Source organism: Cellulosimicrobium sp. EB106-03-01-XG111, assembly GCF_058792115.1.
The window spans coordinates 1-56909 of record NZ_JBYTEQ010000028.1; the positions used below are offsets into that span (position 1 = coordinate 1).

General features: G+C 75.7%; 48 protein-coding genes (1 of these 48 running past the window's edge). 16 read left to right on the forward strand and 32 right to left on the reverse strand.

The window, feature by feature from the left end; all coding sequences use genetic code 11:
- Positions 1-367: 367 nt before the first annotated feature.
- On the reverse strand, positions 368-1381 hold the full coding sequence (locus AC3WT4_RS18420; RefSeq protein ID WP_492316160.1) for a helix-turn-helix transcriptional regulator: 1014 nt from the start codon (positions 1379-1381) through the stop codon (positions 368-370).
- A 92-nt stretch (positions 1382-1473) separates the two neighbouring features.
- Between AC3WT4_RS18420 and AC3WT4_RS18425 the strand changes: the two genes are divergently transcribed.
- Complete coding sequence (locus AC3WT4_RS18425; RefSeq protein ID WP_492316161.1) at positions 1474-2574, forward strand: ATP-binding cassette domain-containing protein; 1101 nt, start codon at positions 1474-1476, stop codon at positions 2572-2574.
- Positions 2571-3422, forward strand: a complete 852-nt coding sequence (locus AC3WT4_RS18430) for an ABC transporter permease (protein ID WP_492316162.1) — start codon at positions 2571-2573, stop codon at positions 3420-3422. The genes AC3WT4_RS18425 and AC3WT4_RS18430 overlap by 4 nt, the downstream gene beginning before the upstream one ends.
- 13 nt (positions 3423-3435) lie before the next feature.
- Here the strand turns inward: AC3WT4_RS18430 and AC3WT4_RS18435 are convergent, their stop codons facing one another.
- The 3 genes from AC3WT4_RS18435 to AC3WT4_RS18445 all read right to left on the reverse strand — a co-directional run bounded on the left by AC3WT4_RS18435 (position 3436) and on the right by AC3WT4_RS18445 (position 6158).
- Positions 3436-4080: an aspartate/glutamate racemase family protein gene (locus AC3WT4_RS18435; RefSeq protein ID WP_492316163.1), complete on the reverse strand. Its 645-nt coding sequence runs from the start codon at positions 4078-4080 to the stop codon at positions 3436-3438.
- Between the two features lie 153 nt (positions 4081-4233).
- Positions 4234-5688 carry a restriction system modified-DNA reader domain-containing protein gene (locus AC3WT4_RS18440; RefSeq protein WP_074802864.1) on the reverse strand — a complete coding sequence of 485 codons (1455 nt, stop codon included), beginning with the start codon at positions 5686-5688 and terminating at the stop codon, positions 4234-4236.
- Between the two features lie 149 nt (positions 5689-5837).
- Entirely contained in the window at positions 5838-6158 is a 321-nt protein-coding gene (locus tag AC3WT4_RS18445) for an MTH1187 family thiamine-binding protein (RefSeq protein ID WP_074802867.1), read from the reverse strand.
- Between the two features lie 95 nt (positions 6159-6253).
- Here AC3WT4_RS18445 and cofD point away from each other — a divergent pair, with 95 nt between their 5' ends.
- Both cofD and cofC read left to right on the forward strand, forming a co-directional pair.
- On the forward strand, positions 6254-7201 hold the full coding sequence (gene cofD, locus AC3WT4_RS18450; RefSeq protein ID WP_257419330.1) for a 2-phospho-L-lactate transferase: 948 nt from the start codon (positions 6254-6256) through the stop codon (positions 7199-7201).
- Positions 7194-8027, forward strand: coding sequence for a 2-phospho-L-lactate guanylyltransferase (gene cofC / locus AC3WT4_RS18455; RefSeq protein WP_492316164.1), 834 nt, complete (start codon positions 7194-7196; stop codon positions 8025-8027). The genes cofD and cofC overlap by 8 nt, the downstream gene beginning before the upstream one ends.
- Positions 8028-8036: 9 nt before the next feature.
- On the opposite strand, the gene AC3WT4_RS18460 is transcribed toward cofC, so the two are convergent.
- From AC3WT4_RS18460 to AC3WT4_RS18470, 3 genes are read right to left on the reverse strand one after another with little or no spacing between them, the layout of a single operon-like run.
- Positions 8037-8663: a nitroreductase family protein gene (locus AC3WT4_RS18460; RefSeq protein WP_074802875.1), complete on the reverse strand. Its 627-nt coding sequence runs from the start codon at positions 8661-8663 to the stop codon at positions 8037-8039.
- A gap of 40 nt (positions 8664-8703) precedes the next feature.
- Complete coding sequence (locus tag AC3WT4_RS18465; RefSeq protein ID WP_492316165.1) at positions 8704-9267, reverse strand: GNAT family N-acetyltransferase; 564 nt, start codon at positions 9265-9267, stop codon at positions 8704-8706.
- A 59-nt stretch (positions 9268-9326) separates the two neighbouring features.
- Positions 9327-10310 (reverse strand): aldo/keto reductase, encoded by a 984-nt coding sequence (locus AC3WT4_RS18470; RefSeq protein ID WP_108049031.1) that lies wholly within the window; start codon positions 10308-10310, stop codon positions 9327-9329.
- Positions 10311-10419: 109 nt separating this feature from the next.
- Here AC3WT4_RS18470 and pdxR point away from each other — a divergent pair, with 109 nt between their 5' ends.
- The gene (pdxR, locus tag AC3WT4_RS18475) at positions 10420-12069 is read left to right on the forward strand and encodes a MocR-like pyridoxine biosynthesis transcription factor PdxR (protein ID WP_492316166.1); all 1650 of its coding nucleotides are present in this window, start codon (positions 10420-10422) and stop codon (positions 12067-12069) included.
- Here the strand turns inward: pdxR and AC3WT4_RS18480 are convergent.
- Positions 12044-13843, reverse strand: coding sequence for an oleate hydratase (locus AC3WT4_RS18480; protein ID WP_492316167.1), 1800 nt, complete (start codon positions 13841-13843; stop codon positions 12044-12046). The two genes, pdxR and AC3WT4_RS18480, sit on opposite strands and share 26 nt — an antisense overlap.
- A gap of 150 nt (positions 13844-13993) precedes the next feature.
- Here AC3WT4_RS18480 and AC3WT4_RS18485 point away from each other — a divergent pair, with 150 nt between their 5' ends.
- On the forward strand, positions 13994-14488 hold the full coding sequence (locus tag AC3WT4_RS18485; RefSeq protein WP_492316168.1) for a DUF6174 domain-containing protein: 495 nt from the start codon (positions 13994-13996) through the stop codon (positions 14486-14488).
- A gap of 52 nt (positions 14489-14540) precedes the next feature.
- Here AC3WT4_RS18485 and AC3WT4_RS18490 read toward each other — a convergent pair whose 3' ends face one another.
- The 3 genes from AC3WT4_RS18490 to AC3WT4_RS18500 form a co-directional block, all read right to left on the reverse strand.
- Complete coding sequence (locus AC3WT4_RS18490) at positions 14541-17459, reverse strand: FAD-binding and (Fe-S)-binding domain-containing protein (protein WP_492316195.1); 2919 nt, start codon at positions 17457-17459, stop codon at positions 14541-14543.
- Between the two features lie 325 nt (positions 17460-17784).
- Positions 17785-19887, reverse strand: a complete 2103-nt coding sequence (locus AC3WT4_RS18495) for a YhgE/Pip family protein (RefSeq protein WP_492316169.1) — start codon at positions 19885-19887, stop codon at positions 17785-17787.
- Entirely contained in the window at positions 19884-20699 is an 816-nt protein-coding gene (locus AC3WT4_RS18500; RefSeq protein WP_492316170.1) for a hypothetical protein, read from the reverse strand. Before AC3WT4_RS18500 ends, AC3WT4_RS18495 begins: the two co-directional genes overlap by 4 nt.
- Before the next feature lie 111 nt (positions 20700-20810).
- On the opposite strand from AC3WT4_RS18500, the gene AC3WT4_RS18505 reads away from it, so the two are divergent.
- The gene (locus tag AC3WT4_RS18505) at positions 20811-21518 is read left to right on the forward strand and encodes a TetR/AcrR family transcriptional regulator (RefSeq protein ID WP_492316171.1); all 708 of its coding nucleotides are present in this window, start codon (positions 20811-20813) and stop codon (positions 21516-21518) included.
- Positions 21519-21559: 41 nt separating this feature from the next.
- Positions 21560-22603 carry an NAD-dependent epimerase/dehydratase family protein gene (locus tag AC3WT4_RS18510; protein ID WP_492316172.1) on the forward strand — a complete coding sequence of 348 codons (1044 nt, stop codon included), beginning with the start codon at positions 21560-21562 and terminating at the stop codon, positions 22601-22603.
- A gap of 98 nt (positions 22604-22701) precedes the next feature.
- On the opposite strand, the gene AC3WT4_RS18515 is transcribed toward AC3WT4_RS18510, so the two are convergent.
- Complete coding sequence (locus tag AC3WT4_RS18515) at positions 22702-23145, reverse strand: OsmC family peroxiredoxin (RefSeq protein WP_074802899.1); 444 nt, start codon at positions 23143-23145, stop codon at positions 22702-22704.
- A gap of 114 nt (positions 23146-23259) precedes the next feature.
- Complete coding sequence (locus AC3WT4_RS18520; protein WP_400113116.1) at positions 23260-23979, reverse strand: hypothetical protein; 720 nt, start codon at positions 23977-23979, stop codon at positions 23260-23262.
- A 297-nt stretch (positions 23980-24276) separates the two neighbouring features.
- Between AC3WT4_RS18520 and AC3WT4_RS18525 the strand changes: the two genes are divergently transcribed.
- The 4 genes from AC3WT4_RS18525 (at position 24277) to AC3WT4_RS18540 (ending at position 30749) form a co-directional block, all read left to right on the forward strand.
- On the forward strand, positions 24277-27879 hold the full coding sequence (locus tag AC3WT4_RS18525) for a S8 family peptidase (protein ID WP_492316173.1): 3603 nt from the start codon (positions 24277-24279) through the stop codon (positions 27877-27879).
- A 185-nt stretch (positions 27880-28064) separates the two neighbouring features.
- Positions 28065-28757, forward strand: a complete 693-nt coding sequence (locus tag AC3WT4_RS18530; RefSeq protein ID WP_492316174.1) for a DUF4241 domain-containing protein — start codon at positions 28065-28067, stop codon at positions 28755-28757.
- Positions 28758-28845: 88 nt separating this feature from the next.
- A complete protein-coding gene (locus AC3WT4_RS18535) occupies positions 28846-29394 on the forward strand; it encodes a hypothetical protein (RefSeq protein ID WP_492316175.1) in 549 nt (182 codons plus the stop codon).
- Between the two features lie 125 nt (positions 29395-29519).
- The gene (locus AC3WT4_RS18540; RefSeq protein ID WP_492316176.1) at positions 29520-30749 is read left to right on the forward strand and encodes an alpha/beta hydrolase family protein; all 1230 of its coding nucleotides are present in this window, start codon (positions 29520-29522) and stop codon (positions 30747-30749) included.
- A gap of 10 nt (positions 30750-30759) precedes the next feature.
- Here AC3WT4_RS18540 and AC3WT4_RS18545 read toward each other — a convergent pair whose 3' ends face one another.
- The 9 genes from AC3WT4_RS18545 to AC3WT4_RS18585 all read right to left on the reverse strand — a co-directional run bounded on the left by AC3WT4_RS18545 (position 30760) and on the right by AC3WT4_RS18585 (position 40531).
- Positions 30760-32178 (reverse strand): alkaline phosphatase family protein, encoded by a 1419-nt coding sequence (locus AC3WT4_RS18545; RefSeq protein WP_492316177.1) that lies wholly within the window; start codon positions 32176-32178, stop codon positions 30760-30762.
- The gene (eboE, locus tag AC3WT4_RS18550) at positions 32175-33443 is read right to left on the reverse strand and encodes a metabolite traffic protein EboE (protein WP_492316178.1); all 1269 of its coding nucleotides are present in this window, start codon (positions 33441-33443) and stop codon (positions 32175-32177) included. Before eboE ends, AC3WT4_RS18545 begins: the two co-directional genes overlap by 4 nt.
- Positions 33444-33460: 17 nt before the next feature.
- Positions 33461-34339 carry a TatD family hydrolase gene (locus AC3WT4_RS18555; RefSeq protein WP_074802927.1) on the reverse strand — a complete coding sequence of 293 codons (879 nt, stop codon included), beginning with the start codon at positions 34337-34339 and terminating at the stop codon, positions 33461-33463.
- The gene (locus tag AC3WT4_RS18560) at positions 34339-35040 is read right to left on the reverse strand and encodes an EboA domain-containing protein (protein WP_492316179.1); all 702 of its coding nucleotides are present in this window, start codon (positions 35038-35040) and stop codon (positions 34339-34341) included. Before AC3WT4_RS18560 ends, AC3WT4_RS18555 begins: the two co-directional genes overlap by 1 nt.
- The gene (locus AC3WT4_RS18565; protein ID WP_492316180.1) at positions 35037-35951 is read right to left on the reverse strand and encodes a sugar phosphate isomerase/epimerase family protein; all 915 of its coding nucleotides are present in this window, start codon (positions 35949-35951) and stop codon (positions 35037-35039) included. Before AC3WT4_RS18565 ends, AC3WT4_RS18560 begins: the two co-directional genes overlap by 4 nt.
- Positions 35948-36880, reverse strand: coding sequence for an SCO3242 family prenyltransferase (locus AC3WT4_RS18570; RefSeq protein WP_492316181.1), 933 nt, complete (start codon positions 36878-36880; stop codon positions 35948-35950). The genes AC3WT4_RS18565 and AC3WT4_RS18570 overlap by 4 nt, the downstream gene beginning before the upstream one ends.
- Positions 36877-38124 carry an inositol-3-phosphate synthase gene (locus AC3WT4_RS18575; RefSeq protein WP_492316182.1) on the reverse strand — a complete coding sequence of 416 codons (1248 nt, stop codon included), beginning with the start codon at positions 38122-38124 and terminating at the stop codon, positions 36877-36879. Before AC3WT4_RS18575 ends, AC3WT4_RS18570 begins: the two co-directional genes overlap by 4 nt.
- Before the next feature lie 279 nt (positions 38125-38403).
- Positions 38404-39897, reverse strand: coding sequence for a hypothetical protein (locus AC3WT4_RS18580; protein ID WP_146177699.1), 1494 nt, complete (start codon positions 39895-39897; stop codon positions 38404-38406).
- A 70-nt stretch (positions 39898-39967) separates the two neighbouring features.
- Positions 39968-40531, reverse strand: a complete 564-nt coding sequence (locus AC3WT4_RS18585; protein ID WP_492316183.1) for an RNA polymerase sigma factor — start codon at positions 40529-40531, stop codon at positions 39968-39970.
- Positions 40532-40668: 137 nt separating this feature from the next.
- Here AC3WT4_RS18585 and AC3WT4_RS18590 point away from each other — a divergent pair, with 137 nt between their 5' ends.
- Positions 40669-42495, forward strand: a complete 1827-nt coding sequence (locus AC3WT4_RS18590) for a DUF4012 domain-containing protein (RefSeq protein WP_108051278.1) — start codon at positions 40669-40671, stop codon at positions 42493-42495.
- Positions 42496-42702: 207 nt separating this feature from the next.
- Complete coding sequence (locus AC3WT4_RS18595) at positions 42703-43383, forward strand: peptidase (RefSeq protein WP_492316184.1); 681 nt, start codon at positions 42703-42705, stop codon at positions 43381-43383.
- A gap of 88 nt (positions 43384-43471) precedes the next feature.
- Here the strand turns inward: AC3WT4_RS18595 and AC3WT4_RS18600 are convergent, their stop codons facing one another.
- The 3 genes from AC3WT4_RS18600 to AC3WT4_RS18610 form a co-directional block, all read right to left on the reverse strand.
- Positions 43472-44140, reverse strand: a complete 669-nt coding sequence (locus AC3WT4_RS18600) for a hypothetical protein (RefSeq protein WP_492316185.1) — start codon at positions 44138-44140, stop codon at positions 43472-43474.
- Positions 44141-44339: 199 nt separating this feature from the next.
- Positions 44340-46247 carry a glycosyl hydrolase family 18 protein gene (locus tag AC3WT4_RS18605; RefSeq protein ID WP_492316186.1) on the reverse strand — a complete coding sequence of 636 codons (1908 nt, stop codon included), beginning with the start codon at positions 46245-46247 and terminating at the stop codon, positions 44340-44342.
- A 212-nt stretch (positions 46248-46459) separates the two neighbouring features.
- Complete coding sequence (locus AC3WT4_RS18610) at positions 46460-49522, reverse strand: LuxR C-terminal-related transcriptional regulator (RefSeq protein ID WP_492316187.1); 3063 nt, start codon at positions 49520-49522, stop codon at positions 46460-46462.
- A gap of 505 nt (positions 49523-50027) precedes the next feature.
- Here AC3WT4_RS18610 and AC3WT4_RS18615 point away from each other — a divergent pair.
- Both AC3WT4_RS18615 and AC3WT4_RS18620 read left to right on the forward strand, forming a co-directional pair.
- Positions 50028-50258: a hypothetical protein gene (locus AC3WT4_RS18615; RefSeq protein WP_492316188.1), complete on the forward strand. Its 231-nt coding sequence runs from the start codon at positions 50028-50030 to the stop codon at positions 50256-50258.
- On the forward strand, positions 50258-51283 hold the full coding sequence (locus tag AC3WT4_RS18620; RefSeq protein WP_108047806.1) for a CorA family divalent cation transporter: 1026 nt from the start codon (positions 50258-50260) through the stop codon (positions 51281-51283). The genes AC3WT4_RS18615 and AC3WT4_RS18620 overlap by 1 nt, the downstream gene beginning before the upstream one ends.
- A 49-nt stretch (positions 51284-51332) precedes the next feature.
- Here AC3WT4_RS18620 and AC3WT4_RS18625 read toward each other — a convergent pair whose 3' ends face one another.
- From AC3WT4_RS18625 to AC3WT4_RS18655, 7 genes are all read right to left on the reverse strand, one after another.
- The gene (locus AC3WT4_RS18625; RefSeq protein WP_492316189.1) at positions 51333-52970 is read right to left on the reverse strand and encodes a glycosyl hydrolase family 18 protein; all 1638 of its coding nucleotides are present in this window, start codon (positions 52968-52970) and stop codon (positions 51333-51335) included.
- 223 nt (positions 52971-53193) lie between these two features.
- Positions 53194-53634 (reverse strand): D-aminoacyl-tRNA deacylase, encoded by a 441-nt coding sequence (dtd, locus tag AC3WT4_RS18630; RefSeq protein WP_492316190.1) that lies wholly within the window; start codon positions 53632-53634, stop codon positions 53194-53196.
- Positions 53631-54725, reverse strand: coding sequence for an asparaginase (locus tag AC3WT4_RS18635; protein ID WP_492316191.1), 1095 nt, complete (start codon positions 54723-54725; stop codon positions 53631-53633). The genes dtd and AC3WT4_RS18635 overlap by 4 nt, the downstream gene beginning before the upstream one ends.
- Entirely contained in the window at positions 54722-55060 is a 339-nt protein-coding gene (locus AC3WT4_RS18640) for a DUF2516 family protein (protein ID WP_286185721.1), read from the reverse strand. Before AC3WT4_RS18640 ends, AC3WT4_RS18635 begins: the two co-directional genes overlap by 4 nt.
- Positions 55061-55070: 10 nt before the next feature.
- The gene (locus tag AC3WT4_RS18645; protein ID WP_074802956.1) at positions 55071-55508 is read right to left on the reverse strand and encodes a type II toxin-antitoxin system VapC family toxin; all 438 of its coding nucleotides are present in this window, start codon (positions 55506-55508) and stop codon (positions 55071-55073) included.
- A gap of 10 nt (positions 55509-55518) precedes the next feature.
- Complete coding sequence (locus tag AC3WT4_RS18650) at positions 55519-55851, reverse strand: type II toxin-antitoxin system prevent-host-death family antitoxin (protein ID WP_074802959.1); 333 nt, start codon at positions 55849-55851, stop codon at positions 55519-55521.
- Between the two features lie 126 nt (positions 55852-55977).
- A protein-coding gene (locus AC3WT4_RS18655) for an FUSC family protein (RefSeq protein ID WP_083384555.1) crosses the window boundary here: on the reverse strand, positions 55978-56909 show its 3' portion. Its footprint extends 217 nt past the window's final position; only the last 932 of its 1149 coding nucleotides appear in the window; the start codon falls outside the window, past its right edge; its stop codon occupies positions 55978-55980.

Sequence of the window (56909 nt, forward strand, 5' to 3'; positions counted from 1 at the left end):
AGCCATGCCACAGGGACAAAAAATTTGGCATTGACTAACAAGCACACTGTTGAGTTCTCAAACAACCGACACACACCGCCTCCGACCTCGTTCCCGAGGCCCTTGCGCGGGGCGCTTCCTTCGTTCTGAATCCTACCAGACCCGGCCGTTCGTCCCGGACCGGTGAAAACCGGATTTCCGTTCAGAAATGTACCTGATCCAGACACCCCCACCGCACTCACGGCGCAGCACTGTGCTCCGAGAAATCTGGTGGGAGTTTCGCCCGGGGGACCAGCCACTTCGCATCTGCTCCGAGGAGCTGTGCCGTGGTGTCTGTTCCTCCCTGCCGGGCGACCTCGAGAACATTACGGGGTCGCGGGCCAGGAGGTCAACTCGCTCCCTCGTGACCCGGCTCACCCAGCGCCGCGGCACGCGCGCGCTCTCCCAGGACCCGGACGGCGTCGCGCAGCTCGGGAGGCCCGACGACGTCGAACGGCACGTCGAACATCGCGCATCGAGCCGCGAGACCGCCCCACGACCAGGATCCCGTCGTCAGGTGGCAGCGCTCCTCCCCCGCCGGTTCGACGACCGCGTCCGCGCCCGCCCAGCGCGCCACGGTCGCGGCGTCCGCGTGGAGCTCGACGGTGCCGCGCACCGGGTAGCTGGTGGTGGCGAACCGCTCCACGACGAACGTCGCGACGTCGGGCGCCGGCAGCGCGCGCGGTGAGAAGCGTGCCCCCGTGCCCTCGCGCGGGACCATGCGGTCGACGCGGAACGTGCGCCAGTCGTCCCGGTCGAGGTCCCACGCGACGACGTACCACCGGCCGCCCCACGTGGCGAGGTGGTGGGGCTCCGCGCGCCGCGGGGCGCGGAAGGCCGCGTCCTCCGGTGCGCCCGGCGCGCGCAGCACCTCTCCGGTGCCGCCGTCGTAGTCGAACCGGAGCACGCGTCGTTCGGTCGCCGCGGTCCCGACGGCGACGAGCACGTCCGGGCGCACGGTGGGCAGCTGCTGCTCCCGTCGCCCCGGCACGGCGGTCACCTCCAGGGCGTCGATGCGCGTCCGCAGCCTCGCGGGCATCACCTGGCGGATGGTCGCGAGGGCCCGGGCGGCCGCGTCCTCGACCCCGGGCAGCGCGCCCGTGCGCAGGGCGACCGCGACGGCGACGGCCTGCTCGTCGTCGAACAGGAGTGGTGGCACGTCCGCCCCGGCGTCGAGGCGGTACCCGCCGTCGGGCCCCTTGGTCGCGCGCACCGGGTAGCCCAGCCCGCGCAGCCGGTCGACGTCGCGCCGCACGGTGCGCGGGCTGACCTCCAGCCGCTCCGCGAGCGTGGCCCCCGGCCAGTCGCGGCGCGCCTGGAGCAACGAGAGGAGCCGCAGCAGTCGTCCCGAGGTCTCGAGCATGACCCCAGCGTCGCACGAGGTAGAGGACCGAACCTGTCCGCTACCCCGAGGAGAGTCGTCCCGACGCACGCACCGCACCCAGGAGGAGCACCGTGATCCGGACCAGAGCACTGACCAAGGACTTCGCCGTCGGGCGGGACGAGAGCCGCACCGTGCACGCCGTGCGGGGCATCGACCTCGACGTCGCGCCGGGCGAGCTCGTCGCCGTCCTCGGCCCCAACGGCGCCGGCAAGACGACCACCCTGCGCATGCTCACCACGCTGACCCGGCCGACGTCGGGCACCGCCACCGTCGCGGGCCACGACGTCGTGGCCGAGCCCGACGCCGTCCGCCACCGCATCGGGTACGTGGGACAGGGCAACGCGGCCGGGCACGCGCAGCGGGCCGTCGACGAGCTCGCGAGCCAGGGCCGCATCCACGGCCTGGACCGCCGGGACGCCAGGCGACGCGCCGACGAGCTGCTCGACTCGCTCGAGCTCACGACGCACGCCGCCCGCAAGGTGTCCGACCTCTCCGGCGGGCAGCGCCGTCGGCTCGACGTCGCGATGGGACTCGTGCACGCGCCGTCGCTCCTCTTCCTCGACGAGCCGTCCACGGGCCTCGACCCGCACAACCGCGCGAACCTGTGGGAGCACGTGCTGCGCATGCGCGACGGCGCGCGGGCGACGACGGGCGAGCCGATGACGATCGTCCTCACGACGCACTACCTCGACGAGGCCGACACCATGGCCGAGCGCGTCGTCGTCGTCGACCACGGGCGCGTCATCGCCGACGACACGGCCGCGAACCTCAAGGCCGAGCTCGCCGGGGACCGCGTCCTCGTCACGCTCGCGCCGTCGGGCGGTCCCGGGCACGACGACGCCGCCCACCTCACCGCGCTGGCCCGCCGGGTCGAGGGCTTCCGCGAGGTGACCCGAGCGCCCGCGGGCGCGGACGCCGTCGGGCCGGATGCCGGGCCCGATGCCGGGCCCGACGATGCGCACGCGCTCGAGGTCCGCGCCGAGCGGGGGGACGCGTACCTGCCCCGGCTGCTGCGCGCCGCGGACGCCGCCGGGATCGCCGTCGACACCGCGCAGGTGCGCCGGCCCACGCTCGACGACGTCTTCCTCGCCCTCACCGGGCGCAGCCTGCGCGAAGCCGGCGCCGCCATCACGGGCGCCGACGCCCACCCCACCGAGAGGACCGCAGCATGAGCACCGTCACCACGACCCCGACCACGCCGCGCACGGCACCGAGCCGGGCGCAGGCCCCGCGCCGCGGCCTCGCCTCCTTCGCGCGCGACACCGGCATCGTGCTCGTGCGCGAGCTGCGGCCCGTGCTGCACGACCCGTTCTCCGTGCTCTTCGGGCTCGTCCAGCCGATCGTCTTCCTCGCCCTGTTCGGCCCGCTCCTCGTCGGGTCCCTCGGCGGCACGACGACCGGCCAGGAAGTCCTCGGCGGGAACGTCTGGCAGTGGTTCGTGCCGTCGATCCTCGTCATGACGACCCTCTTCGGGACGTCCACGACGGGCGCGAACCTCCTCGTCGAGCTGCAGACGGGGGCGCACGAGCGGATGCTCGTCGCGCCGCTGTCGCGCGCGTCGCTCCTCGTCGGGCGCGCGCTCAAGGAGATGGTCCCGATCGTCGCGCAGTCCGTCGTCGTCGTGCTCGTCATGCTGCCGTTCGGCTTCGAGCTGCACCCCGCCGGAGCCGTGCTCGGCCTCGTGCTGCTCGCCGTCTTCGGCGTGGGGATCGGGTCGCTCAGCTACGCGCTCGCGCTCGCCGTCCGCAAGCAGGACTGGATGTTCTGGGTCGTGCAGCAGACGCTCGTCTTCCCGCTCATGATCCTGTCCGGCATGCTCCTGCCGCTCGAGACGGGTCCCCGCTGGATGCAGGTCGCGTCCGACGTCAACCCGCTGCGCTACGTGGTCGACGCCGAGCGCGCGCTCTTCGCGGGCGACCTCACGGCGTCCACCGTCGCGTGGGGGTGGGTCGCCGCCGTCGTGACGGCCGCCGTCGGCCTCGCGGTCGGGATCCGGACCATGGTGCGGACGACCGACTGAGCACGAGCACGCGTCAGGCCCGGGCCAGCTCCACGGCCCGGGCCACCGCGCTCCCCGGGCTCGTCAGCACCCGGACGGGCAGGTCGGCGAGCAGCCGGGCGGCGGGCGCCATGCTCGCCTGCGCGAGCACGACCACCTCGGGTGCGCACCGCGCGACGGCGTCCCGCGCCGCGTCGGCGACGGCCCGGTGGTACGCCGCGAGGTCACCGGTCTCGAACGCCGCCCAGGCGTCGCCGCAGACGACCGGCTCCAGCTCGACCTGCGTCCCCGCGCGACGGGCCGCGTCGGTGAGGAGCTCCGTCGTCGGGGCCAGCGTGGAGGCGAGCGCGACGACGACGGCGACCCGGCCGCCGTCGCGCACCGCCTCTGCCGCGAGCGGCGCGTCCACCCGCACCACGGGGACCACGGCCGCCCCCCGACCGGCGCTCTCCGCGACCGGCCCCAGCGTCGAGCACGTGCACACCACCACCGACGCGCCCGCCGCGGCGAGCGCCTCGACGTGGGACCGCACCCGCGCGGCGACGGGCTCGCCCGCGCGCGCGGCGTCGAGCAGGGGCACGTCGACGCGGTGCGTGTGGCCCTCCCCCGGCGCGAGCTCGTCGACGAGCGCACCGAACGTCGCGACGTGGACCTCCGCCGTGTGCAGGAACCCGATCACGCGTGCCTCCCGTCGTCGTGGTGCGTTCTCGGCTCGACGCGACGAGAGGCGAGAAGTGGCCCCCGTCGTCGGTCTGCCAGGGGCCACTTCTCGCCTCTCACCGCCGGGCGCGCGGCCCGGCGCGGGGTGCGCGACCGGGGCCGCTCGGCGGGCTCAGGCGGTGTGCTCGCGGAAGGCGTCGGTGAGCGTGGGGCCGTCGTCGGTGCCCAGGCGCCAGACGCTCCAGCCGTCGGCGGTGTGGGTGCCGGAGACCGCGACCGCGGCGAGGTCCGGGTGGCGGAACCGGGCGCCGTCGGACAGCTCGATGAAGCCGTCGGGCTGGAGCACCGCCTCGAAGCGCTGCCCGCGCCGGGGCCGCGACCACACGAGCTGGCGCGGGGCGCCGAACGCGCGGGCGAGCGCGACGAGGTCCGGGTCGTCCTCGGGGCCGAGCGGCAGGTCGGCCGCGGGCGGGGGCGGCACCGGCGCGACGTCACGGCTCGTGGACGGGAGGTCCGGCCCGGTGCCGACGTCGACGGGCGGGTGGTACGACAGCGGGTCGTAGGGGCGCTCCTGCGCGGGGCTGCGCTGGTCGCCGTACTCGTGCGTGAGGTACGACTCGCGCGTCCGGATCGACTCCCGGGTGCGGATCGACTCGCGCGTGAGGATCGAGGTGCGCGGGGCCGGAGCCTCGTCGGCGCTCTCGACCGGGCGGCGGTCGGCCCAGCCCGTGGGCGCGGGCTCGGGCGCGGTCGGCGCGGTGAGCGGGTCGTCCAGGGGCACGAAGTCGAGCACGGGCGGCTCGGCGCGGCGCGGCTCGCCCGCCGCGGTGAGCGGGGCGAGCTGGCCCGTCTCGTCGGCCGACGACGGCGCGACGCCGTAGGTGGTGCGGGGCTCCAGCTCGGCGGCCCGGCGGCGCTCCGCCCGGGACTTCGCGGCCTGACGCGTCACCACGGGAAACTTGCCGGTCAGGGCTCGGCCCACGGCGACGCCGTCCGCGAAGTCGGAACCGGGGGCGACGGCACGGCCCCGCGGGGGCTCGGGTGCCGCGGGTGGCGCGGGGTTGTCGCGCGTCATCGCGAGCGGGGACACGTCGACGAAGCGGCGGCCGTCGGCCCCGTGGACCACGCCGAGGCGCAGCACCGCGACCGGAGAGCCGGGCTGGCGCAGGAAGTCGAGCGCGTCCTGGATGCCGGGCGCCGCGCTCGAGCAGATGACGATGAGGCGTGCTCCGGTCGCGCGCGCGGTCGCCTGCGAGCGCGTGAGGGGCACGTTGTCGTAGAACGCGGCGACGTCCTGCTGGAACCGCGACGCGCCGCCCGTGTAGCGCGCGGCGAGCTCGGCGCGCGTGAGGCGACCGGCCCGGCCCGCGTGGTTGAGCGCCGCGGTCAGCGCCTCCTCGGTGAGCTCGGCCGTGACCTCGATGACGACCGGGAGCCCCGCCGCGTCGAGCGCGAGGAGGTGCGGCTCGTCGTCGGACGTGCCCTGCGCGACCGGGAAGATCTGCTCGCCCAGCAGTCCCTCGAGGTTGCCGTCCACCACCCGCTGCGCGTCCGTCCCGAAGGCTCCTGCCGGCTGGGGCGGCTGGACCAGTACGGGACGCTCGGCGTCCACCTCGAAGAGGGGCATCGGGGGTTCTCCTGCAGCAGCGGAAACGCGACCTGGGCGGGGGCGTATGCGCCATAGCCTACGGGGGCGGGTCAAGTCCCTCGAAGCGGGCGAACCGGTGCGCAAGGGCCGTCCGGCCCTGCCCGTCGGCCCGGGCGTCACGCCGCAGGTCAGGCGTGCCCGGTGTCCTCCGACTCGGCCGCGAGCCGCTCCTCGACGCGCTCGACCTTGCCCGTGAGCTCGCCCGTGCGCCCCGGGCGGAGGTCGGCCTTGAGGACGAGCGACACGCGGTGCCCGCCCGCGCCGACGGCCTCGGTCGCGCGCTGGATCACGGGCATGACGACGTCCCAGTCGCCCTCGATCTCGGTGAACATCGACGTGGTGCGGTTCGGCAGGCCCGACTCGCGGACGATGCGGACGGCCTCGGCGACGGAGTCCGCGACGGACTCGCCGGCACCGAGCGGGGCGACGGAGAAGGCGAAGACGGCCATGGGGCCATGGTGGCACGGCTGCGCGCCCCGGGCCGCGGTCGCGGGCTCCGCGACGGCTCTCCGAGGGCCCCGCGCTCCGACGTAGGCTCGTCGTCGTGACAGCAGAACACCGCACCGACCGCGTGACCGTGCTCGCGGGCGGGGTCGGCGGGGCCCGCCTCGCGCACGGTCTGGACCTCGCGGGGACGGACCTCACGGTCGTCGTCAACGTCGCCGACGACGTCGAGCTGCACGGGCTGTGGATCTCGCCCGACCTCGACACCGTGACGTACACGCTCGCCGGGCTCGCGGACGAGGAGCGCGGCTGGGGCGTCGTCGGGGAGACCTACGCGGCCCTGGAGGCGATGGGCCGGCTCGGCGAGGACACGTGGTTCACGCTCGGCGACCGCGACCTCGCGACGCACGTCGTGCGGACGGCCCGGCTGCGGGCGGGCGCGCCGCTGTCCGACGTCACCGCGCAGCTCACGGCCGCGCTCGGCGTCGGGGCGCGCGTGCTGCCCGTGTCCGACGACCGCGTCGCGACGCTCGTCGACACGCCCGCCGGGCGCCTCGGGTTCCAGGAGTACTTCGTGGGCCGTCGGCACGCGGACGACGTGCTCGGCCTCGTCTACGACGGCATCGACGCCGCGCGCCCGGCGCCCGGCGTGCTCGACGCGGTCACCGGAGCCGACGTCGTCGTGGTCGCGCCGTCGAACCCGTTCCTGTCGGTGGAGCCGGTGCTGGGCGTCGCGGGCGTGCGGGAGGCGCTCGCCGGGACGTCGGCACGGCGCGTCGCGGTGAGCCCGATCGTCGGCGGTCGGGCGCTCAAGGGCCCGGCGGCACAGATCCTCACGACGCTCGGGCACGAGGTCTCCGCGCTCGGTGTCGCACGCCTGTACGTGGGCCTGGTGGACGTCATGGTGATCGACGACCACGACGCGCACCTCGCGGACGACGTCCGCGCGCTCGGGATGGACGTCGTCGTGACGGACACGGTCATGGGCGGCGCCGAGGGCCGCGAGCGCCTGGCGCGCACGCTCCTGTCGGGTCCCGCACGTGGCTGAGCCGCACGACGCCGGCGCCCGCCCGGGTGCGGATGCCCGCCCGGGGCGCGTGGTCGCCGTGGTGCCGCTGCGCGACGGCTCGTCGGGGAAGTCGCGCCTCGCGCACGTGCTCGACCCGGCGTCGCGCAGCCGGCTGGTCGCCGTGCTCGCGCGGCACGTCGTGGGCACGCTGCTCGCGAGCGAGGACGTGGAGCGCGTGGTCGTCGTGACGTCGGACCCGCGGTTCACGTGGCGCGCGCTGCGGGACGTCGTGGTCGACGGCGCCGCCGCGGCGACGGACGGCGGCGAGGGTCTGCCCCTGCTCACCGCCGACGCGGACCGCCTGCGCATCGTGCTCCAGCCCGCGGACCGGCCGGGCCTGGACGCCGCGGTGGACGTCGGGCGCGAGATCGCGGCGTCGGAGCCGGAGGAGGGCACGACGTCGGGCACGGCGGCGGAGCACGGTCCGGCGCGGCTCCTCGTGGCGCACGCCGACCTCCCCGCGCTCACGACCGCGGACGTCGCGGCGCTCCTCGCCGAGGACGCCCCCGTCGTCGTCGCGACGGACCGGCTCGGGTCCGGCACGAACCTGCTCGTCCTCGACCCCCCGGCCTCCGCGCCGTCGAGCGGCGGTCCCGGCGGTGCGGGGTTCCGGTTCCGGTTCGGGCCGGGCAGCCGCGCGGCGCACGTCGCGGAGGCCGAGCGGCTGGGGCTGCAGGCCGTCGTCGTGCGGCGGCCCGGGACCGCCGTCGACCTGGACACCGTGGACGACTGGGGCGAGCTGCCCCCGCACGTGCGGGCCGCCGTCGGGCTGCACGTCCCGGCGCTGCGCGACCACGACGCCTGACGGCGGTCGTCACCGCGGTGACGACCGGCCACCCCAGCGGCCGCGGTGCACGACGTCGTCGAGCGGCTTGCGCGCACGACGGCGCGGCGAGCCCGTGGCCGCCCGGTCGGCGGGGTGCCCGACGGCGACCACCCCGGTCGGTGCGTACGCGTCGGGGATCCCGAACGCCGCGCGCAGCCGCCCGACCTCGCCCGGCGCGACGCCGAAGAAGCACGCGCCGAGCCCGTCGTCGACGGCGGTCTGGAGCATGAGCAGCGCCGCCATCCCGGCGTCGACGTGCCAGTACGGCACGGCCCAGCGGTTCTCGTCGCGGTCCGCCCAGCCCTTGTCGTCCTCGGCGTACCGGTCGAGGTAGACGTCCTTCGACGTGAGGACCACGACGAGCACGGGCGCCGTGCGCATCCCGGCGAGCCACGTGCTCATGCTCCGCTCGGGCTGCTCGGGCGAGGTCGCGGCCCAGAAGCGCGCGACGTCGTCGGGCTCCGTGAGCACGAGGAACGACCACCCCTGCGCGAACCCCGCGCTCGGTGCGCGGACGGCGTTGCGCACGAGGCGGTCGACGGCGTCCGGGTCGACCGGCTCGTCGGTGAACCGGCGCACCATGCGCCGGCGTCGGACGACGTCCTGGAACTCCACGTGGCCCCCTCGGCACGGTCCGGGATCAGGTCCCCGCACCCTACCCGGCGACGCGCCGCGCCATCCGCAGCTCGACGAGGCGGGGATCGCTCGGGAGGGGCTGGGTCTCACCGGTCGGCGCGAAGCCCGCGCGCTCGTAGAGACGGAGCGCGGGAGCGTTGGTGGCGGTGACCCAGAGCGAGAGCGTGCGCGCGCCGAGCTCGGCGGCGAGCGCGTGAGCGTGCTCCAGGAGCGTCACCGCGACGCCGCTCCCGCGCGCGCCGGGCTCGACCCACACGGACACGAGCTCGGCCACGGTCGGGTCGTCGGGCGAGGGGACGACGGCCGCGACCCCGACCACGGGACCGGGCGACCGGCCGCTCCCGGGCGGGGCGCCGTCGTCGGACTGGCCGCGGTCGCCAGGTGGGCCGCCGTCGAGCGTCGTCCGCGCCAGGAGCGTGCGGCCCTGCGCCGCGCGCTCTCGCCACACCTCGTCGGGGAAGGCGACCTCGCGCGCGAGGGTCGAGCCGAACGCGGACGGCGCGTCCGCGAGCGCCCGCAGGCGGACGTCCCGCAGGTCGCGCCAGTCGTCCGGCCGGGTGCGCTCGACGAGCGTGGTGGGCATCGGCCCATCGTGGCAGCCCGGCCCGGCGTGGGTGCGCCGGACCGGGCCGCTCGGCCGCCTCAGGCCGCGTCGAGGCGTGCGCGCAGCTCGGGGTCGAGCTCGAGGTCGGCCGCGCCGAGGAGGTCGTCGAGCTGCTCGACGGTGCTGGGCCCGATCACGGGGATCACCGCGTGCTCGCCCCCGAGGAGCCACGCGAGCGCGACCTGGTTCGGCGTCGCGCCGAGCTCGCCCGCGACCTCGTGCAGGAGGCGGACGCGCTCGCGCGTGGTCGGGTGGTCGAACCCGTCCCACAACGGCTTGTCCCGGCGCACGTACGCGCCCTGGAGGATCGGCGAGTAGGCCGTGACGGCGAGCGGCGGGCGACCGTCGACGCCCGTGGACGCCGCGTAGTCGAGCAGCTCGTACGACGCCCAGTTGTGCCGCCCGGGCTCGGGCGTCGGGTAGGCGTAGGTGAAGTTCTGCTGGACGAGCCCGTAGGGCGCGACGCCCTGGCGCAGCGCCTCCTCGCGCGCCTCGACGACGCGCCACAGCGCGACGTTCGAGATGCCCGTGATGCCGACGACGCCCTCCGCCTGGAGCTTGCCGAACGCGCCGACGGTCTCGGCGAGCGGCGTCCCGTGGTCGTCGACGTGCCCGTACAGGACGTCCAGGTGGTCGACCCCGAGGTGGCGCAGGCTCTCGTGCGCCTCGTCCGCGACGACGTCGGCGCCGAGCCCCTGGAAGTTCGTCGGCTCGACGTTCTGCAGCGGCAGGGCCGGGTCCTTCTTGGCCGCGCCGAGCTTCGTCGCGATCCGGACCTCGTCGCGCGCACCGCGGCTCGCGAGCCAGCGGCCGAGCAGGTCCTCGCTGTCGCGGCCGTGGCCGTCGGCCCAGAAGCTGTAGTTGTTCGCGGTGTCGAGGAACGTGCCGCCCGCCTCGCGGTAGCGGTCGAGGATCGCGAACGAGGTGTCCTCGTCGACGAGCGTGCCCATGTTCATCGTGCCGAGGCACAGGGTCGACACCTCGAAGGAGGTGTGCCCGTCGCCGATGGTGCGGTACCGCATGGTGGTCTCCCTGGGTCTGTCGGTGGTCCGAGCGGTCCGTGGCGGACAGTGGTCTCGGTGACGTGCTCCACGCTAGAGAGGCATCGGCACGGGTGTACGGTCCGATGCCATGGCCGCGAACCAGACCAATTCCCCCCGAGCGGCTCCTCCGGGGACGACGGCGGAGCTCGCCTGGGAGGCCCTGCTCGACCTGGGCGCGGGGCCGGGGTCGCGCGTCGAGCGGCTCGAGCGCGCGGTCCGCGACGCCGTGCACGCCGGCCGCGTCCCCGTCGGCGCGGCGCTGCCGCCGAGCCGACAGCTCGCCGAGTCGCTCGGGGTGTCGCGGTGGGTCGTCACGGAGGCGTACGGCCAGCTCGTCGCCGAAGGCTTCCTCGAGGCGCGCACCGGCTCCGCGACCCGCGTCTCCGCCGCAGCCGGCGCCCGATCGACGAGCCCTCGGGGAACGAGTGCGCTGGGCGAGCGGCCCACGAGCCCGGCGGGAACGACGGTGCGCGCGGGTCGTGGCGGGCCTGGCGGGAGCCGCGAGGAACGAGCGGCGGATGGTAGACCCGCGCGCGCCGTCGTGGACGCCGGGCGGACCGACACCGGCAGGACCCACGCCGCGCGCGCCCGGTTCGACCTCGCGCCGGGCGTCCCCGACCTCAGGCACGTCCCGCGCGACGCGTGGCTCCGCGCGGCACGCGAGGCGCTCGGCACGTCCGGCGGGACGGCGTCGAACGACGACCTCGGGCAGCCCTCCCCCGCCGGGCACCCGCACGCGCGCGCCGTCGTCGCCGGCCACCTGCGCCGGGCGCGCGTCGTCACCGGGCCGGACGACGCCGTCGTGCTCACGCGCGGAGCGACCGACGGCATCGCGCGCGTCGCCGCCGCGCTCGTCGAGGCGGGTCACACGCACCTGCTCGTCGAGGACCCGAGCTGGTCGGTGCTGCGCGACGTCGCAGCGCGGGCCGGTCTCGCTCCCGTCCCGGTCCCCGTGGACGCCGGGGGCGCGGACGTCGGCGCGCTCGTCGACGCGTCCCGACGGACGGGCGCGCGGGCCGCGCTCCTCACGCCCGCGCACCAGTTCCCCACCGGCTCCGCGCTCGCGCCCGAGCGGCGCGAGGCCGTCCTCGCCTGGGCGAGGGACGTCGACGGCGTCGTGGTCGAGGACGACTACGACGCCGAGTTCCGCTACGACCGCCGGCCTGTCGCGGCGCTCCAGCAGCTCGACCCCGACCGCGTCGTGCTGCTCGGCTCGGTGAGCAAGACGATGAGCCCCGCGTTCGGCGTCGGGTGGATGGTCGTGCCCGCGCGCTGGCGCGAGTCCGTCGCACGTGCGGCCGCCCCGCACGGGCCGACGGCCGCCCCGTCCACCGTCGACCAGCTCACGTTCGCGCGCCTCGTCGCGTCCGGCGGCTACGACCGGCACCTGCGCGCCGCGCGCGGCCGCTACCGGCGCCGTCGCGACGCCGTGCTCGACGCCCTCGCCCGCGAGCTGCCCGGCGCCGCGGTGAGCGGCATCGCGGCGGGGATGCACGCGCTGCTGTCCCTGCCGGGCTCGCCGGACGACCCCGCGCCCGACGCCGCGCACGTCGTGCGCGAGGCCGCGCGGCGCGAGGTGACCGTCGTCGACCTGCGCCGCTACCAGGTCCGTCCCGCCGACCGGTCGACGACCCTCGTGCTCGGGTACGGCAACCTCGCCGACGCCCGCGTCGGCGAGGCCGTCGCCCGCCTGGCCGACGCGGTGCGCGCCGCTACTCGTCGTGGGACAGGAGGCTGAACTCGGCGAGCAGCTCGCCGATCTCGGTGGCGTCCACCTTCTTCTGGAGCCGGTCGCGCAGGATCCGCGGCCCGGGGATGTCGAGCTCCTCGCCGTCGCGCAGGGCGCTCACGGCGGCGAGCAGCTTGCGGACGTCGTAGGTGCTGTTGAAGACCTCGGGCACGCCGCGCTCCAGGTCGAGCAGCTGGTAGGCCGCCTCCATGCCGGTGCGCACGGAGTACTCGGTGGTGAAGATCGTGTCCCGGGTCGTCTCGGCGAACTGGCCGATGAACGCGAAGTTGCGGGCGCCGTCGGGCACGACCTGGGGCCGGTCGCCCGCGTGCCGGGGCATGAAGAACGCGGTGACGTACGGCATCATCACGGGCACGCAGCTCGCGGCCTCGGCGGCGAGGGTCGGGATGTCGACCTCCGGCACGCCGAGGTGGTACAGCCACTCCTGCGTGATCTCCTCGCCCGTGCACTCCTGGAGCGACTTCTTCACGTAGTCGCCCGGGGTGTCCACGAACAGCCCGTAGACCCACACGACGATCTCGTCGGGCGACTGCGCCTTGAAGTGCGGCTGCCGGTTGACGGTCCAGCTCATCAGCCACGCCGAGTCGCGCGCGGTGACGATGCCGCCCGTGACGACCTTCCCGCTGAACGGGTCACGCTTGCAGATGCGCTCGATGTGCTCGGGGATGCGCCGGTCGAGCGTCGTGACGGTCGCGGACTGCCACTTGGTGAGCGGGATGTCGGTGCTGAAGACGTCGGGCCGACCGAACGACGGGTCCTTGGCGGCGACGCGCCGCCACAGGTCCCACGCGGGCGCGGGCCCCGTGTCGAGGCGCGCGGGCGTGTGCTGGTCGCCGTTGTCGGAGTTCTCCGTGAGCGAGCCGATGGTCGCGATGACGAGGTCGTCCTCGCCGAGGTCGATCGTCCGCTCGACAGCCGCCTCACCGGACTCGTGGGCCGCCGCGTGGTCCAGCAGGTGCAGCCGCGTGGCGACCTTGCGGTCCGGGGCGAGGTCGAAGTCGACGTCGGTGACCTCGACGTGGAACCGGAACGTCACGCCCTGGTCCATGAGCCAGCGCGTGAGCGGCAGCACCATCGACTCGTACTGGTTGTACTTGGTGAACTTCAGCGCCGAGAGGTCGGGCAGGCCGCCGACGTGGTGGATGAACCGGTGCAGGTAGAGCTTGAACTCGAGCGCGCTGTGCCATTCCTGGAACGCGAACATCGTGCGCCAGTAGAGCCAGAACTGGCTGTCGAGGAAGTGCCGCGACATGACGTCCTCGATCGACTTGCCCTCCATGTCCTCGCGGCGCGCGAGGAAGATCTTCGTGATCTCCTTCTGCGCCTTCTCGTCGAGGCGGAACAGGTTGTCGAAGTGCGCGTCCTTCCCGCGGTCCTCGGTGACGCGCTGGAGCGAGAAGTTCGGGTCGTCCTTGTTGAGCCAGTAGAACTCGTCGAGGACCGAGACGCCGTCGGTCTCGATCGACGGGACGGAGCGGAACAGGTCCCACAGGCACTCCATGTGGTCCTCGAGCTCGCGCCCGCCGCGGATCACGAACCCGCGCCGCGGCTCCTTGATGCCGTCGAGCGCGCCGCCGGGGAGCCTGAGCCGCTCGTAGACGGTGATCTTCTCCCCTGGCACCTGGCCGTCGCGGACGAGGAAGCCCGCCGCGGAGAGCGACGCGAGGCCCGCTCCCACCAGGTGCACGGACCCGAGCCGGTCCGTCCGCTCCGGCCTGCGCGGCCGCGCGAACGCCTCGTAGTTGCCGCTGGAGTAGTACATGGCCTGCCCCTCACCGCCGACGACGTGGACGGAGCACCGCCCGCGGTGGTGCTCCCTTGCCATGCTCACGCCGGGGTCGCCGGACCGCACTTCGGTGCGCGAACGCGCGGCGCAGGGCAAGACCCGGCCGCGCCGGGACACGAGCAGGGCATGAAGAAGACCTCGCGCCACCGCGCTCGGCCGTCCTGGACGACGGCGGCGCTCGCCCTGGGCGGGCTCGTCGTCGCGCCGCTCGTGACCGGGTGCGCGCCCGCGAGCGCCGAGGGACCGGTCGGCGGGCTCGCGGACGCCCGGGCCCGGTGGGCCGCGGCGGGGTACGACGACTACGCGTTCACGCTCACGTCGTCGTGCGGCGAGCGGTACCTCGTCGGGGACTTCGACGTCGAGGTCGCGGCCGGCGAGGTGGTCGCGGTCTCCGCGAGCCTCGCGCACCTGGAGACGACCCCCGAGTCCTACGTCGAGAGCGGTGGCCGCACGATCGACGGGTTCCTCGACCTCGTCGACGAGCGCCACGACGACGTCACCGACGTCGCGTTCGACGACGAGCTGGGCTACCCGACGTCGCTCACGCTCGACCCGGTGCCGCGCGCGATCGACGACGAGGAGTGCTACGTGATCACGGACGTGCACCCCGCGCGCGGCTGACGGCCGCCCCGGGCGATCGCGCGCCGTCGGGCACGCCGGCCGCCCGCGACGATCAGAGCCGCTCGGCGAGCAGCTCGACGAGGGCCTTGCCCTGCACGCCGGCGAGGTCGTCGGCCTGCGTGCGGCACGAGAACCCGTCCGCGAGGTACACGTCGCCGGGGGCGGCGTCGCGCAGCGCGGGCAGGAGCGCGTTCTCCGCGACGGCGACCGACGTCTCGTAGTGGCCCTTCTGCATGCCGAAGTTGCCTGCGAGGCCGCAGCAGCCGGCGAGGACCTTGATGGTCGCGCCCGCGTCGCGCAGCAGCCGCTCGTCGGCGGCGAAGCCCATCACCGAGTGCTGGTGGCAGTGCGGCTGCACGACGGCGGTCACGTCCGAGAGGTCGGGCACGCGCCACCCGGACTCGCGCCCGGGCGCGGTGTCGACCGAGGTGAGGAGCTCGGCGAGCGTGCGCGTCGCGGCGGAGACCGCCTGGGCGCGCGGGTCGTCGGGGAACAGGTCCACGAGGTCGGAGCGCAGCACGGCGGTGCACGACGGCTCGAGCCCCATGATCGGGATGCCGTTCACGGCGTAGGGGCCGAGCACGGACAGCAGGTTCTCCAGGCGCTTGCGCGCGCCGTCGAGCTGGCCCGTGCTGATCCACGTGAGGCCGCAGCACGCCTGCTCGTCGGGCACGACGACGTCGTACCCCGCCGCGGTGAGCACCTTGACGGCGGCCTGCGGCACGCCCGGCGACATGTTGTCGCTGAACGAGTCGGTCCACAGGACGACCTTCGGGCGCTCGTCGCGCACGGGGCGGCCGGGCTGCTGCCCGATGCGCAGGCCGGGCACGCCCTGGGTCGCGCCGCCGCGCCTCCACCACGTGCGGAACGGCACCTCGGCGAACTCCGTCATGGAGCGGCGCGTGTCCATGCCGCCCGCCCACAGGACCGCCTTCGCGAGCGGCCGGAACCCGAGCAGCTTGTTGGCCAGGCGCGGCATGCCCGTCGCGAGGCGCGCCCAGACCGGGAGCCAGCCGAGCGAGTAGTGGTCGACGGGGCGCAGCTTGCCGCGGTACGTCCGGTACAGCACCTCGGACTTGTACTGCGCCATGTCGACGCCCGCGGGGCAGTCGCTCGAGCACGCCTTGCAGGACAGGCACAGGTCGAGCGACTCGCGCACCTCGGGCGCCGCGAGACCGCCGACGAGCGTGCCGTTCACCGCCTCCTGGAGCACGCGGGCGCGGGCACGCGTGACGTCCTTCTCGTCCTTCGTCGCCTGGTACGACGGGCACATGAAGCCGCCCGCGGCGCTGGTGTCGGCGCGGCACTTGCCGACGCCGACGCACCGGTGCACGGCCTGGGTCATGTCGCCGTGGTCGTGCGCGAACGAGAAGCCCTGGTAGCCGGCGCGACGCGAGATCTTCGTGACCTTCGCGGGCGCGGCCGTGCTCGTCCCGGGCGTCCCCGGCGCACCGACCTTCGACAGCAGCGGGTGCGCGTGCGGGCGGCGCAGGTCGTCGTCGACGGCGCTCGGGCGCACCACGACGCCCGGGTTCATGACGTCCTGCGGGTCGAACAGCGCCTTGAACCGCTCCATGAGCGCGATCGCCTCGGGGCTGTACATGACCGGGAGCAGCTCCGAGCGTGCGCGGCCGTCGCCGTGCTCGCCCGAGAGCGAGCCGCCGTACTTCGCGACGAGCTCGGCCGCCTCCAGCATGAACGTGCGCAGCACCGAGCCCGACGCCTCGAGCGGGATGTCGATGCGCAGGTGCACGCACCCGTCCCCGAAGTGCCCGTACGGCAGGCCGTCGACGCCGTAGCGCGCCATGAGCGCGTCGAGGTCGCGCAGGTAGTCGCCCAGCTTCTCCGGCGGGACGGCGGAGTCCTCCCAGCCCGGCCACGCCTGCTCGCCCGCGGGCGTGCGCCCGGCGAGCCCTGCGCCGTCGGCCCGGATCTGCCACATCTTGGTCGCCTCGGGGCCCGCGGGCAGGATCATCGTCGCCTCGCTGCCCGACGCCGCGACGATCGCCTCCGCGTTCGCCATCGCCTCCTCGGGGGTCGCGCCGCCGACCTCGACCATGAGCCAGCCGGCGCCCGGCGGCAGCGGCGGCACGGACGCGTCGCCCTTGGCGCGGCGCACGACGTCGACGAGCCGCGCGTCGAGGCCCTCGACCGCGAGGGGGCTGAGGCCGAGGAAGGTCGGGACGTCGTCGGCCGCGGACGGCATGTCCGGGTAGCCCAGCACGATGAGCGTCGGCTTGGACGGCACCGGCACCAGGCGCACCGTGGCCTCGAGGATCGTCACGAGCGTGCCCTCGGTGCCGACGAGCGCCTTCGCGAGGTCCGACCCGTTCTCCGGCAGCAGGTGCTCGAGCGAGTAGCCCGACACCTGGCGCCCGAACCGCCCGAACTCCGTGCGGATGAGCGCGAGGTTCTCGCGGACGAGCTCCGCCAGACCGGGGACCGCCGCGAACGTCGGGTCGCCCTTGCCGGCCGTGAAGCGGCGCCCGCGGCCGTCGACGACGTCGAGCGCGAGCACGTTGTCGACCGTGCGCCCGTACGCGACGGCGTGCGGCCCGCACGCGTTGTTGCCGATCATGCCGCCGAGCGTCGCGCGGTTCTGCGTCGAGGGGTCCGGGCCGAACCGCAGCCCGTCCGGCGCCGCCACCTGCTGGAGCGTCGACATGACGACGCCCGGCTCGATGCGCGCCGTGCGCGCCTCCGGGTCGACGCCGAGCACGCGGTTCACGTGCCGCGTGAAGTCCAGGACCACGCCCGGCCCGATCGAGTTCCCCGCGACCGACGTCCCCGCCCCGCGCGCCGTGACCGGCACCTCGAGCTCGCGCAGCACGTCCAGCGCGGCGACGACGTCGTCCGCGTCCTGCGGGTAGACCACGGCCTCGGGCACGACGCGGTAGTTCGACGCGTCGGTCGAGTACTCCGCGCGGCGTCGCGTCGCGGTGTCGACCGTGCCGCGCACGACCGTCCGCAGCGCGTCCGCGAGCGCCGTGCGCGCGGCGTCGGCCGCCCGTTCCGCCTCGCGGACGGCAGCGGCGCGCTCCGCCTCCGGCGACGTCGTCGCGCGGGAGCCGGACCGCCGCGAGCCGTTCCCGTGCTGCGTGGCGGGGGTCGTGGTGGCGTCGATCTCAGCGGACACGTCGCGATTGTCGCACCCCCGCGCCCGCACCTTCCGGCCCGTCCGCCCCGTGACCCGCCGACCAGGCGTTCCCGGCTGGCCGAACAGGCGGTCATGGCTCGTCAGAAACCCTGGACCAGCCCAGACCGCCTGCTCGGCGCAGGACCTCGCGGCGTCGAGGTCAGAGGACCAGCTCCGGCTGGAGCTTCTTGATGGTCCAGACGCGCTGCTTGCGGGCGGCGACCGTCGTCAGGGCGAGGGCGGCGACCAGCACGACGACGAGCACCGTGACGTCGCGCGTCACCGTCGCCATGTTGCCGCCGTAGAGGAGCTGGCGCAGACCCTCGACGGCGTAGGTCATGGGCAGGAACCGGTGCATGGAGCGCAGCGGCTCGGGGATCGTCTGCCACGGGAACGTGCCGCCCGCGGTGACGAGCTGGACGAGCATGAGCACGAGCCCGAGGAACTGGCCCGCGGCGCCGAGCCAGACGTTGAGCGCCTGGAGGATCGCGACGAACGTCGCCGAGACCAGCACGAGGAACAGCGCGGTCCCGACGCCGTAGACCGGGTCGATGTCGAGCGCGAACTTCGTCACGGTGAACATCGCGGCGACCTGCACGACGCCGATCGCGGCCGGGGTGAGCCACCCGCCCAGGGCGGTGGCCAGGCCCGACTTCCCGGCGGCGAGGGCCCGCGCCGACAGCGGGCGCACGAGCAGGAAGAGCACGTAGGCGCCGATCCACGTGGCGAGCGACAGGAAGAACGGCGCGAGGCCGCCGCCGTACGTGCCCGCGGACGACAGCGCGTCGCTCTGCACGGCCACGGGGTTGCCGATGGTCTCGGCCGTGTCCTGGCGGGTCTGCTCGTCGAGGTCCGGCACCTGGCCGAGACCCTCGGCGAGCCCGTCGCGGAGCTGCGTGACGCCGTCGACGAGCTCGCCCGAGCCGTCGCGCAGCTGCGACGTGCCGTCCGCGAGCGAGGTCGCGCCGTCGGACACCTGGCGCGTGCCGTCGGCGAGCTGCGAGACGCCGTCCACGAGCTGCGGGGTCGCGGCGGCGAGCTGTCCCGTGCCGTCGGCGAGGCGGTCCGCGCCGTCGGCGGCGCTCGCGATGCCGGAGTTCAGCTGCGGCGTCGCACCCGCGAGCCGCGCCGCGCCGTCGGACACCTGGCGCGACCCGTCGGCGAGCTGGTCGAGCTTCCCGGACGCGGCGGTCACCTGGTCGACGGCGCCCTGCACCTGCTCGCGCTGCTGGTCGAGCACGGGGCCGACCTGCGACCGCACCTGGTCCGCGGTCGCCCGGTCGATGACGCCGTCGGCGACGAGCTGGTCGAGCCGGGCGTCGACGTCGCCGCGGATCGTGTCGAGCGTCGGGAGGACCTCGCCCGCGGCCGCGGCGGCCTGCTGCCCGTACTGCGCGACCTGCGCGTTCCCGTCCGCGACCTGCGCGGCGCCGTCGGCGAGCTGCTGGGTCTGGGCGGGCAGCGACGACGTCGCGCCCCGGAGCGTGCCGAGCCCGGACGCGAGCGCCTCCGCGCCGTCGTCGAGCTGCCCGACGGCGTCCGCGAGCGTCCCGGTGCTCGCGTCGAGACGCTCGGCACCGTCGGCGGCCTGGCCCGCGCCGTCGGCGAGGGTGTGCGCGCCGTCGTCCGCGGTGACGAGGCCGTCGCGGAGCTGCGTCGACCCGTCGAGGAGCTGGTCCGCGCCGTCCACGGCGTCGGCGAGGTTGGTGTGGATGGACGCGAAGCCGCGCAGGAACGTGTCCGCCGCCTCGGTGCCCACCTGCTCGGCGATCGAGTCGCGCACCTTGCCGACGATCTGGTCCGCGATCGTGCGTGCGAGGTAGTTGTTCGCGTCGTTGGTGATGAGCGTGAGGCTCGCCTGCTGCGGCTCGAACTCGCCCGCGGACGCGAGGTCCGCGGAGAAGGTCGGGCCGATGACGAGCGCGGCGTCGTACCGGCCGGACCGCACCCCGTACTCGGCGTCGACCTGGCTCGTCTCGACCCAGCCGAAGCCGCCGTCGTCGAGCAGCTGGTCGGCGACGTCGCGCCCGAAGTCGCGCCGCGTCGTCGTGCCCGTCTGGGCGTCGGTGGTCGTCGTGCCCTCGTCGAGCACGACGAGCGCGGCGGGGATCTCGTCGAGCTTGTCGTACGGGTCGTGGTTCGCGAACAGGTAGAGGCCTGCGTAGAGCGTGGGGATGAGTGCCATCGCGAGGATCGCGAGGCGGGGCAGCGTGCCCGCGGCGAGGCGGCGCAGCTCGGACAGCCCGAGGCGGATCGCGGTCATCGGTCCTCCTCGGGGTCGTGCGGGGTGGTGGGCTCGTCGGTCGCGGTGGGCGCGGGCCGCTCCGGATCCGGGACCGGCCCGGCCTCCGGCTCGGGCTCCGGGTCCGGGTCGCGGGGCGGCTCGGGGCGCGTGCGCAGCACGACGGCCGGCGGCTGGTGGATCGACGCGCCGCGCGCGGGCGGGAGGTCCGCACCGAGGTCGCGGGCCGAGGCACGTGTGCACTGCACGAGGACGCCGTACCCGGCGCCCGCGAGGCTCTGCGCGACCTCCCACCAGCCCGACGGCTCTCCCCCGTGCCGGTCGGGGAGGGTGAGCACGAGGAAGCGGACGTCGCGGTCCTCGGCCGCGAGCGCCGCGAGCAGCGCGGTGCGCACGACCCCGGGCACCTGGTCGAGGCGCCGCCCGCGGTCGGTGGCGAGCGAGTGGTCGGCGAGCCAGCGGGTCACGTCGGAGGGCAGCGAGCGGCGGCCGGCGAGCGCGAGGCCCTCGGCGACGACGTCGGCCACGGTGAGCGCGTCGTCGGGCTCGCTGATGCCGGGCACGTCGACGACGGCGGTCACGTCGCGCAGGGTCGCGGCGGCGCCGCGCGCCGACCGTCCGGCGCGGTGCGACGGCGTGCTCTCCGGGGTGAGCCGGACCTCGCCCCCGGACGGGTCGAAGCGGCCCGTCGCCACGAGGGCGAGCGCGGTGTGCCCGTGCCCGGGCTCCCCCGCGACGAGCACGCACTCGCCCGTGGACCAGGCGAGGTCCATCGGCTCGAGCATCGGCTCGCGCCGCCCGTCCACGTGCACGTCCGTCAGCGTGATCTGCATCCGGTTCTTCCCTCCGTGGCCCCCGGGCCTTCCCCGGGGCGCCGTTGACTCACGGTCAACAACGCTACGCCTGTTGTTGACTCGCGGTCAACAACAGCGTAGAACGGTGTCATGCCCCGCACGCCCACCCCCGCCGGTCCTTCCGGCCTCGACGGCTCGGTGCGCACCCGACCGGGCGCCCGCCGACGCCGCGAGCCCGCCGACCGGCGGCGCGAGCTGCTCGACGCGGCCTCGCGCCACGCCGACGAGCACGGCCTCGACGCCCTCACCCCGGCCGCGGTCGCAGCCCGCTCGGGCGCGTCCAAGGCGCTCGTCTTCCACTACTTCGCGTCCACCGCCGGGCTGCGCCGGGCCGTCGCGCTGGAGGCGGTGGCGGAGCTCGAGGCGGCGACGGTCGCACCGGACGATCGTCCCCTCGGCGAGCGCCCCGCGCTCGCCGTCGCCTCCTACCTCGACGCGGTCGAGGCGCGCCGGCTCGTGTGGCAGGACCTGTGGCGCGGGGTGCTCGCCGAGGACGACGCGACCCAGGAGGCGCTCGCGCGCGTCCGTGACGGGCTCGTCGCGCGCCTGACCTCGACCGTGAGCGCCACCACCACGGACGCGCTGCCCACGACGCCCCGGCTCCGGCTCCTCGCCGCGGGCTGGGTCGCGCTCGTCGAGAACGTCACGGCCGCGTGGCTCGGCGGCGGCGACCTCACCCGCGCGGACATCGAGAGCCTCGTGCTCGCGAGCGCCGTCGTGCTCGTGCCCGAGCTCCCCGAGCCCGCGCGCGGCGCCGTCCTGGCCATCGCCCGGGCGAACTCGCCCACGGCGGGCTAGCGTCGGGGCGACGGGCAGCGGACGAGGTCGGGAGGCAGCGCATGCGCGTGGTGGTCGTCGGAGCGAGCGGGAACGTCGGCACGGCGGTCCTGCGCCGGCTCGCGGAGGAACCGGTCGTGACGTCCGTCGTGGCGGTCGCGCGCCGTGTGCCACGCGCGGACGGCTCGAGCACCGTGCGCTTCCCGCACGACGTCGCGACCTGGCGGTACGCGGACGTCGCAGCCCCCGACGCCGACCGGCGGCTCGACGCCGCGTTCACCGGGGCGGACGTCGTCGTGCACCTCGCGTGGGCGATCCAGCCGAGCCACGACCGCAGGCGGCTGCGGCGCGTCAACGTCGAGGGCACGCGCCGCGTCGTCGAGGCGGCGCAGCGGGCCGGCGTCGCGCACGTGGTCGTGGCGTCGTCGGTCGGCGCCTACTCCCCCGCCCCGTACGCGGGCGACGCGCGCGACACCCCGGTGAACGAGGGCTGGCCCGTCGAGGGCGTCCCGGGCTCGTCGTACTCGGAGGACAAGGCTGCCGTCGAGACGCTGCTCGACGACCTCGACCGGGAGACGGGGATCGTCGTCTCGCGCGTCCGCTCGGCGCTCGTGTTCCAGCGCGACGCGGGCTCCGAGATCGCGCGGTACTTCCTGGGCCCGCTCGGCACGCGCGTGCTGCGTCGCGACCCGCTCCCGGCGGTCCCGCTGCCCGACGGCCTGCGGCTCCAGGTGGTCCACGCCGACGACCTCGCGGACGCCTACGCGCGGATCGTCGTGGGCCGGCACCCCGGGCCGTTCAACGTCGCCCACCCCACGGTGCTCACGGCGCAGGACGTGGCCGACGTCGTCGCCGACGGCTCGCTGCGCACCGTCCCCTACGCGACGGCGCGGACCGCCGTCGCCGTCGCGTGGCGCGCGCGCCTCGTCCCCGTCGGCGAGGGCTGGCTCGACATGGCGATGCGCGTGCCCGTGCTCGACACCGAGCTCGCGACGGAGCTGCTGCGCTGGCGCCCCGTGCACGGGGCGAAGGACACGCTCGCCGAGCTCGTCGACGGCATCCGGGCGGGCGCCGGGACGTCCTCGCCCCCGCTCCTCCCCCGCTGACCGGACCACCCACGGGGTGTCCCGCACCCGGCACGACGGACCCCGGGTCGCGCACCGCTGGACGGTGCGCGGCCCGGGGTCCGTCGTCGGTGCCGGGGTCAGCTCTCGAGCGTGGCGTCCAGCGTGATCGTCGGGACGCCCGCGAGCGCCTTCGAGACGGGGCACGTGGCCTTGGCGGCCTCCGCCGCCTGCTGGAAGCCGGCGGCGTCGATGCCCTCGACCTCGCCGCGGACGGTCAGCGCGATCTCCGGGATCTGGAAGCCGCCCGCCGGGTCCGGCGCGAGGGTGACCTCCGCCGTGACCTCGAGCGAGACGGGCGTCGCGCCGGCCTCGCCGAGCAGCGCGGAGAACTGCATCGCGTAGCAGGACGAGTGCGCGGCGGCGATGAGCTCCTCGGGGCTCGTGACCCCGCCCGCGTCGTCGGCGGCGCGACGTGGGAAGGACACGTCGTACGTGCCGACCTTCGAGCTCGAGAGCTCGACCTGGCCCTGGCCGTCCTGGAGGCCGCCGTTCCAGGCGGTGCGTGCGATACGGGTGGGCATGCGAGATCTCCTTCGACGTCATGGGTCCCGGGCAGGACCCGGTGCCCCGACCGTAACCCGCCACGCCGCGCCCCGCCGGGACGGGGTGCGTGAGGTCTGCGTCACCCGACGCGGTCAGCCGAGCGTGCCCGCCGGGCGGTAGACGACCGACGACGCGCGGTCGTCGAACGAGCCGAGGGTCGCGCAGTGCGGCGTGCAGTTCTTCTTCGTGCCCGCGTAGGAGGAGGAGTCGTAGAGCGTCGCCCAGCACCCGGCGTACGTCGACGCCGAGGAGACGACGTTGTTCATGAGGAGGTTCGCGAGGTTCGGGAACCCGTACGTCGAGCCGGTGTGGCACCCGTTCGTGCCCGACCCGTAGAGCACCTTCGACGCACCCTTGTAGCTCGGGTCCCGCCAGAGCACGCCCAGCACGATCGAGCTGGCGGCGGCCGTCGTCGCACGCTCCGTCGCCGCGACGCGCGGGCCCGCCGTCGCGGTCGCGTTGAGCTCGGCGACGAGGCCGTCGACGTCGGCCCGCGTGGCGCGCGCGAGGCGCGACGGCGCGACCTCGCCCCCGGACACGAACTCGAGCGCCTCCTCCAGCGAGTCGAAGCACGCCTCGGGAGCGGCGGGCAGGGTGGCCGGGTCCTGGCCCGGGAGGAGGGGCTGCGCCTGGACGGCGCAGCTCTCGCCGGTCACGACGGGCGGGTCCGTGGCGGGGACCGCCGCGAGGTCGCCTCCCGGGGCGGCCCGGACGCCCGACGGCGAGGCGAGCGCCGGGCCGGCGACGGCGCCCACCAGCACGAGACCGGCGACGAGGCCGGCGGACAGGGCGCGGAGCGGAGTGCTGGTCATGGTTCTCCTTCTGCGTGGGCCACGCCCCCGGGTTCGCACCCCGTGGACCTGACGCGGGAAGGGGACTCCCACAGGACGGCCACGTCCCGTGACCCCGCCCGCATCCTAGGGCGGACGGTCCCCCGGGGCCCGGCGGAGGTCCCCTGCCGCTGGGCAGGTCGGGCGGTCGTTGGTTACCGTGCTCGGGTGGCCTCGGTCCCACCCGGGCGAGACCGCTGGGAAGGACCCATCCACGAACCCTTCGCCGAACCGGCACTGCCGGGGAGATGAGTGTCGATGAAGCACCGTTCTCTACCCGTGTCACTGACCGCCGCCGCCGCGAGCCTCGCGGTCGTCGCGGCCGCCGCCGCACCCGCCGCCGCGGACCCGCCGCCCGACCCCGGCACCGCCTTCGGCGTGCAGTCAGGCGCGTCCCTCGAGCCGACCGAGAAGGTCGCGCCGTCGCTCGCGAAGGCGACCGGCACGGTCACCGCGTTCGTCGAGCTCGACGCGCCGTCGGCGGTCGACCTCACGGCGCAGGGCGCGAGCCCCGACGAGGTCGAGGCCAACGCGCAGGAGGTCGCGCAGCTCGCGGACGACGTCGTCCCGCAGCAGGCGACCGCCCGCAGCGCGGGCGCGCGCAACCCGCAGCAGGTGTCGGTCACGAGCACGCTCGTCGCGGGCGTCGTCGTCACGGGCGACGCGGCCCGCGTGCGCGACCTCGCGCGCGACGCCTCGGTCCGCACGGTCTACCGGATCATCCCCAAGAAGCCCGCGAACAAGGGCACGGACGTGTTCACGCGCGCGCTCGAGACGTGGCAGAGCACCGGCCTCACCGGCGAGGGCGTGCGCATCGGCATCATCGACACCGGCGTCGACTACACCCACAAGGCGTTCGGCGGCCCCGGTACGCAGGAGGCGTTCGACGAGGCCTACGGCGACCGCGGCACCGGCCCGGTCCCCGAGGGCACGTACGACGAGCTGAAGTTCCTCGGCGGCCACGACTTCGCCGGGTACGACTACGACGCGAGCGGCACCGTCCCCGGCACGACGCTCGTGCCGACGCCGGACGAGAACCCCATCGACTCGCTCGACTCGGTCGGCTCGGGCCACGGCTCGCACGTGGCCGGCACGACGGCGGCGTACGGCGTCACCGCGGACGGCGAGACGTTCGACGGCGACTACTCGACGCTCACGGACATCTCCGACTGGCAGGTCGGCCCGGGCTCCGCGCCCGAGGCGGGCATCTACGCGCTCAAGGTGTTCGGCGACCTCGGAGGCTCGACGGGCGTCGTCGTCGACGCGCTCGAGTGGGCGGCCGACCCGAACGGCGACGGCGACCTCTCCGACCGCCTCGACATCGTCAACCTCTCCCTCGGCTCCGACGGCTCGCCCGCGGACGACCCGGAGAACCTCTTCATCGACCAGCTCTCGCGCCTGGGCACGCTGTCCGTCATCGCCTCGGGCAACGCGGGCGACGTGACCGACGTCGGCGGCTCGCCCGGCAACGCGCGCACCGCGCTGACGGTCGCGAACTCCGTCGGCGACACCCAGACGTTCGACGCGGTCCGCGTCGAGGCGCCGGAGTCCCTCGCCGGCACGTACCCGGCGCAGAACTCCCAGGCGTACGCAGGCACCGCGGACGTGACGGCCCCGGTCGCGTTCGTCGCGGACGACTTCTCCGGCTGCACCGCGTTCACGCCCGAGCAGGCCGCGGCCGTCGCGGGCAAGATCGCGTTCCTCTACTGGGACGACGACGACGCGACGCGCGCGTGCGGCAGCGCCGCGCGGTTCAACAACGCGGAGGCCGCGGGCGCCGTCGGCGTGCTGCTGTCCTCCGAGCTGTCGTCGTTCGTCGCGGGCATCGCCGGCAACCCCGGCATCCCCGGCGCGCAGCTCACGGGCCCGAGCCACGCGGCGCTGCGCCCCGCGATCGAGACCGGCGAGGTCACGATGACCGTCGGCCCGTCGCTCGCGCTGTCGTCGTTCGTCTCGATCCCGGAGATCGGCGACACGCTCAACAGCGGCTCGTCGCGCGGCGTGCACGGCTCGCTCGGCGTCGCCAAGCCCGACGTCGCGGCGCCCGGCACCGGCATCGCGTCCGTCGCGTCCGGCCGCCTGGTCGGCGCGAGCATCAAGTCCGGCACCTCGATGGCCACCCCGCACGTCGCGGGCATCGCGGCCCTCGTCAAGCAGGCCCACCCGGGCTGGGCGCCGGCCCAGGTCAAGGCGTCGGTCATGAACACGGCGACGCACGACGTCTTCACCGGCCCCTCGGGCACGGGCACCGCGTACGGTCCCGAGCGCGTGGGCTCCGGCCGGGTCGACGCCGTCGACGCGGCCTCGAACACGACCCTCGCCTACGCGTCGCAGGACTCCGACCAGGTGTCCGTCGCGTTCGGCGTCGTGCCCGTGGGCGCGGACCCGGTGACGGTGCGCAAGACCGTGACCGTGCAGAACACCGGCGACACCCCGAAGACGTACTCGACCGGCTTCACGCAGTCGAGCACCGCCGGCGGCGCCACCGTCTCCGTCGCGCCCGCGTCGATCACCGTCCCCGCCGGCCAGCGCACCGTCGTCACCGTGACCCTCACGGCGGACCCGGCGACCCTCGCCAAGGAGATCGACCCCACGTCGTCGGCCGACTCCGGCGTCGGCGTGCCGCGCGACTTCGTGTCCTCGCTCAGCGGTCGCGTGGTCCTCACCCCGACGGACGGCGGCAGCGAGCTGCGCGTCCCCGTGCAGGCGTCGCCGCGGCTCGTGAGCGACCTGTCCGGCAAGCCCGTCGCCTTCCCGGGCACCGCGACGACCGCCGAGCTCGACCTCGACGGGCGTGGCGTCGACTCCGGCGGCTGGACGTCGATCGTCGCGCCGTTCGAGCTCAAGACGACGAGCCCCCGCCTCGAGGCGGACGCGGCGGTGGGCGCCTCGGCGTCGGCCATCGCGGCGGCCGACGTGCGCGCGGTCGGCTTCGCGTCCACGGCGCCGCAGGAGGCCGCGGCCGGGGGCGACCCCGCGGACGGCGTCATGGGCATCGGCGTCGCGATGGACGGGGAGTGGGCGAGCCTCGGCTCCGTCTCGATCCCCGCGGTCGAGGTCGACGTCGACTCCGACGGCTCGGCGGACTTCGAGGTCGCGGCGGTGAAGCTCGACACCGAGATCGACGTCACGCTCGCCGTGACGTACACGCTCAAGGACTGGACCGACCCCGACGGCACGGAGCACGACGCCGGCGACGTCATCGACCAGCAGCCGGTCAACACCGTCTGGGGCGACGTCGACACCTCGGTGTTCGACAACAACGTCGTCGTCATCCCGGTCGGCATCGGGTCGCTCGGCATCGAGGAGGGCGACGTGCCGACGTTCCAGGTCCTGACGTACTCGCCGTACTCGCAGGCGGCCGACCAGCTCGTCGACGCGAGCGAGACGTTCACTGCCGACCCGTACGACCCGGCCTACTGGTTCGGGGGCGAGGGCGAGCTCGTCTACGTCGGGGCCGACGACGCGCCGATCACCGTGCACCGCTCGGAGTCGGCGGTCGAGGCCGGCAGCGGGAAGCTCCTGCTGCTGCACCTGCACAACGCGACGCCGACCTCGCGCTGGCAGACCGTGGACGTCACGACGTCCGCCGTCGTCGACGCGACCGTCACGGCCGAAGCACGCTGCCTCGGCGGCAAGGCCCACGTCGCGGTGCGCGTGCTCAACGAGTCGGGCGCGACGGCCGACGTCGTCGTGACCACGCCGTACGGCGAGAAGACGTTCCCGAACGTCAAGGACGGCAAGAACGCCTATCGGTCGTTCTCGTCGCGCGCCGCGTCGTTCGACGCGGGCTCGGTGACGGCCACGCTCACCGCCGAGATCGACGGCGAGGAGGTCACCACGACCTACGACGCCGACTACGAGGCGCTGAGCTGCTCGTGACGCCCGCCGCCTGAGCGCTCCTCGCGGACGCTCGAGCGACACCGCCCGACGGCGCCCGGTCCCACGGACCGGGCGCCGTCGGCGCGTCCGGGGCCGGGTCGTGGCTGCGGCCGCCGCGTGGGGATGCCGGCCGCCGCGCGGCGGCCCCGCCGCCCGCGTGGGCGCGGCCCGCTACGCTCGCGGGCGTGAGCGACTTCCCCTCCCCCGACACGTTCTTCGCCCTGCGCCCCGGCCCCGCCGTCGGCACGGGCGCGGCCGACGGCCCCGACTACACCCTGACGGTCCACGACCTGGGCGAGCTCGTCCTCCCCAGCGGGCGCCTGGAGGCGTCCGACCCGTTCACGCTGCTCGGCCACGGGCTCGTCGTCCCGGTCGAGCCGGGCCGGTACCCGGTGCGCGTCACCGTCGCCGACGTCTCCGACGAGCAGGACGGCTCCCATCTGCGCGAGGCGTACCTGAGCGTCGTGCTCGTCGAGGGCGAGGTCGCCGCCGTCGAGCCCGTGGTCCCGGAGGGCGCGGACGGCCCGCCGGAGGCGGGCGCCGCCTACGGCGTGCCGGTGGACGCCGGGACGGTCGCGTTCGCCGACGCCGACGCCGTCGCGCGCCTCATGCCGGAGGGCGACTGGTACGACGAGGTGTTCGACGACGGCACGGACACGAGCTGGTTCGCGCTCACGGACTCCCCCGACCACCTGCGCGAGGGGTCGGCGAACATCCTGCTCCCCGGTGCGCAGGACGGCGAGAACGTCGTGCTCTCGCACTCCGGCTGGGGCGACGGCTTCTACCCGCTCGTGCGGACCGTCGCCGCGGACGGCACGGTGCTCGGCCTGCACCTCGACCTGCTCGTCGCGCTCCCCGACGACGAGGACGACGACTAGAGCGGGCACTGCTCCCCATGGAACGGGTGGCCGGGGGCGGCTAGCGTTCCGGGGCAGGTGACGACGCACGACGACGGGAGACGACCCGATGGCCTGGTGGGAAGACGAGAAGCCGTCCGCGAGCCGGCTCGCGGACCAGCTCGCGGACTCGAGCCGTCCCACGCAGCCCGCCTCGCCGTACGCCGACGACCGGTCGGGCTCCTGGGCCGTGCTGCCCCTGTGGCTGCTCCTCGGTGCCGCGCTCACCGCGGGCGGGGTGGCCCTGCTGGTGTCGATGCGGTCCGCGACGGGGGTCTGTCTCGGGACGACCGTGCTCGCGCTGGGCCTGTTCTACCTCAGCCAGTACGGAGTCCTCGCCGGGTACGTGCTGCAGGTCGGCCGCCTGCGCCGCCGTCGCGTCGAGGCGGCGCTCGCGCACCAGCCGCCGCCACCGCTGACGGACCACGACGTCCGCCAGTTCCACGTGCCGGTCCGGCCCTCGTACGCCGGGTCGGCGTTCGTCGGGTTCCTCGACCCGGGCGACGCACCGGCCCCCGCCGGGCTGCGCGCCGCGCGGGTCGTGGGTGGCCTGTGCTCGGCCGTCTTCGTCGTGGGTCTCGTCGCGACGCTCGTCGTGGGCGCCGTCACCCGCGCCTGACCGACCGCCCGCGCGGCTCGCCGACCGCGCACGGGCGTGCGCACCGCTCGCTCGCCGCGCGCCCGTGCGCCGACGCTCCTAGCCTGGAGAGCGTTCCGTACCTCCCAGGACGGCAGGGGCACCTCATGACCGGGCACGGCACGCACCGGAGCAGCCTCTCCGGCCGCTTCTCCCACGACCCCGACCTCGACTTCGAGATCCGCACGGTCCTCGGCGGGGCGTTCAGCGGCGCCGCCGACGTCGGCGAGGTGCTCGCGGCCGTGGCCGACGTCGGCACGGACCACCGTGCGTGGTTCCGCGCCTGGGACGCGCTCGGCGACCGCCTGGCCGCGACCGGCGAGTCGTGCGCGGCGCGCGGGCACCGCGTCAGCGCCGCCTCCGCGTACCTGCGTGCGGCGACCTACCTGGGGGTCGCCGTGAACGCGGTGTCCGGGCTCGAGGACGACGCGCCGCTGCTGCCGACGTTCCGCAAGCACCGGGCGGCGTGGGACCGCTGGGTCGACCTCGTGGACCTCGACGTCGAGCGCTTCCCGATCCCCTACGAGGGCACGACGCTCCCGGGGTACTTCTTCCGCGCCCCGGGCGCCGACCCCGGGGCACACGGACCCGTCGTCGTCGCGGTGAACGGCTCGGACGGCTCGCTGCCGGCGCTGTGGTCGGCCGTCGTGTCCGGGGCGGTGCGCCGCGGGTACCACGCGCTCGTGTTCGACGGCCCGGGCCAGCAGTCGGTGCTCTTCGAGCACGGGGTCCCGTTCCGTCCCGACTTCGAGGCGGTCCTCACGCCCGTGCTCGACGCGGTCGTCGCGCGGGCCGACGTCGACCCCGGACGCGTCGCGGTCTACGGGATCAGCCAGGCCGGCTACTGGGTCACGCGCGCGCTCGCGTTCGAGCACCGCCCGGCCGCGGCCGTCGTCGACCCGGGGGTGGTCGACGTGGCCACCTCGTGGGAGCGCGAGGTGCCGAAGAGCCTCCTCAAGCTCCTGGACAAGGGCGACGACCACGCGTTCGACCGCGACATGGCACTCGGCCTGCGCCTGTCGAAGGGCGCCGCCCGCACGTGGCGCTTCCGCGCGCGCCCGTACGGCGTCGAGGGGTACGCCGCGACGCTGCGCGAGGTTCGCCGGTACGACGCCTCCGACGTCGCCGCGCAGGTCACGACGCCGCTGCTCGTCACGAGCCCGGAGGACGAGCAGTTCTGGCCCGGCCAGCCGGAGCGGCTGGCCGGGCTCGTCCCCGGCGCGACGCTCGTCACCTTCAGCGACGACGAGGGCGCGAGCGGGCACTGCGAGCCCCTCGGGCGGGCGCTCGTCGAGCAGCGCGTGCTCGACTGGCTCGACGAGCGCCTCGCCCGGTAGGGATCGCTCGTCAGACCCGGACGCCGAGGCCCTGCAGCTCGAGTACGAGGCCCTTGACGGCGGCGGCCGGGACCTGCCCGGACCCGTTCTCCACCACGCCCGCGACCGACGCCGGCACCTCCGGGTCCGAGCACAGCACGAGCGGCGTGTCGGCGGAGGAGTCGGGGAGCCGCCCGTGGGAGCCCTTCACGTACGACGCGTCGAGCGGCACGGTGCTCATCGCGTACCGCAGCCCCACCTTCTTCTTCACGAGGTTGAGGCCGGCCTTCGCCTTCGCGAGCCGGTCCGCCGGGTCGAAGAACAGCTCGGCGGGGTCGTAGCCGGGCTTGCGGTGGATGTCGACGCCGCGCGCGTACTCGGGCGCGCGGGCGTCGTCGAGCCAGAAGTAGTACGTGAACCAGGCGCCGGGCTCCGCGACGACGACGAGGTCGCCCGACCGCTCGTGGTCGAGCCCGTACCGCGCCTGCGCCTCGCGGTCGAGCACCTCGTCGACGCCGGGCACGCCGCGCAGCAGGTCCGTGACGCGCCGCCGGAGCGCCGGGTCCTGCTGGTCGCCGAGGTACACGTGCGCCACCTGGTGGTCCGCGACCGCGAACGCGCGCGACGTCCACGGGTCGAGCTGCTCCTTGCCGTCCTGCACGTAGACCTCGAGGAGTCCCTCCCGGCGCAGGATGCGGTTGAGGTGCACGGGCCGGTCGGCGTCCGCGATCCCGTACTCGGAGACCACGAGGACGGTGACGCCCTGGTTCGCGGCGTCGTCGAGCAGCGGCACGAGCGTCGCGTCGAGCTCGGCCGCGGCGGCGTCGGCCTGGGGCGACGTCGGACCGAACCGCTGGAGGTCGTAGTCGAGGTGCGGGACGTACGCCATGGTCAGGTCCGGCGCGTGCGTGCGCAGCACGTGCCGCGTCGCGTCCACGATCCACCGCGACGACGTGATGTCCGCCGTCGGGCCCCAGTAGGTGAACAGCGGGAACTCGCCGAACCGGCCGACGAGGTCGTCGTGGAGCGCCGGCGGGCGCACGTAGGCGTCCGGGGACTTGCGGCCGTCCGCGTGGTAGACCGGGCGCGGCGTGACCGTGACGTCCGTCGTCATCCCCATCGCGTACCACCAGCAGACGTTCGCCGCCGCGTACTCGCCGCGCGCCCGGCGCGCGGCCTCCCAGAGCTTCTCGCCCTCGACGAGGCGGTTGTGCTGGCGCCACAGGTAGACGTCGCCGAGCTCGCGGAAGTACCAGCCGTTGCCCACGATCCCGTGCTCCGCCGGGCTGAGCCCGGTGAGCATCGTCGACTGGACGCTGCACGTCACGGCGGGGAGCACCGTCGCGAGCTCGGACTGCCAGCCGCTCGCGGCGAGCTGGCGCAGTCGCGGCATGTGCGCGAGCGCGGTCGAGGTGAGCCCGACGACGTCGAGCAGCAGCACGGGCTTCATGCGGTCCTCCTGGTCATGCCCGGGTCGGCCGCGGTGTCGTCCGCGGTCGGCCCCGAGGGCGGTTCGGTGTGCGCCGTCCCGGCGGCAGCGACGTCGTGCGCCGCGACGAGGTGGGTCGCGGCGAGGTGGGTCGTCGCCCAGCGCAGCTCGGCCGCGATGCCGGCGACGAGCGAGTCGGTGGCGGCCCCCTCGGGCAGCACCGCCCACGTGTACGTCTCGACGTCGAGGTGGGCCTCGTCGCCGTGCGGCGCCGCGCGGACGGCGTCGACCGCCTCGCGCAGCACGTCGGTCGTCGCGGCGAGCGGCGCGGCGGGCTCGTGGTGCAGCGGCACGTGGAAGTGCACGCGCCACGGTCCCTCCGCAGGCAGTGCGCCACCCAGCGCGTCGGGCAGGTCGTCGGCGGCGAGCACGTCGCCCGCCGCGGTGAGCTCGCGCACCTGGTGGATGTACCGCTGCTCCGCGAACGCGCCGACGGCGGCGCGCGCCGCGTCGTCGGCCGGGTCCGCGACGTGCAGCGCGGCCGACGCCTGCACCTTGACGACCCGCAGGCCCGCGTCGGTGATGCGGCGCACCGTCGCGGCCGTCCCCGCGCGGCGGTCCGCGAAGGACACCGCGAGGTGGCACGTGTCGAGGCACACGCCGACGTGCTCGGGGTCGATGCGCCGGTCCGCCGGCACGTCCGGTCCCGTGCGCGCCGCGAGCCAGGCCACGACGTCGTCCACCGTGTCGAGCACGCAGCCCGGCTCGGGCTCGACCGCGACGCGCACGACCTTGCCCGTGCGCTCGCGCAGGTCGCGCAGGCCCTCCCCGAGCGCGGCGAACGCGCGCGTCGCGGCGTCGTCGTCGGCGTCGCTCCACGGCTCGCGCCACGCGAGCGGGAGCGTCGAGATCGACCCGGCGACGCCGTCGGGCAGGAGCTCGGCCAGCACCTCGGCGCACTCGAGCGTGTACGCGAGCCGCTCCGGGTCCGCCCACGTGGGCGTGTAGACGTCGAGCTTGACGACGTCGGCGTGGAAGCCGCCGTACGGGAACGCGTTGAGCGTGTGGACCTGGAGGCCGTGCTCGTCGAGCACGGACCGCAGGCGCACGCGGTCGTCGGGCGAGCCCGCGAGGCGGTGCGCGAGCACGGCCGGCATCCACAGCCCGACGCCGAGCACGTCCAGGCCCGCGGCTTCGCGCACCGGCGCGGCGTAGCGCACGAGCTGGTCGAGCACCCCGTCGAGGTGCTCGGCCGGGTGGACGTTGGTGCAGTACGACAGCAGCATGGTGGTGCCCTCCCGCGCTACGCCCGCGCGCCGCGCAGCACGGAGGAGCCCTCGAACTCCACGCCCGGGGTGGGGAGGTCGCCCTCGACGAAACCGGGGACCGGGTCGAGCACGAGGTTGCCCGACTGCCCGTAGAACTCGACCGGGTTGCGCCACAGCACCTGGTCGACGTCGTCCGCGGTGAAGCCCGCAGCGAGCATCGCCTGCCCCGTCTTGAGCGTCTTGAGCGGGTCGGAGCGGCCCCAGTCGGCGGCGGAGTTGACGATCATGCGCTCGGTGCCGTGCTCCTGGAGGATCGCGACCATGCGGTCCTCGTCCATCTTCGTGTCCGGGTAGATCGAGAACCCGGCCCACGCGCCCGCGTCGCGCACGAGCGCGACGTTGGTCTCGTTGAGGTGGTCCACGAGCACGTGCTCCGGCGCGATCCCCGACTCGCGCACGACGTCCAGCGTGCGCCGCGTCCCCGACAGCTTGTCGCGGTGCGGCGTGTGCACGAGCACGGGCAGCGCCGCGTCGCGGGCCATCTGGAGCTGGCGCGAGAAGACCTCGTCCTCCTCGGGCGTCATCGAGTCGTACCCGACCTCGCCGACGGCGACGACGCCGTCCTTGAGCAGGTAGCGCGGGATCTCGTCGAGCACCTCGCGGCACCGCGCGTCGTTCGCCTCCTTGGGGTTGAGGGCGATCGTCGCGTGGTGCCGGATGCCGAACTGCGCGGCCCGGAACCGCTCCCAGCCCAGGAGCGCGTCGAAGTAGTCGAGGAACGACCCCACGTTCGTGCGCGGCTGACCCAGCCAGAACGCCGGCTCGACGAGCGCGCGCACGCCCGCGGCGTACAGGGCCTCGTAGTCGTCCGTCGTGCGGCTGGTCATGTGGATGTGGGGGTCGAAGATGCGCATCAGGCGGTCCTCCCGGTGGTGACGTCAGGGGCGAGGCGGGCGACGTCGTCGGGCACGACGCGGCCCGCGGCGCGGCGCTCGGCGGCGAAGTCGCGCGCCATGCGGGCGAGCTCGTCGTCCGCGCGGTCGTCGAGGCCGGCGACGGCGTCGAGGCTCACGCCCATGAAGACGAGCTTGAGCACGGCGTGGCGCCACGCGTGCGGGTCGAGGTGCGCGGCCGCGAACGGCCCGACGGCCGCCGCGACGAGGCTCTGGTCGTTCGTGCGGAGCGCGTCCGCGGCGAGGTCCCGGCCCACCGCCACGACCGACGGCGCGGCGTCGTCCGCGAGCTCCCCGCGCTCCGTGAGGGCGTCGAGACCGCGCAGGACCCCCCGCCGCTCGGCGGTGTCGCCGTGCTGGTAGAGGTCCGCGAGCCGTGCCGCGAGGGCGGCGTCGCCGTCGGCCCCGCCGCGACCGGTGGCCTCGGCGAGCGCGACCACGAGGTCGGCGCGCGCGGCGTCGTCGACCGTCCCGTGCACGACCCCGGCGGGGTCGGTGTCCGGGCGGACGGGCGCGCGGCCCACCTGGCGGCCCGCGAGCGCGAACGCGCGCGTCACGGCCGCGGGGTCCTGCACGACGGCGGCGCGCGCCTCGGCGAGCCAGCGCTCGCCCGGGGCGGTCCCGTCCGCCGTGCGGGCGTCGGGGCGGGTGGTCTCGGTCATGGCACCTCCTGGGGGTGGTGGGGGCGGTCGTCCCACGCGCGGTGCAGCGCTGTCATGCTGCGGTGCGCGAGGCCGGGGGCGTCGTACGAGTGGCGGGGCAGCTCGACCGCCGCGACGCCGGCGTACCCGACGTCGGCGAGCGTGCCGAGCACGAGCGGGAGGTCGATCTCGCCCTCGCCGAACGGGCGGTGCTCGTGGTGCGTGCGCGGCATGTCGTCGAGCTGCACGTTCGTGAGGTACGGGGCGGCCGCGCGCAGCGCGCCCACGACGCCGTCGGGCTCGACGACGAGGCAGTGCCCGACGTCGACCGTGACGCCGAGGTCCGCGAGGTCGCCGCCGTCTCCCCCCAGCTCGTCGCGCAGCCGCAGGGCGTCGCCCACCGTCTCCACGAGCATCCCCGGCTCGGGCTCGAGCGAGAGGCGCACGCCGTGGTCGCGCGCGTGCTCGACGAGCGCGGGCAGGCGTTCGCGCAGGAGCGACCAGCCCTCGCCGGGGGTCACGTCGTCGGGCAGGACCCCCGAGAAGAACGACACGCACTCCGCGTCGAGCGCGGCGGCGATCTCGACGGCGCGCCGCAGGAACCGCAGCCGGGCGTCGGCGTCGGTGTCCACCAGCGTCGGGCGGTGCTTGCGGAACGGGTCGAGGAGGAACCGCGTGCCCGTCTCGACGACGACCCGCATCCCCGCGCCGTCGTACGCCGCGGCGAGCCGTGCGCGCAGCGCCGCGGCCTCGTCCTCCCAGCCGTCCGCGAAGGGGTCGAGGTGCGGGAAGCCGAGCGTGAGCGCGACCGCGCCGTACCCCTCGTGCGCGAGCACGTCGAGCGCGACGTCGAGCGGGTGGTCGGTGAAGCCGTTGGTGCCGTACCCGAGCGTGAAGGGCATCCCGCCCCCGGGGACGGCGTCCGCGGTCACGTCTCGCTCATCTCGACGCGACCCGGGGCCCGGCCCGCCCGGCGCAGGAGACGCCCGGCGACCTCCACGGCCGCGAGCACCCCGACCGACGCGAGGCTCCCCCCGCGCGCGGACCACGCCGCCTGCAGCGGGAGCATCGCGCGGATCCCGGCCTTGGTCGCGGCGAACGCGTTCTGCGCGGACGGCGCGATCGCGGCGTCGACCTGCCGGGGCAGGCACGTCGCGAGGTAGGCGCCCGCGGCCGCGACCCCGGCGGCCGCGGTCGCGACGCGCACGCGGCGGCTCGCGCCGCCGCCGTCGGTCGTGCGGGCGCGGCGCAGCGCACCGGCGCCGACGACCGCCCCGCCCACCGCGGTGGCCGTGGCCACGCCCGCGGCGAGGGACGACGTCGTGCCGTGCACCTCGCCGCGCGACAGGTACGTGACGCCCGCGGTGTGCACGGCCATCCCCGCCGCGGCGGGCAGCGCGGCGCGCAGGTGCCCGACGCCGGCCCCGAGCAGGACGTCGAGCCCGCGGCACGCGGCCATGACGAGAGGACCCGCCGCGCGCTCCTTGGCGACCGTGTCGTACGTCCACACGCTCGCGGCGAGCGGGACGGCGACGGCGAGGGCGCGCGCTTCCCCGCCCGCTGCGGCGAGCCCGACGCCCGCCGCCGTGAGGCCCACGGCGACCTGGAGCGCACGCCGCTCCGTCACGCGGCCCGACGGGATCGGCCGCTCGGGCCGCTCGACCGCGTCGAGGTGCCGGTCCGCGTAGTCGTTGAGCGCCATGCCGCCCGCGTACAGGCACGCCGACGCGACGGGCAGGAGCGCGCGCCGCGGCGTGAGCGCGTGCCCGGCCGCCGCGGCGCCCGCGAGCGTGTCACCGACCACCGAGAGGACCGCGGGGGCGCGGACCAGGTCCAGGTGGTCGTGGAGGGAGCCCGTCACGACCGGTCGGCCGCGGCGGTCGCGTCGCCGCCCACCCGGGCGGTCGCCGCGCGGACCCAGTCGGACAGCGCGACGGTCTGCGCGGCGAAGTCGTGCACGCCGCTGCCCCACGGGTCCTTGAAGAAGAACCCGAGCTCCGGGACGGGGCCGGCGTACCCGGCCGCGTCCGCGAGCGCGAGCAGGCGCGCCAGGTCGAGCACGAGCGGCGCGGCGAGCATCGAGTCGTACGCCGACCACGTGGTCTGCAGCGTGAGCCGCGAGCCGAGGAAGCCCTCGACGTGGACGTGGTCCCACGCGACCTTGATGTCCCCGAGGTCGGGCACGTTGTCGATGTGCAGCGGCGTGACGTCGCTGCCCGTGAGGTCCTGGAGCCCGCGCGACTTGGACACGAGCTTGCTCTGCACCGCCTGCGGGTCGGCGAGCGTGGCGCCGTCCCCGCCACCGAGCAGGTTGGCCCCCGCCCAGGACAGGACGCGCAGCCCGCGGGCCCCGAACGCCGGGGCGAGGATCGTGCGCAGCCACGTCTGGCCGGTCTTGCCGTCCTGGCCCGCGACGGGCACGCCGCGCTCCTCGGCGAGCTCGAGCAGCACCGGGAGGTGCATGCTGGCCGACGGCGTGAACTCGGCGAACGGGGCGCCCGCGAGGAGCGCGGCGTAGGCGGTGACGGAGCTCGGCGGGAGCACCGCGCGCTCCGGGTCCGCGAGCGCCGCGCGCAGCAGGTCGCGGTCGGAGAGCTCGGGCGCGGGCTCGGGCAGCGGCTCGGTCGACACGAGGTCGACGACGACGACGCGGGCGAGGCCGTGGCGCTCGCGGAAGTCCACGATGTCCGCCGCGAGGCGCTCCGCGGCGGCCTGCTGCGACTCGCGCGCGCTGCCCTCGGCGGGGTGGGCGGAGTAGCCGGGACGCACCTCGGCGTCGGCCCGCTCGAGCGCGGCGTGCGCGGCGGTGAGCAGGCGCGGCGCGATCATCCCGGCCTCGACGAGCAGCTCGGCACGCTTGACCATCGACACGTCGGAGATGTCGTGGCCGCCGACGACGAGGTCGCCGAACGCGGGCAGCGGGGCGGAGGCGAAGGGCTCGCCCGCGGTGACGCACCCGGTCGGCTCCGCGCGCCCGTCGGCGATCACCGCGAGGCCGAGGGCGGCGGTGGTGGCGACCGAGCCGCGGGCGCCGACGAGCCACAGCCCGGTGCGCGCGTCCGGGGCGGGGCGGCCCGACGATCCGTCAGGGGCGAAGTGGTGCATCGTTGCTCCCGTTCCGACGGCGGACGCCGCGGCGCCGCCGATCACGACGACGATGGCCTCCCTGCCACCGTCGGACCGCACGCCCCGGGAGAGGGTCGCTCTGCTCGCTCTCCGACCCGGTGGCGCTCGGTCTGCTGCGACCCTAACCACACTTTTGTCGGTGGTCAATCAAAAGCGTGGCCACTTTCGTGACCTCGGATGCTTGCAACGTGCAAAAGCGCGCAGGCGAAGCCGACCTGGCGGTCGGTATCACGATACCGACCGCCGGGTCGTGCTCCGTCACCCGGCAGCGGGCGTGAAGTCGAGCTGGTCGTCCACCACGGCCACGACCGACCAGACGTTCCCGTCCGCGTCGGACAGCTCGTACGCGGGCAGCAGCACGGCCGCGCCGTCCGGCTGGTACTGCACCGCGAGGCCCAGGCGCGCGTCCGTGATCGTCACGTCCGTGACGGGCCAGGCGAACCGCGCCCCCTCCCCCACGGTGGGCGGGACCGTCGGGGCCTCGGGCTCGGACGCGGTCTCCGGGAGGGACTGCACGTCCTCGCGGGCCCACGCGATCATCCCGCCCCCGCCGAACCGTGGGTCGCCGAGCCGCTCGACCGCCTCGGCCGGGCTGACGACGTCGTACGCGCCGATCGCGACGCGCGGCGCGAGGCTCCCGTAGAGCGACGCGAGCCCCGCACCCGAGTACGTCGCGCTCCACTGCGTCCCGGTGCGCTGCCCGTCGACCACCTCGGCCGCCGTCACCGTCGTCGCGCGCGGGGCGCCCTGGTCCACGGGCTGCTCCTCCGCGACGATCTCGTAGCCCTCGGGATCGAGGCCGAGGGACCCCAGCACCTCGCGCAGCCGGTCGCCGGCCTCGGCGCCGCTCGGCGGGGCGCCGTGGTCGGCCTCCTCGCACGTGCCCGGCTCGGTCGACGGGCTGACCGCGTCGCCCTCCTCGGCGGGCATCGGCGTCACGACGACGCAGCCCCACGGGTCCTTGGCCGGGTCGTTGAAGCTCACGCTCGCGAGGCCGTCCGGCTGGAGCGAGACCGTGGGTCCCGTCCAGTCGGCCGAGCCGACCGCGTACGACCCGTACTCCTCGCGCACCTCGCCCGGGACCCCGAGGGCGTCGGCGACGCGGCGCGCCGTCTCCTGCGAGAACACGCCCGCCGCGTCGTAGGCCCACGCGTCCGCGCGGGCGCCGTCCGACGACAGCCCCTCGGCGTGGAAGACGGTGCGCCCGCCCCAGCCCCCGGGATAGGCCATGTCGGCGGTCGCGCGGGAGCTCGCGGCGAGGCCCTCCTCGGTGGCGGCACCGCCCGCGAAGGCGTCCGCCCCCGCCGGCGCGTCGGCCGACGCGGGCGCGTCCGCGCTGCTGAGCCGGATCGGCGCGAGCGCCGTGCTCTCCGCGGCGGAGTCGCCCGCCGCGGTCCCCCACTCGCCGGCGCCGAGCGCGTAGCCGCCCGTCCCGATGACGAGCGCGCTTACCACGGCCGCCGCCACCTGGAGCGGCGCCCGACGGCGCAGCCGGCGCGCGCGGCGCTCGGCGAGCTCGTCGACGAGCGCGGCCGTCGGGCCGTCCGCCCCGGCGAGGCCGGCCGCGGCCGAGAGCTCCGCGGGAGCGGCGCCCGGGCCGGTCGTCGCGGGGCGGGCGAACGCCTCGGGGACGCGGTCGCGCACCGCGGCCTCCAGGGCCGTGGCGTCCGGGGTCGCGTCCGCGGCCGGGTCGGCCGCGCGCAGGCGCTCCAGGTCCGCGTCGTCGGGCTGCTCGGGGGTTCGGGTGGTCATGTCGCCCTCCAGGTACCGCAGGGGCCGTACCGCGCAGGTGCGGCCGGTCGGGTCTACCCGTGATGTGTGCTCAGGCGCCGGTCTCTTGCGCGAGCGCCGACTGCTCCGCCCACGCCGTGCGCAGGCGCGCGCGGGCCCGGGACAGCGCGGCGTCCGCCCCCCCGCGCGACGTGCCGAGGACGGCGGCCAGGTCCGCCCCGCCGAGCCCCTCCCACGCGTGCAGGAGCAGGATGCGCCGGTCGCGGTCGGACAGCGCGGAGAGCGCGCGGCGCACCTCGTCGTCCTGCACGACGACGTGCTCGACGTCGGCCCCGTCGTCCGGGCGCTCGGGCACCTCGGCCACGGGCAGGGCTCGCGCCTTGCGGCGGTGGTTGGCGAGGAGGAACCCCGCCGTGCGGTACAGCCAGGGCAGCTCGGCGCCGTCGGGCACGTCGTCGCGACGCCGCCACGCAGTCGCGAGGACCTCGGCCGTCAGGTCGTCGGCGTCCGGGGCGACGCCCCCGACGGCGCTCGGCAGGCGCCGGCGGAAGTAGCGGTACAGCGGTGTCGCGTGCGCGGCGAAGAGCGCGGCGAACCAGGCCTCGTCGTGGACGGCGGCCTCGGTGGTCTCGGCACTGCCCTCGTCGGTCGTCACGGCGGCTCCTCGTCGGCGGGGCGGGCTGTCAACCGCTCTGTGTCCCGGGGCGCGCGTTCCTTGCACGCCCCGCGGTTCACCCGAACCTCACCCGCGACGGCCCCGATCCTGCCATCCCCGGCCCCTACGCTGAAGGCATGACGACGACGGAGCGGGACGCCCCGCCGCGCCACCCCCGCCGTCGGCGGAGCCGGGCGGCCTGGCTGGGCTGGGGTCTCATCCTGCTCGCGGTCGGGCTCGTCGTGTGCGTGGGGCTCCTCGCCCGGGACGCGCTCGCCGCGCGCGACGCCCTGACGCGCGCGCTGGACGAGGTCCCCGCCGCCGAGGAGGCGCTCCGGGACGGCGACGTCGCGGCCGCCGACGCCGCGCTCGAGCGGGTCCAGCCCCTCACCGCGTCCGCACGCGCGCACACCGACGGTCCCCTGTGGTCGCTGGCCGCGCACCTGCCGGTCTACGGGCAGGACGTGCGGGCCTTCTCCGTCGCCGCCGCGACGGCGGACGACCTCGCGGCCGTCGTGCTGCCGTCCCTCACGCAGACGCTCGGCAGCGTCGAGGGCGACGGGCTCGCGCTCACGGGCGACGGCGTCGACCTCGCACCTCTCGTCGCCGCGGCGCCGACCGTGGCGCGCGCCGCCGACGCGTTCGACGCGATCGACGCGCGCCTCGCCACCGTCGACCGCGACGCGCTGCACGCGGAGGTCGCCGACCCGTACGCCGCGCTCGTCGCGCGCACCGACGACCTGCGCCCGGTGGTCCGCACCGCCGACCGGCTCACGGCGCTCGCGCCCGCGATGCTCGGCGCCGACGGCCCGCGCCGCTACCTCGTCCTCGCGCTGAACAACGCCGAGCTGCGCGCCGCCGGCGGGATCCCCGGCGCGCTCGCGGTGATCTCGGCGGACCAGGGCAGGGTGACGCTGGAGCGGCAGGCCTCGACGGTCGGCTTCCCGTCCTTCGACGAGCCGGTGCTGCCCCTCGACCCCGGGGTCGAGGAGCTCTTCACGGACCGCGTGGGCCGCTACCTCCAGGACACCCCGCTGACGCCGGACTTCCCCACGACCGCGGCGCTCGCGTCGACGATGTGGGAGCGCGCGCAGGGCGAGCAGGTCGACGGCGTGGTCGCGACCGACCCCGTCGCGCTCTCCTACCTGCTCGAGGCCACGGGCCCGGTGACCGTCGACGTCGACGGCGGCGCGGTCGACCTCGACGCGGGCAACGTCGTGCAGACCCTCCTCTCCGACGCGTACGCCGAGCTCGAGCCCGGCGAGCAGACGGACACGTTCTTCGCGGCGGTCGCGGCCCAGGTCCTGGAGGAGTTCCTCGCGGGCGGGGCCGACCCGGCCGTCGCGCGGGACGCGCTCGTGCGCGGCGCGGACGAGCACCGCGTGCTGCTGTGGTCGGCGCACGAGGCGGAGCAGGAGCGTCTCGCGGGCACGGTCGTGGCGGGCGACATCGACACCGCCGACCAGGCCGCGGGCTCGGTCGGCGTGTTCCTCAACGACGGCACCGGCGGCAAGATGGGCGTCTACCTCGGCAGCGACGTGCGCCTCGCGGGCAGCACGTGCACGGCCGCGGGCCGCGTGGACACGTTCGAGGTCGACCTCGCGTCGTCCGCCCCGGCCGACGCCGCGACGAGCCTGCCCTGGTACGTCACCGGCGGCGGCACGGCGGGCGTCGAGCCGGGCGTCACGCGCACGTTCGTCGTGCTCTACCCGCCGCGCGACGGGCAGGTGTCGGGCCTGCGTCGCGACGACGCCCCGCTCCCGGCGCAGCCCGGCGACGTCGCGGGCCGCGGCGCGCTCTCCGCGATGGTCGACCTCGCGCCCGGCCAGTCGACGACCCTGTCGTTCACGACGACGACGCCGCGGGACGCGGGGACCGCCGCCGCGACCTCGCTCGACGTGTGGAGCACGCCCACGACCACCCAGCCGGGCCTGCGCACGGTCGACGTCGCGCCCTGCGGCTGAGCCGCGGCGGGTCGCGTCACGGCGCCGTCACGATTCCGCGCACCGCCCCTTTTTCACCCTGGACAAGCGTCCAACTCGGGCGCCCGCCTCGCTAGCCTGGCAGGACGGAAACACCTCGCGCACGTGTGGCACCTGCACGTATCAGGGACCTCGGGGCACGGCTCCCTCTCCACAAACAGCCTTTCCCGCCCACGGACAGGAATCACCATGAAGACGTCGGGAGGACGCCGCGCCGGGAGCCGCGCGCTGGCCGTCACCGCAACAGCCGCGACGGTGGTGCTGCTCGCCGCACCGGTCGCGGGAGCCGCCGAGGACGACACGTACGTGCCGGAGCCGACGATCGAGCTCACCACGCTGACCCCCGTCTGCGACGGGGACGTCCCGTACCTCGAGTACGCCATCGCCGTCACCGGCACGGACAACGACACCGCGACGATCACGTGGCTCAACCCGGGCGGCGAGAACGTCGTCCAGTCCGGCCTCCCCCTGCAGGGCCGCGTCCTGTGGCCCGGCGCCGTCGTCGGGGCGGACGGCCGCGGCGCCGACTGGCCCGGCTGGAGCCTCGTGGACGGCCAGTGGGTCGAGGGCGACGAGTTCGACTGGGTGCGTCCCAGCGTCCAGGTGCTCTTCCAGGTCAACCCCGAGACGGTCGTCAGCGTGGACTACCCGCCGTCGTCCCCGAGCTGTGCGACGAACCCGCCCGGGCAGGGGAACCCGACGACGACCACGACGGCCTCCCAGGTCTCGCGCACCGTCGCGACCGGCTCGTCGTCCTCGTCGCTCGCGACGACGGGCGCGACCGTGGGCCTGTACGCCGCCGTCGCCGCGGGGCTCGCCGCCGTGGGCGCCGCGGTCGTGCTGCTGACGCGCCGCGCGCGCAAGAGCTGACCCGGCCGCCGGCACGGCCGGGCGCACGACGACGGCCTCGCACCCTCCCGGGTGCGAGGCCGTCGTGGTGCCCGGGGGCAGGTCGCCGTCAGGCGGACGCCCAGCCCCCTGCGGCGAGACGCGACTCGAGACCCTCGAACGCCCAGCGGTCGACGACGAGCACCGCACCGCCCGGGGCGTCGGGCACGTACCACTGGAGCTGCTCGACGGTCCGCACCTCGGCCCCCGCGGCGTCGACGCACGAGAGCGTCCAGCGCGCGAGCGTCGCGGGCGTGCCGGCGACCTCGACGTCCGACTCGGCGGGGTCGCCGACCGCGCGGGCCGCGAGCGCGTCCGTGCCCGGGCACGTCGCGCCGTCGGGCAGGAGCGCCGTCGCGGGGTCGACGCCGTCGAGCGCCGCACCGGTCAGCACCTCGAAGCTCGGGCACGCGGCGTCCTCGGGGCACCCGCCCGCCCGGACCTGCGTGACGCCGTCGGCCGGCTGGAGCACCGACCAGTAGTCGGCGCCGGGGAGCTGGAGGGGGCCGACGGGCACCTTGCCCGCGTCGGCGTGGTCGCCGTGCGAGCCGTGGTCCTCGGCCTGGGCGGGGCCCGACCCGCCGTCCACGGTCGCCCCGGCGTCGGCGGAGCCGCTCGTGCAGCCCGCGAGGAGCGCGGCGCCGAGCACGGCCGTCAGGGCGACGGGCAGGGCGGAGGCCGCGGACGGCGGGAGGGGACGGGAGGTGCGGGGTCGGGTCGTTCGGTGACGCACGGGCACGCTGACCGCCTTTCACGGTCGGAGGAGCCCCGCAACCCACTGGGGAGGGCTGCGGAGGTCCTCGTCGGCCCCTTCACGCTAACGAGCGCGAGGGTTGGTCGAGATGCGGGAGAACCACACGATGGCGGCCCGCGGGTACGGGATTCCCCGTACCCGCGGGCCGCCCCGGCGGTCCCCCGTCAGGAGGTCCGGCAGGTCGTCAGCACGCGCCGAGGGCCTGCCACGGGCCGTACTGCTCCGCGCCCGGGACGTTGTTCTGCGTCCACCACTTCGCGCGGTAGGACTGGCCCTGGTAGGAGACCGTCGCGCCCCCGGTGTAGGCCACGGTCGCGGACCAGGCCGGCGCGGTGCACGTGCCCGGCGTCGTGGGCGGCGTGGTCGGGGGGTTCGTGGGCGGCGTCGTCGGCGGGGTCGTCGGGGTGGTCCCGCCGCACGTGCCCGTCGCCTCCCACGGGCCGCCCGCGCTCGGCCGGTCGCCCTGGGTCCACCACTTGGCGCGGTAGTTCTTGCCCTCGAACGACGCCGTCGCACCGCCCGTGTAGACGGTCGCGGCCGACCACGCGGCCACGCAGGCCGTCGGGTCCGTCGGCGGGTTCGTCGGCGGGTTCGTGGGCGGGTTGGTCGGCGGGTTGGTGGGCGGGTTCGTCGGGCCGCTCGTGCCGTCGACGGGACCGGCCGGCAGGGTGCGGACCTTGTCCGTGAAGCCGCCGAGCAGCGTGCCGTCGTGGTTGCCGGACAGGTCCCACCACATGGCGCCTCCCAGGTTCAGGCGGTCGATGTACTCGGCCTTGGCCGCCACCGACCGGGCGTTGTCGTAGCTCCACCACTGGTCGCCGTCGTACCGCCAGGCGGAGACGGTCGTCGGGTCGTAGTAGTCCTGGCCCCGCGTGCGGAGCTTGTCGTAGTCCTCGTTGCCCGCCTCCCACGTGCCGGGGGCCGCCCCGTTCGCGGCCGACCACGGCTGCGACGACGTGACGCCCTTCCAGCCGCGGCCGTACATGGCGAGACCGAGGCCGAGCTGGCTCGGGGCGACGCCGGCGCGGAGGTACTCCTGGACGGCCTTGTCCGCGCTGAACTGGCGGCTTGCGGCCCGCGGGTCGGCCGGGTCGTCGTAGAGGTTGCCCTGGTGGCCGGCCAGCGCCGGGTCCCAGGCGCCGTGGAGGTCGTAGCCCTGCACGTTGCCGTAGTCGAGGGACTGGAAGATGCGCGGGTCGTTCCAGCCGCCGGCCGCGATGTCGGCCGGGTTGGCGGGCAGGAACGCCGAGAGCAGGTAGTGCTTGCCGGTCTGCGCGCCGTACGCGTCGAGCTGCTTGCGGAACTCGGCGAGCAGGAGCCGGAAGTTCTCGCGGTCGTTCACGGGGTCGACGGAGTTGCCGACCTCGCCGTTGTTCGAGCCCGGCCACTCCCAGTCGATGTCGATGCCGTCGAACACGCCGGCGGCCGCACCCGGCCCGCCGCGGCCGTCGATCACGGGCAGGTTGCCCTTGATGTAGAGGTCGATGCACGACGACACGAGCTTCTCGCGGGACGCCTGCGTCGCCGCCGCGCGGGAGAAGTTCTTCGACCAGGTCCAGCCGCCGATCGAGATGAGCGCGCGCAGCTGCGGGTTCTTCGCCTTGAGCTGCTTGAGCTGGTTGAACGAGCCCGCGAGCGGCTGGTCCCACGCGTCGGCGACGCCGCCGACGGAGTTCGCGGCCGTGTAGCCCATGCCGAAGTCGGCCCACGCGTCGCCCGCGCCGTCGGAGCCGTTCGGCCCCGTGCCCTGCGCCTTGTTCGCGATGAAGCACGTGAGGTTCTGGTGGTGGATGTTGCCGAACGAGTAGTTGATGTGGGTGAGGTCCGCGGCCGCGCCGGAGTCCTGCACCTTCTTGAGCGGGAAGGCGCGGCCGTACACGCCCCACTGGGTGAAGTAGCCGACGTTGCGGTAGCCGTTGACGTCGCTGTCGCCGGGGTTGCCGACCGCCGTCGTGGCGGTCGGCGCCGCCTGCGCCGGCGCGACGCCCGCGAGGAGGCCGCCGACGAGGGCGGCCGCCGTCGCGAGCGCCGCGAGGCGCACGCCGCGCCGCCGGGCCGGGCGCGGTGGTCGGGTGGAGAGGGACACGTCCATGGGTCCTGCCTCGTGCTCGTGCGGGGAGCTGCGGCGGCGTCGTGCTCGGGGCCGCCCTGCCCTCAGGTCTCCCCGAACGTAGCCACGCCGGACCCCGCGCGTGATCCGCGCTTCCCGCAGTGTTCGCGGCGCGTCCGCGCGGTCGGCGTAGGGGAAGACCCGTAGGACAAACTAGGTCAGAGACTAACAAGTACACCCGAAGTGCCCCGAGCTCAGCGGCCCACGCGGTGCGCCAGGACCGTGAGCTCGACGCGCGAGCGCACGCCGAGCTTGCGGAACACTCGCCCGAGGTGGACCTCCACGGTGCGCACGGACAGGTACAGCTGGTCCGCCGCCTCCCGGTTCGAGGCCCCCTGGACGACGAGGAGCGCGACGTCGAGCTCGCGCTCCGTGAGCTCGTCCGCCCACCGGCCCCGCAGCTCCGCGAGCGCCTCGTCCGTCACGTCGCTCTCGCGCACCGCGAGCCGGCACGCGTCCGGCGGGGCGGTGCGCAGCGCGGCCTGCGCCTCGGCGCCGGCGCGCGCGACCCCGAGTGCCGCGGCGGGCAGGCCGGCGACCCGCGCGGCATGGGGCCACGTCCCGGCCGGGCCGACGGCTCCGCCGCCCAGGACGCCGGGGACACCGGGCAGACCGGGCACCGCGGCGGTCAGGTCCTCGGGCACCGGGCCGCCGAGGAGGCGGACCACCTCGGCGTGCTCGTCGAGCGCGATCGTCGTCCAGGCGTCCGCGCCCGCGTCGTCGAACAGCTCGATCGCGGACAGGAACAGGCCGTGGGCGCGCTGCAGCTCGCCCGCGCGGACGAGGGCGCGCGCGGCGCACAGGTCCGTCCGCGCGTGCTCGTAGGGCGACGCCGTCGTGCGGTTCACGCGCGTGGCCCGCTCGAGCGGCGCGGTGAGGTCCTCGGGCGCGGCGAGCGAGACGTCGGCGCGCACGAGCGTCGCCGACCGCAGCGACGGCGGGAGCTCCTTGGCGTCGACCCGGCGCCGCGCGAGCGCGCGCTGCGCCGCGTCGTGGCGCCCGGCGACGACCCACGCCTCGACGTCGTCCAGCCCGGGCAGCGGCAGCATGCGTGCGCTGTCGGGGCGCTCGCGCTCCGCGGCGAGCTCGAGCAGCGTCGCGGCCTGGGTCACGTGGTGGGCGAACGCGGCGCCCATCGCGCGGTCCACGAGCAGGCCGAGGCGCACGGGCCGCGACGTCGGGCTCGCGCACGTCTCCTCGAGCGCCGTCGCGACGGGCCCGACGACGCCCCGGGTCATCATGTCGAGCCGACGCGCGGCGGCCACGCCCATCCCCGCGAAGGGCAGTCCGAGCGGCAGCCGGAACGCGGCCTCCGCGAGCTCGTCCGCGGCGCGCGTGAGGGTGCCGCGCCACAGGTGCACGAGCGCCTGCGCGAGCCGGACGTGCGCCTCGGCGAGCGGTGTGAGGGCGGCGTCCGGACCGTCGAACCACCGGCCGCCGTCGCGCACCGGGGCCAGGGAGGCGACGACGCTCGCGAGCGTCTGCGCGGCGTCGTCCAGCCGGTCGTCGGCGGCGAGACCGAGCGCCCGGCTCACCTGGAGCGCGGCCTCGTGGTCCGGGCCCAGGTCGACGTCCGGCACGACGCCGCGCTCCCCCACCCCGAACACCGCGGCCCACGAGCGGGCGAGCGCGAGGCGGGCCGGGGTCGCGTCGTCCTCGCACCACGACGCGAGGAACGTCGCGGTGTCGAGGAGCTGGGACGTGCTCACGCCGTCGCCCCGCTCGGCGTGCAGCCGCGCCGCCGTGAGCACGCCCGTCACGACCCCGGCGACCGCGTCCGCGGGGAGGCCGTCCGGCCGGCCCCCGCGCAGGTAGGGCGACAGGACGTCGTCGGGCACCTGGCCCTCGGCGAGCGTGAGCGCCGCGACGAGCGGGCCGAGCGTGCACGCGCGCAACGCGTCGTCCCCGCTCCGCGAGGCCTTGCGCAGCCAGTCGGCGGCATCCTGCACGTGGCCCGACCGCAGGGCCGCGACCCCGGCGATCGCGAACGCCTCGGCGCGGTGCTCGGCGCCCGCCTGGCTCGCCGCCTCGCGCGCGACCTCGTGCGCCCACACGACGTCGCCGCGGTCGAGGTGGCGGCGTGCGATGCGCAGGAGGCCGGGGACGAGCGCCGGGTCGCCGACGAGGGTCGCGAGCGCCGAGTGCCACACCGCGACGTCCTCCTCGCCCGCGCGCCGGTGCGCCTCCGCGAGCGCGACGTGCGCCGCCGTGCGCTCGGCGAGGCGCGCGTCCGCGTGCACGAGCGAGCGCATGCGCGGGTCGACGAACGCGAAGCGGCCCCCCGCGAGGACGAGGTGCTCAGCGAGCGGGCCGTCGAGGACCTGCTCCATCGCGAGCCCCGTCGCGGACAGCACGAGCTCCGTGCGGTCGACGACGGCGACCGCCGCGACGAGCAGCGCCTGACGCTCCGCCTCGCTGAGCGCGGCGAGCCGGTCGGCGAAGAGGGACCGGACGGCGGGGACCGCCGGCAGCGGGTCGGGCAGGATCGACCCGCCCGAGAGCTGCTCGGGGGTGAGCAGCGCCGCCGTCTGCGTGATCGCCGCGGCGTTGCCGCCGAGGAGGTGCGCGAGCCGCGCCGCGACGTGCGGCGCGACGGCGAGCCGCCGCTCGACGAGCAGGAGGTGGAGCGCGTCGGCGGGCGCGAGCGGCGGGACCGCGCGCAGCTCGAACGGGCCCACGGACGGGTCGAGCGCACCCGCCGGCGCGGTCCCGAGCAGGACGACGGGAGCGTGCCGCTGCGCGACGAGGCTCGCGAGGACCGACCGGCTCAGCTCGTCCTGGAGGTGCAGGTCGTCGGCGACGAGGACGACGGTCGCGCCGTCGAACGTCGCGACGAGGAGCTCGGCGAGCGCGACCGCCGCCACCTCGGGGAGGTAGCCGAAGCCGGGGTCGACCGGCTCGAGGACCCGCGTGAGCCGCTCGGGGACCACGCCGCCCGCGAGCTGCGACACCTGCGACACGACGGAGACGACGGCCGACCCGGGAGCGGGGACGCCCGCGGGCGGGCGACAGCGGAGCGTGACGGTCGGCTGCGCGAACTCGTGCGTCGCGACCGCCTCGCACACGAGCTCGAGCGTCGCGCTCGCTCCCATGCCGTGCTCGGCGGTCCACACGAGACCGCCCTTGCCCTCGCTCACGGCGGCGAGCGCGCGGTCGACCTCCTGCGCGCGGGACGAGAGCCGCTCGAGCCGTCGTGCGAACCGCGAGTCCGCGCGACGGACCGGCTCGGGAACCATGTAGTCCTGCTGTTCTGACATGTCGGGACCCTCCGTCCGGGGGCTTCGTCGCCCGTCGACCGGATGAAATGTTAACAACCCTCCGTAAACAAGGGATCACCTCATCGTTTCCCGCTCGTCACACGGTCGCCACCTGGGCCGACGCCCGCACCTCGGCGGTTGCTGCCCGCTGCCCGGAGGGCTAGCCTGGCCTCGATCCCCGTCGCGGCCACGACCCTCGTGCGTCCCGACCCGGGTGCGGCGCCCACGGCGCCGCCGCCACGAGAGCGAGGTGAGCCCCATGCCTGACGGCAGCAGTCATAGATCCGTGCACTGCGCGCTCACCCCCCGTGGCTCGCGACCCGACGCCTGAGCCCGGCCGACGCAGGTCCCCTGCGTCCTCGGCCGTCGTCCGTCCCGCGCGGGGAGGTCGCCAGTGCGCTCCGCGCGCGCCTCGCGCGCGCCGCCGGACCTCCCCCGCCGACGCACCCGCGCCGCCCGCCGTGGCCGCGCCCGTGCCGTCCGCCCGCCGGAAAGGACGACCACCATGACCCAGCGTTCCCCTGCCACGGGACCCGCCACCACGCACGCCGCCACCCCTGCCGCGACCCCGGTGCGGACGCGCCCCGCCCGGACGCCCCTGCGCGCCCCGCGCGAGGAGCGGCGCCGCGCGCGCCGGCCGAACCTCGAACGGCAGTCGATCTCCTTCACCGTGGGGCTCTACCTGTTCATCTGCGCCGCGCTCCTCACCGCGCACTTCACGGCCGGCGGTGCGTGATGACGACGATGCTGCCCGAGACCCCGGGCCTCGCTCCCCGGACGGAGACCCGCCTGCCCGCCCCCGCGCGCGGCGGGCTCGACCTGCACGCCCGCGCGCACGGCGACGGCGCGCCCCGGTTCGACCCGCGCGTCCTGCGCTCGCGCTGGGTGCAGGTCGCGGTGGGCGACCCGGAGTCCGCGGCCCGCGCGGCCGAGCACGGCGTCGACTTCGCGGCCGCCGGAGGGCGCGTCTGGGAGACGGACGCGCACGTCTACCTGCCGGTGACGGCGACCCGGCGCGACGGCGACCGGGTCGTGGACGAGCGCATCGTGCTCGCCCTGTCCGCCGACGTCGTCGTGACGGCCCAGCCGCAGCGGCACTACGCCGTCTTCGACAAGGCGATCGCCCGCATGCGCCGCACGCCGTGGCTCATCGGCTCGTCGTACGGCGTCGCGTACGCGCTGCTCTACGCGCTCAACGAGGCGGCGGACCGCGTCGTGTCCTACGCGAGCGACCTGCTCGAGGACATGTCCGACGAGATCGACGAGGCCACGCGGGGAGTCGACTCGCGCGGCCGGGAGATCGGGGTGAGCGACATGCAGGACACGATCACGCGCATGAACCGCGCCGAGGAGATCGTGTCGCGCGCCCAGGAGTCCCAGCTCTCGCTCGCGCGCGCCGCGCGGCACCTGCGCAGCGAGATCGCGGACTCGGACCCCGTGCTCGCGGGGCTCGTCGAGACGCTCGTCGCGGACGTCGACGGCGTGAAGCAGCACGCCGGGTTCGAGCACGACAAGGTGCGCTACCTGCAGCAGGCGATCATGACGTCGCTCGACGTCAAGCAGGCGCAGATCGTCAAGGTCTTCACCATCATCACCGCGGTGTTCCTGCCCCCGACGCTCATCGCGTCGTTCTACGGCATGAACTTCACGCACATGCCCGAGCTCGACCGGCCGTACGGGTTCACGCTCACGGTCCTGGTGACGCTCGTCGCCGCGGTCATCCCGCTGGCGTACATCAAGCGCCGCGGCTGGCTGCGCTGAGCGCCGGACGGTGCGGTGCGCGGCCGAGGCCGCGCACCGCACCCTCAGGTCAGGCGCAGGTGCCGACGACGCGCCAGGCCGGGTACCACTTCTCCGTGCCCGGGACGTTCGTGCGGACCCACCACGCGGCGCGGTAGTTCACGCCCTCGTGGGCGACGACGCGCCCTCCGACGTAGGAGGTGCCGCGGTCCCAGCCCGGGAAGCACGAGCCCGGCGCGCTCGGGTCGACCGGACCGGCCGGAGCCGCGCGGTAGACGTCGGCCGCCGTGCCGACGAGCTCGTCCTCGTAGTCGCCCGCGAGGTCCCAGAACATCGAGCCGCCGAGCCCCTTCTCCGTGATCCACGACGCCTTGAACGCGACGGCGCGCGGCGTGTCGACGCTCCACCACTGGTCGCCGTCGTAGCGCCACGAGGCGCCGCTGGCCTCGTCGAAGTACTCGGTCCCGTGGTCGCGCAGCTCGAAGTACTGCTTGTTCCCGGCCTCGTAGGTGCCGGGGGCGACGCCCGCGGCGGGCTGCCAGGCGCCGTTCGAGTCGCCGGCCTCGACGCCGGACCAGCCGCGGCCGAACGCCGGGATGCCGAGCGTGAGCTGGGCGGGGTCGACGCCGCGCGACAGGTAGAGGTCGATGCCGTCCTCGAGCGAGATCGTGCCCGGCTGGGTGGTGTCGTGGAGGTTCGCCTGGTGCCCGGCGAGGTTCGGCGACCAGCCGCCGTGCAGGTCGTAGCCCTGCATGTTGCCGTAGTCGAGGTAGTCGAAGATCGTCGGGGCGTCCCAGCCGGCGTTCACCACGGTGGGGCTCACCGGGATGTAGGCGGAGAGCAGGTAGTCCTCGCCCCGCGCGGCGCCGCGCTCGTCGAGCTGCTTGCGGAACTCGGCGAGGAGGGCGGTGAAGTTCGCCTTGTCGTTGACGGGGTCGACGTGGTTCTCGGGGTGCTGCGACCAGTCGGGCGCCCCGGGCCACTCCCAGTCCACGTCGATGCCGTCGAACAGGCCCGCGGCCGCGCCGGGGCCGCCGCGGCCGTCGATCACGGGCAGGTTGCCGTCGATGTAGAGGTCGATGCACGACGCGACGAACTTCTCGCGGCTCTCGGGCGTCGCCGCGGCCTTCGAGAAGAACTTCGACCAGGTCCAGCCGCCGAGCGACATGAGGACCTTGGTGTCGGGGTGCTGCTCCTTGAGCTTGCGGAGCTGGTTGAAGTTGCCGGCGAGCGCCTGGTCCGCCGTGTCCGCGACGCCGTCGACGGAGTCCTCGGCGGAGACGGCCCGCACGAAGTCGGCCTGCGCGTCACCGGCGCCGTCGTTCCCGCCCGGCTCGGGCGTGCCCGGGGCGTCCGCGAGGAAGCACGTGAGGTCGGTCGGGTGGATGTTGCCGAACGCGTAGTTCACGTGGGTGATCTGCTCGGCCTGGCCGGACTCGACGAAGTCGCGCACGGTGTAGCCGTAGTTCTCCGGGGCCCAGGACATGAAGTAGCCGACGTTGCGGTACCCGTTGAGGGCGGCGTCGCCGTTCGGGGAGTCGGGCGTCGGGGCGGTGGCCGCCGTCGTGGCGGTCAGGTGGGCGGGCGACGCGGCGGCGGTCGTCGCGGCGACGACGGCACCGCTCGCGGCGAGCGCGAGGGCGGTGACGCCGGCGGCCGCGCGCGTGGCGCGGGCGCGGCGCGGGGCGGACGGGCGAGGACGGTGCATCGAGAGAACCTCTCGTCGACGAGGTCGGTCGCCGACCCGCGCGGACGCGCGGCGGTGCGGCCTCCTGCGGGGCCTGAGCGACCGGCTGACGTCAGCGACCGTAGCCGCGGGCGGGCGCGGGGGGACTACGTGCTTCCCACACTCTTCGCGTCACGCACGTCGCGCGGCGTACGCGGTCCTGCGTACGCGGGCCCCGTACGGGACAGCCCGTACGACGACGGTGTCAGGCTTCGAGGATCAGCGTGACCGGGCCGTCGTTGACGAGGTCGACCGCCATGTGCGTGCCGAACCGCCCGGTCGCGACCTCGACCCCGCGGGCGCGCAGCGCATCGACGACCGCGTCGACGAGCGGCTCCGCGACGGGACCGGGCGCCGCGCCGTTCCACGACGGACGCCGGCCCTTGCGCGTGTCCGCGTAGAGCGTGAACTGGCTGACGACGAGCACGGGCGCGCCCTCGTCGAGCACGGACCGCTCCCCCGCGAGGATCCGCAGCTCGGCGATCTTGCGCGCGATCGTCTCGACCTGCGCGTCGCCGTCGTCGTGCGTGACGCCGACGAGCGCGAGGAGGCCCGGCCGGTCGATCGCGCCGACGACCTCCGCCGTCCCGTCGTCGGCCACGACGCGCACGCTCGCGCGCGTCACGCGCTGGACGACGGCCCTCACGGCCGTCCCCCGTCGGCGTGCCGCACCGTGACGGGCGCAGGGTCCTGGGGGACGTCCTGCAGGGCGTCCGCCGCGGCCTCGTCGAGCACCGCGCGGACCGTGCCCACCGGCTGCCCCGCACCGAGGACCGGCACGTCGCCGAGCGCGTCGAGCGCCGGCCCGTCCGCCCCCGCGACGTCGAGGGCGCCGAGTCGTCGCAGCGCCGCGGCGAGCACCGCCGGCCGGGGTCGGGACGCGCCGTCGAGCACCTTGAGGGCGAGCGCACGGCCGTCGGGCAGCGCGGCCCCGTACACCCCGTCCGCCCCGTCCTTGGCGACCAGGCCGGGCACGGCGCGCATCACGAGCGTCGCGTCGCGCCCCGTGCCGCCCACCATCTCGGGGAACGCCGCCATGGCGCGCGCGACCTCGGCCTCGGGGGAACCCGGGTCGTGCTGCGGGGCCGCGGCGAGCCGCCCGAAGGCGCGCGCGAGCCCGCGCACGCTCGTCGAGAAGAGCGGCGCTCCGCAGCCGTCGACCGTGACGTGCTCGACGGCGACGCCCGTCGCCTCCGCGACGGTCTCCCGGACCGCGACCTGCAGCGGGTGGTCGTGCTCCAGGTACGTGCGCGGGTCCCAGCCCGCCACGACGCACGTCGCGAGCATCGCCGCGTGCTTGCCGGAGCAGTTCTGGGTGATCGACGACGGGCCGTTCCCCGCCTCCTGCCACGCGAGCGCGGCGGGCGGGTGCAGCGGGAGGTCGGGGGTGTTGCGCAGCGCGGACTCGTCGAGCCCGGCGCCCGCGAGGATCTCGCGCACCCCGGCGAGGTGCTCGGGCTCGCCGTCGTGGCTCGCGGCGGCGAGGGCCAGGAGGCGCGGCGGAAGGCGCAGCCCGTGCCGCAGCGTCGCGACGGCCTGGAACGGCTTGACGCTCGAGCGCGGCCAGATGACCGTACCGGCGTCGCCGCGCTCGAGGAGCGTGCCTCCGTCGGCGTCCAGCAGCACGAGGTGGCCCGTGTGGACGGACTCGACGAGGTCACCGCGCACGACCTCGGCCAGCGGGACGGCGGCGCGCGCGACCCCGGTGCGGACGCCGTCGGTCACCGCGGCGCTCACCAGCCGCCCGGCCGGCCGGACGACCCGTTGCCGCGCCCGTTCCCGTACGGCTGGAGGCGCGGGCGCACGTCGACGAGGTACACGATCGCCGCGACGACCGCGATGATCCCGATGAAGCCGAGGTTGATCCCGCCGCCGAGGGGGATCGAGAGGAAGCCGAGCGCCGCGGCGACGCCGAGGATCGCGAGCCAGATCGGCTTGCTCAGCTTGCCCTCCGCCGTGAAGGCGCTCGCAGGCCGCCGGAGGGCGTCCACGAGCGCGAAGAGCTGCGTCCCGAACACGACCAGCGACAGGAGGAGGTAGACGATCCACTGCAGCGACCCGAAGATTCCCACGGGCACGAGCCTACGGTCTGACGAGCGGCCACGGCACCACGCGCAGCCCGGCGGCACGCGCCGCGGTGACGACGTGGGGGTCCCACGCGGCCACGACCGTGTCGTCGTGCGCGACGGCGAGCGCGCTCGCCACGTGCACCGCGTCGTTGCTGCGCATCGACCCCGCGGAGACGAGGCGCGACGCGCGGTCGGCGACCGCGCCGGACACCTCGACCACGTGCAGCGCGGGCCGCAGGGTGTCCCAGGTGCCGAGCGCACGGGCGTGCGCCGGGCCGTCGATCACCGCGCCGCGGGCCCCCGCGGCGAGCGCGGCGCGGACCTCGACGTCGGCGAGGCGGCTCGTGACGACGACGTCCGCCCGGTTCCACAGGCGGCTCGCCAGCGCGGAGCCGGCCTCCGGGACGCACAGCTTCACGAGCGCGCTCGCGTCGAAGTAGACGAGGGCCACCGCGGGCCCCTCAGCGCCGGATCCGGCGCACGAGCGCCGCGACCCCGCCGCCGCGGGCGGCCCGGGCGCCGTCGGTGGGACGCGACCCGTCCGGCCCGGCCGGGCGAGGCCCGTCCGGCCCCGCGACGAGCGCCGGCGCGGGCACCGTGTGCACGGGACGCTCCCCCGCCGGGGGCACCAGGACGCCGTCCCGCACGAGCTCCGTGACGAGGTCGGCCGTCGCGACGCCGGTCAGCCGGGCGACGGGGACGCCGCGCTCGGTGATGACGACCTCCTCACCGTCCCTGGCCCGCTCGATCCACGACTTGAGCTCGGCGCGCAGCGCGCTGACAGGGACCTCCATGCCCCCGACCGTACCGGCCCGCGGTGCCGCTGTGCAGGGGCCCGTCGTCCCTCGGTGCGTACCCGGTGCGCCCAGGTGACGCGCGCCGCGAGCGCAGGCCCGCCCGCACCCGCCCCGCGCCGGCGCTCAGAGCTCGGGGAGCGCGTCGCGCGCCTGCTCGGGCGTCGCGCCCGCCGCCTCCAGGGCGTCGACGATCGGCGACCGCACGAGCATCACGAGCGACTGCACCTGCCAGTCGCCGTCGCCGAGCGCGTGGGGGTCGGCGCTGCGGGCCACCTCGAGGAGGACCTCGCGCGCGACCGCCGGGTCGCGGCCCGCGCCGACCGCCTCGGCGAGCACGTGCACCCCGGCGCCGAACCGGCCGACGAGGTCCGCCACGGCGTCGAGCTCGTGGTCGTCCGGGCTGCTCGCGACCGGCCGCGCACGCCGCGCCAGGACGCGCACGCTGCGCATCGCGCGGTCGACGAGGACGGCCTGCCGCTCGAGCCCGCCCAGCTCGTCGCGGTGCCGCAGGCCCGCCGCGCTCACGCGCGCGAGCTCGCGCGCGGACGACGCGGACGACTGCCACTCCTCCAGCGCACCCTCGGACGCGCGGCCCTGGACCAGCGCGGCATCGAGGTCCGCGGGGTCCCGCGCCCGCAGGCCGCGGGCGATCACGTCGAGCACGCCCGCGAGCTCCGACGTCGCCTCGGACCCGAGCAGTCGGGGTCGTCGCCGGGGGTCGCCGGGCGTGAGGGCCGCGACGGCGAGCGCGACGGCGCCGCCCACGAGCGCGTCCGTCCACCGCCCGAGCGGGCCGCCCGCCTGCGCGGCCGGGAGCCCGACGATGACGATCGCCTGCACCCCCGCCTGCGTCGTGAGCATCGCGCCCCGGTCGATGAAGCGCGCGGCGAGCGCCGAGACCGCGAGCACGACCGCGACCTGCCACCAGCCGGACCCGATCGCGTGGACCACGAGGTCCCCGAGGCCGACGCCGATCGCGACGCCCACGGCGAGCTCGAGGACGCGGCGGAGCTGCCGGTCCTGGCTGAAGCCGAGGCAGATCCACGCCGAGACGG

Excerpts from the sequence above, each read along its gene's own strand:
- AC3WT4_RS18420 (WP_492316160.1), bottom strand. The coding sequence starts at position 1,381 with ATGCTCGAGACCTCGGGACGACTGCTGCGGCTCCTCTCGTTGCTCCAG.
- AC3WT4_RS18430 (WP_492316162.1), top strand. The coding sequence starts at position 2,571 with ATGAGCACCGTCACCACGACCCCGACCACGCCGCGCACGGCACCGAGC.
- AC3WT4_RS18440 (WP_074802864.1), bottom strand. The coding sequence starts at position 5,688 with ATGCCCCTCTTCGAGGTGGACGCCGAGCGTCCCGTACTGGTCCAGCCG.
- AC3WT4_RS18445 (WP_074802867.1), bottom strand. The coding sequence starts at position 6,158 with ATGGCCGTCTTCGCCTTCTCCGTCGCCCCGCTCGGTGCCGGCGAGTCC.
- AC3WT4_RS18465 (WP_492316165.1), bottom strand. The coding sequence starts at position 9,267 with ATGCCCACCACGCTCGTCGAGCGCACCCGGCCGGACGACTGGCGCGAC.
- AC3WT4_RS18470 (WP_108049031.1), bottom strand. The coding sequence starts at position 10,310 with ATGCGGTACCGCACCATCGGCGACGGGCACACCTCCTTCGAGGTGTCG.
- pdxR (WP_492316166.1), top strand. The coding sequence starts at position 10,420 with ATGGCCGCGAACCAGACCAATTCCCCCCGAGCGGCTCCTCCGGGGACG.
- AC3WT4_RS18480 (WP_492316167.1), bottom strand. The coding sequence starts at position 13,843 with ATGTACTACTCCAGCGGCAACTACGAGGCGTTCGCGCGGCCGCGCAGG.
- AC3WT4_RS18485 (WP_492316168.1), top strand. The coding sequence starts at position 13,994 with ATGAAGAAGACCTCGCGCCACCGCGCTCGGCCGTCCTGGACGACGGCG.
- AC3WT4_RS18495 (WP_492316169.1), bottom strand. The coding sequence starts at position 19,887 with ATGACCGCGATCCGCCTCGGGCTGTCCGAGCTGCGCCGCCTCGCCGCG.
- AC3WT4_RS18500 (WP_492316170.1), bottom strand. The coding sequence starts at position 20,699 with ATGCAGATCACGCTGACGGACGTGCACGTGGACGGGCGGCGCGAGCCG.
- AC3WT4_RS18505 (WP_492316171.1), top strand. The coding sequence starts at position 20,811 with ATGCCCCGCACGCCCACCCCCGCCGGTCCTTCCGGCCTCGACGGCTCG.
- AC3WT4_RS18510 (WP_492316172.1), top strand. The coding sequence starts at position 21,560 with ATGCGCGTGGTGGTCGTCGGAGCGAGCGGGAACGTCGGCACGGCGGTC.
- AC3WT4_RS18515 (WP_074802899.1), bottom strand. The coding sequence starts at position 23,145 with ATGCCCACCCGTATCGCACGCACCGCCTGGAACGGCGGCCTCCAGGAC.
- AC3WT4_RS18520 (WP_400113116.1), bottom strand. The coding sequence starts at position 23,979 with ATGACCAGCACTCCGCTCCGCGCCCTGTCCGCCGGCCTCGTCGCCGGT.
- AC3WT4_RS18535 (WP_492316175.1), top strand. The coding sequence starts at position 28,846 with ATGGCCTGGTGGGAAGACGAGAAGCCGTCCGCGAGCCGGCTCGCGGAC.
- AC3WT4_RS18540 (WP_492316176.1), top strand. The coding sequence starts at position 29,520 with ATGACCGGGCACGGCACGCACCGGAGCAGCCTCTCCGGCCGCTTCTCC.
- AC3WT4_RS18545 (WP_492316177.1), bottom strand. The coding sequence starts at position 32,178 with ATGAAGCCCGTGCTGCTGCTCGACGTCGTCGGGCTCACCTCGACCGCG.
- eboE (WP_492316178.1), bottom strand. The coding sequence starts at position 33,443 with ATGCTGCTGTCGTACTGCACCAACGTCCACCCGGCCGAGCACCTCGAC.
- AC3WT4_RS18555 (WP_074802927.1), bottom strand. The coding sequence starts at position 34,339 with ATGCGCATCTTCGACCCCCACATCCACATGACCAGCCGCACGACGGAC.
- AC3WT4_RS18560 (WP_492316179.1), bottom strand. The coding sequence starts at position 35,040 with ATGACCGAGACCACCCGCCCCGACGCCCGCACGGCGGACGGGACCGCC.
- AC3WT4_RS18575 (WP_492316182.1), bottom strand. The coding sequence starts at position 38,124 with ATGCACCACTTCGCCCCTGACGGATCGTCGGGCCGCCCCGCCCCGGAC.
- AC3WT4_RS18580 (WP_146177699.1), bottom strand. The coding sequence starts at position 39,897 with ATGACCACCCGAACCCCCGAGCAGCCCGACGACGCGGACCTGGAGCGC.
- AC3WT4_RS18590 (WP_108051278.1), top strand. The coding sequence starts at position 40,669 with ATGACGACGACGGAGCGGGACGCCCCGCCGCGCCACCCCCGCCGTCGG.
- AC3WT4_RS18595 (WP_492316184.1), top strand. The coding sequence starts at position 42,703 with ATGAAGACGTCGGGAGGACGCCGCGCCGGGAGCCGCGCGCTGGCCGTC.
- AC3WT4_RS18605 (WP_492316186.1), bottom strand. The coding sequence starts at position 46,247 with ATGGACGTGTCCCTCTCCACCCGACCACCGCGCCCGGCCCGGCGGCGC.
- AC3WT4_RS18610 (WP_492316187.1), bottom strand. The coding sequence starts at position 49,522 with ATGTCAGAACAGCAGGACTACATGGTTCCCGAGCCGGTCCGTCGCGCG.
- AC3WT4_RS18615 (WP_492316188.1), top strand. The coding sequence starts at position 50,028 with ATGACCCAGCGTTCCCCTGCCACGGGACCCGCCACCACGCACGCCGCC.
- AC3WT4_RS18620 (WP_108047806.1), top strand. The coding sequence starts at position 50,258 with ATGACGACGATGCTGCCCGAGACCCCGGGCCTCGCTCCCCGGACGGAG.
- AC3WT4_RS18625 (WP_492316189.1), bottom strand. The coding sequence starts at position 52,970 with ATGCACCGTCCTCGCCCGTCCGCCCCGCGCCGCGCCCGCGCCACGCGC.
- AC3WT4_RS18650 (WP_074802959.1), bottom strand. The coding sequence starts at position 55,851 with ATGGAGGTCCCTGTCAGCGCGCTGCGCGCCGAGCTCAAGTCGTGGATC.